This is a genomic window from Staphylococcus sp. HMSC059F04 (assembly GCF_001812565.1).
Taxonomy (GTDB): Bacteria; Bacillota; Bacilli; order Staphylococcales; family Staphylococcaceae; genus Staphylococcus; species Staphylococcus lugdunensis.
The window spans coordinates 1-57,671 of the sequence record NZ_KV809467.1; the positions used below are offsets into that span (position 1 = coordinate 1).

A 57,671-nucleotide genomic window follows, 5' to 3' on the forward strand; every position below is an offset into this window, starting at 1 on the left:
TACTAGACTGAACACCCTCAAGTTCTTCAACATTCAATCCACCCTCAATATAAGTAAACATATCTGTGTTATTACTTTCTGCGAATGTTTGTAGTCCATACATGAAATATTCATCTTCGAATAATTGTCTTGCCATCATATCACTAATAGATAGGTGCTTATCATCATGTAATTCAAAACCGTTATAATATCCCTCAATACTTCTTATTAGCCCCTCTGTGTGCTTAGGAGACGCTAATTCGAATGACTTTCTCACTTTGCAATCTTTAATATATACATGACCGAATAACTTCCCGTTCATCATCACATAAACCATATCAAATGGATCATTATATATTTTAAAAGCGAAGTGGTTATCTCTACTGCTCTCTAACAATCCTGTGTAGTACCTTAATAACGTAGCTGCTCTTGTTTCAAATTGATTTGCGATAATTTCTATATTCATATTCATTCACTCCTTATTTAGTCACTCTCAGTAACATCGGTACCCATGAAGGTACTTCAGTTTGTTGCCCATATTCTGGGTAAGTAATGGCTAATGGTAAACTTGGCACCCTACCATCTAACAAATAGCGCATGACATAGTTTCCTCTATAAATTAAATCAAGATGTTCTTCCTTAACTAACTCAATCAACGCATACATTGTGAGCTTATTCCAACCACTCCAAAAAACGATATTCTTATCCTGATCATGTGTCACACTCGTTTTACCTTTATAGTCATGATCTAACTCTTTAAATAAATCTTCTAACTGATAAATAGGAATTTCCTCATATTCTTTTACATAATCGTACATATACTGTTTAAGTTGCTCTTTATCCATGTGACTCCTCCTTAATCAAATTAAATGTTACTGGTAACCAATGATACGTATTTATACATTCAGATTTCACAATTGGAAAATTTAAACTTTTACCATCTACTATATAAATAAATGGCTCACACGTGCTCATTTCAATTAATCCTTCGTTAACTAAACTACTAACCACTTTAAAAGCTTGTTCATTCCACCCATACCAAAATATAATGTTATTGTTCTCTGCACTGGTATAAGCTCCGTTTCCTTTGTATTCAAAATGATACTCATCAAATATTTTTTCTATTTCTACAAACGATGTGCCAGCATTTTCAGTTATATATTTAATAATCTTATTTTTTTATATTGTTCATGCCACTTCTTCTTTAAATGAAAGGAATATCAAACAATGAAATGTAAATCAAACTTGTCATATCAGTGTTTATCAATAATACCTTTCACATTTCAGTAGTTTTGCTATATTGTATATTCTTTTTTCTACTTTTATGAATTACTATTGAATGAATATATGAGTGAAAGGTGAAAGGAAATATAATAAAACACTATAGTAGCAAGCGTTTTACACCTTTCATGTTATACAAATACCTTTCACTCAGATGAAAGTTACAATCTTTGACCATCAAAATCATAGTAATTCTCAGTAGTATCTTTATAGTAAAAACGGACTGACCTTTGTTTTTCTCTAGACCATTTCATTTTAGTTTTATAACCTAGCCTAGCCATTTCTTTAGAAAAGTTAGACTTGTTTAAGAGCATATAACCATTATTCGGTGCCCATATATTGTAAATTTCATAAGTCCTATTAGTAGGTCTGCCTTCTGCTAATGGTAATTGTCTGTAATCCTTATCTGTCGCATCTTCAATGAACTGCAGAACTGGGTTATTATCAAATTGATACTCCTCTTTTGTCTTTCTAGCAATTTTCGGTTCGATAATCTCGTTATTTTCTAATGTTCTTTTTAAACCTTTTAAAGCTAAATTAAGTAAGGCTGACATATTATGTGGTGTTATCAATTTGTTCAATAACATTGGATCTTTTTTCTGCCCACCTTTGCCGAACTTACGCAGCATAGGAATAATTACCATACGTCTATAAAAACCTTCACTCTTATCATTACTCATTGGTAACTCGTTACTTGCGAAGATGAGTTTTACATATGGCTTAAACTCAAAAGCGTCTTGCCCTTTAAATTCAAGTGTGATGTAGTTTCCTGTTACAATGATTTTGAAATTGCCCGTATCCTTAATACGATTAGGATCTATATCATCAGCAATATTTACTAATTTACCTTGTAAGTTTGCAGGTTTAAATTTATCGTTTAAATCGTTAAAAGATAGTGCTGTAGTATTTTCTGGATTATAGAAATGATGTAATAATTTAAGTAATGTAGTTTTACCGTTACCACCTGGACTATAGTAAAAGAATGCGACCTGTAAAAAGTTATCGCGGTATAAACCATAACCAATCATTTCGTATATTAGTTGTTCTACTTCTTCATCATCATTTGATATATCTTTAATAAATCGTTCTATTAAATCACTTTGTGCTTGTTCATTAAAATCAACATCAATAATATTGGTTATATAGTATTGAGGACTAAACGACTTTAATTTTTCTTCAACAGTATCGTATATACCGTTTTTTAATCCTATATAACGTGCTGAACATTGTTCTTGATAATTATTCATGCATAGAGTTTTTAACTTCTGGTATACTTCCTTATTTTGTTGTTCTCGTAATGACGGGATATATTTGATAGTCATTTTACGCACAACATCTATATTAAGCAGCTCGTACTTCTTGCCTGTAAAAACATGAGGGCGATTATCGATATAGCAACCATGAAATTCTTCATAAAGAAATAAAGCAAACTCATAAAACTTAAATCTATTTCCATCAAAAAATTCTTTTTCATCAAATATTGATCTATCTTCCAAATAATCTGGAAATATGCCCATATTAAACCTCCTTATTGATGTTCTCTTTTGTATATTGATTCGAATGTGGCGTTAAACTCTCTTGAACTTAATGGAGGCTTACAATTCTCATTCCACATATAACAATATGCATATACTAAAGGATCTGGTACACGTCTATTGAGTAATACACCTATCAATGACGTTAAAGTTTGATTACGATTACCTGTAGAGACTCCAAATGCAATAGACTTCCAGAAATCGTTATCACGTCGTTTTGGATATTTAAATTTAGTTAATCCTTTATGTTTTTCTCTATATTTATCACACCACTGATTGAGAGTTTTAGTGTCTAAAATTGGTGCGTCATTATACTTATATAGAAAAGGATATTTACCTTTTATATAAACTGGCAAAGCCATTGCTCTACTAGGTTGAAAACTCCCCTCATCTACTGGATGACCTATCTTATTCGCTAATACTTTTGTATATTTACGATACTCATCTGCACTTATACGCTCACTCAAAGCGATATATAAACGTATTCTAGGGCTTTCTGTCCGATGGTTAAAAGTTGTGTGATACATCCATGAAACATCTTTTAAAGTGTCTGTTATCGCGTCATGTAATAATCTCAACTTGGGTATATCATCGTAGTCCAGCACTAGGACATCACGATAAATCACATTTTCGTCTTTGCGGTACTTCTTATATTTATTTCCTTTTTTGTCACTATCGTCTTTTATATCACCATAAACAGCAACACCGCGTGCATACTTATAATTTGCTTCTATAGGCACAGACAGTTTATTAATTAACTTACTCCATTTAGGTTTTGAAAAGCTCTTAAATGAACGTGAGTCTAAACTTTCATAATGTACAACTGAAATTTGTGTATCGTATTCTAATTTAATTTCATTCATTTTTTGCACCTCTTAATGAAACAACAGAGCAAAGATGTTATAATAAAAATAGTTATTTTTTATTAATTACTCTGTAATTTTTAATTTCTTTGCGTCATCTGATTCCTCGCCAAAGTTCTCAGATGATGCTTTTTCTAATTCATGAAACTTATTCATTAAACCGTCTAATTCTTTCAAATAAGTAAGCATTAATTCTGTAACTTGTTCGTTGTGAATTCTATGTTCGTTATACGCTAGAGCGTAATTAACCACTTCTTCTTTAGTTTTTAACGATCTCTTCGTAAATCGTTCATCTACAAACCATGTATGTGTAGTCGCTACATCTTCCAACTTTTCTTTTACTACCTCTATATCACACATTAAATTTCTAATTTCCCAACTCATTAATCTTCGTCCTCCACTTCAACATCTGGATATACTTCATATTCTTCGTCGTATTCATCATGAAACTTATTCATATTAACAAAAATTCGTGCTTCATCTTCAACAGTTAACCCATGTAATACTTCAGCAGGACATTCTACATAACCTAGATGTTTAAGCGCTTCAACTCGACGAATACCATCAATAATATATAGTCCATCTTCTCTCGCACTAACTGTGATATATCCAATTGCAAGTCTTTCAAAATTTTCAACAATACCATCTGCACTAGGATTATCTAAAGAACGATAACTATAATCCACTTTCAAATCATTAATTTTTACTGTTTCAATTTTATTATTCATTTTTCCATTCTCCTCATTGATATTAAAATTTTTCTCTAACTCTTGGACTGCCCATTTCATTATCAATTCTAAGTGCTTTTCACGACTGATCTCTGAAACCACTTCAATACCATTAACATATTCTGTGTGTTCATAACTTTCCAAATTATTCATGACACTTAACTCAAGTTGATAAACCACGTGTTCTATTACTTCTTTTTGTTCATTATTCATTTTCTAATCCTCCTGTTAAATTAAATCCATAAGTTACCATCATGCCGTACACACTAAAAGCGACATACATGTTAGATATTGCTAGTAACAAAATTGTTAATAGCGATGTTAAAGTTATATAAAGTAAATTCAATTTCATTGTGTTTCCTCCTCATAGCTTCATATTCTCACGCGTTGCAGACGCTTCACTTTTTCATTTGTTCAATTACATTTTCGATATCTTGTCGATCATAGCGAATTGTTTTACCAATCTTAACTTTACGAAGTCCCATCATTTCCCACTCGGTTATAACCTTGTGAGTCACGTTGTATTCTTCCATGACTTCTTTTTGAATGAGATATCGCTTACGTGATTGCTTAACTTTTTCTAAAGCTATTTTTTCGGCAATATCAACTATGCTATTAACTAACTGTTGACTAGTCTGTTCACTAAGTAGTTGGCTCATATTATTCCTCTCCCACCATTTTATCTCTAATTGAGATATTTATATTCAGATAAAAAACACTTCTTTATCAATATCAAGGAACTCAGAAATAATTTTTATCTCATAGTCATGAAATGAGAACAACCCTTTTTCTTTAGATTCATATTGCCTTCTATCAATACCTATTAATTGAGCTAAATAAGTAGCAGAAAGACCTCGTTTTAACCTCTCCTCTTTCAATTTGGTTTTAGGTTTTAAAAATTGTTGTTTTAATTCTGATTTTTTCGTAAACATATTCTCACCTCCTCAAACAAATTATCTCAAAACGAGATATTTATTTCAACATTAAATATTGCAAATTGAGATATTTTTTTCGATATGATATCATTTGGATGGAAGGAGCTGGTCAAATGGCAGAATTACCAACACATTACGGCACAATTATTAAAACTCTTAGAAAATACATGAAATTAACTCAAAGCAAATTGAGCGAAAGGACAGGATTTAGTCAAAACACCATTTCAAATCACGAGAACGGCAACAGAAACATTGGAGTAAATGAAATTGAAATCTACGGTAAAGGTTTAGGTATACCCAGCTATATTCTACACAGAATATCAGATGAGTTTAAAGAAAAAGGTTATAGTCCAACATTAAATGATTTTGCAAAATTTGATAAAATGTATAGTTATGTTAATAAAGCCTATTATAACGACGGCGACATTTATTATTCATCATACGATTTATATGATGAAACAATCAAATTGTTGGAATTGTTGAAAGAATCTAAAATCAATGTAAATGACATAGATTATGATTACGTACTTAAGTTGTACAAACAAATCCTTTCCACTGATACAGAAAAATCAATAATAAATTACGAGACTTTAGCAAATACTCGAAAATCAAGCGATAAAAAAAGAGAAATAACAATAGAAGAAATTGGTGAATTTCACGAAAAATATTTAAAACTATTATTCACCAACTTAGAAACTCATAACGATAGAAAAAAAGCATTAGCAGAAATAGAAAAACTAAAAGAAGAATCCATTTATTTAGGTGAAAAGTTACGCTTGGCTCCTAACCATCATTATGATGCTATTAAAGGTAAGCCAATGTATAAATTATACTTATATGAATATCCTGATAGACTAGAACATCAAAAAAAAATCATACTTGAAAAAGACACTAATTAATCATCATGCCACAAGGTAGCCATTCCTTAACGGCGTGTCAATCCAATCTCACGCGTTGCAGGCAATAGAAAGGATTGATTTATATGATTAAAAAATATAAGAAGAAAGACGGTTCGACTGCCTATATGTTTGTTGCATATTTAGGGACTGATCCAATCACGGGTAAGCAAAAGAGAACTACTAGACGAGGCTTTAAGACTGAAAGAGAAGCTAAAATTGCTGAGGCAAAACTTCAAACAGAAGTAAGTCAAAATGGCTTTCTAAACAACGATATAACGACGTTTAAAGAAGTATATGAGTTGTGGCTTGAACAGTATCAAAATACTGTAAGAGAAAGCACATATCAACGTGTTTTAACTTTATTTGATACAGCTATATTAGAACATTTCCAAGATGTATCTATTAAGAAAATAACCGTTCCATATTGCCAAAAAGTTATTAATAAATGGAACAAAAAGTATTCTGATATTAAAGCTATACGAATATACACATCTAATGTGTTTAAATATGCCGTAAGCCTTAAGATAATCGTTGATAATCCGTTTACACATACAAAAGCACCTAGAAAAAAAGAAGCGCAACAAGACGCGTCTACAAAGTATTATTCAAGTGATGAATTGAAACAGTTTTTAACTTTCGTTGAAGATGACCCATTATATTATGCTATTTTTCGAACATTAGCTTTTACTGGCTTTAGACGTGGAGAATTAATGGCTTTAACATGGAACGATATTGATTTTACTAAACAAACCATATCTATTAATAAGACTTGCGCAAGAGGTGCAAATTATAAACTGGTAATACAAGAGCCTAAAACAAAATCATCTCACAGAACAATAAGTATTGATGATAAAACTGCAAGTGTATTGAAATCATGGCGCACTCATCAAAGAGTGGAGTCCCTTAAATATGGTCATAATACCTCTGATAAGAATCAATATGTTTTCACTACTGTGCGTGATAATAAACCTTTATACCCAGAGCATTGTAATAAAGCATTAGACTTAATTTGTGAGAAGAATAATTTTAAGAGAATTAAAGTTCATGGTTTTAGACACACTCATTGTTCTCTTTTGTTCGAGGCTGGCCTTTCTATTCAAGAAGTACAAGATAGATTAGGTCACGGAGACATCAAGACAACTATGGATATTTACGCTCACGTAACTGAAAAACAACGTGATCAGGTGGCTGATAAATTCGCAAAATACATCAATTTTTAAGCATAACGTATTCAAAACGTATTCAACGCAAAATAAAAAAGGCTGGAAACCGCATAATAACGGTAACTCCAGCCTATCATTTGCTATATATAATTATTCCCACTCGATCGTACTTGGTGGCTTAGAAGTAATATCATAGACAACTCGGTTAACATGGTCTACTTCGTTTACGATACGACTTGAGATCTTTTGTAACATTTCCCAATCGATACGTGCAAAATCACTTGTCATACCATCAATTGATGTTACGGCACGGATACCAACTGTATAATCATATGTGCGATAGTCTCCCATGACACCTACAGATTGGATACCTGGTAACACTGTGAAGTATTGCCAAATATCTCTTTCAAGCCCTTCTTGACGAATGACTTCTCTTAGAATGGCATCTGATTCACGAACAATTTCTAATTTATCTTCGGTAATTTCACCTAATACACGGATACCTAAACCTGGTCCAGGAAACGGTTGTCGCCATACTAAATGTTCAGGAATACCTAGCTCAATACCTAAAGCACGTACTTCATCTTTAAATAGCGTATTGATTGGTTCAATTAATTCAAATTCCATATCTTCAGGCAATCCACCCACATTGTGATGTGACTTAATTGTTTGCGCCGTTTTTGTACCTGATTCAATGACATCGGTATAAAGTGTACCTTGAGCTAAGAAATCAACATCTGTTAACTTAGCCGCTTCATCATCAAAGACATAGACAAATTCGTTACCGATGATTTTACGTTTTTGTTCTGGATCTGAAACACCTTTTAATTTGTTCATAAAGCGCTCTTGTGCATTAACACGAATAATATTCATATCAAAGCCTTCGCCAAATTGTTCCATCACCATGTCACCTTCACCTTTTCGAAGTAATCCATGGTCCACGAAGATACATGTTAATTGATCGCCAATCGCTTTATGTAATAATACTGCGACAACAGATGAATCTACACCGCCACTCATCGCACATAACACTTTGCGGTCGCCAACACGTTTGCGAATTTTATCAATTTCAATATCGATAAAGTTCTCCATAGTCCACTCGCCAGTACAATTACATACTCGGCGCACAAAATTACGTAATAAATCGTTACCAAATTCTGTGTGACGTACTTCTGGATGGAATTGTACACCATAAATACGACGTGATTTATCTTCGATGGCAGCATAATTTGTGCTTGGGCTGTCGGCAATCACTTCAAAGCCTTCTGGTATTTCAATCACTTTATCAGAGTGGCTCATCCAAACGGTTTGTTCATCAGGTAAACCAAAGAATAATTCGTCTGATTTAGCATTAATCATTGCTTTACCATATTCTCTTTGGTTCGCACGTTCAACCTTTCCACCTAATAATTTAGTTGTTAATTGCATGCCGTAACAAATTCCTAATACAGGTATACCTAAATTATAAATTTCCGGATCAATTGTGAATGAACCTTCTTCATAAACTGAATTAGGACCACCTGATAAGATGATACCTTTCGGCTTCATACGTTTAATTTCTTCTATTGAAATTTCATGGTCATGTAATTCACTATACACACCCATTTCACGAATACGACGGGTAATCAGCTGATTGTATTGACTACCAAAGTCTAAGACAAGAATTAACTCTTGCTCTTGCGCCATTTCCATAGTTATAGTTCTCCTTTAAATTGAATTTATATAAATCATAGAGAGACGCTTTCCATGATGCCCTGAATGATTTCAGTTCTCAAAAAGCGTTCTCTCCTTGTGTTAAATAAAATGAATTAAATGTAATTTTAGAATGAGTAGTTTGGTGATTCTTTAGTAATTTGAACATTATGTGGATGGCTTTCAGCTAATCCTGCAGGTCCCATACGTGTGAATTGCGCTTCTTCACGTAATTGTTTTAAGTTTCTTGAACCTGTATAACCCATACCAGAACGCACACCGCCCATAAGTTGATAAACTGTATCTTGTAAAGGCCCTTTATACGCTGTACGTCCTTCAATACCTTCTGGCACAAATTTCTTAGGTGTCTTGTCTTCTTGGAAGTAACGGTCGTTAGACCCTCTTTCCATTGCGCCAAGTGAGCCCATACCACGATATACTTTGTATTGGCGTCCTTGGAAGACTTCTGTAGCACCTGGGCTTTCTTCTGTACCTGCTAATAAGCTGCCTAACATTACGGCATGGCCACCAGCAGCTAATGCTTTGATAATGTCTCCTGAGAATTTAATACCGCCGTCAGCAATAATTGCTTTATCATGTTTGCGCGCTTCCGTAGCACAATCGTAAATCGCTGTGATTTGTGGAACACCTACGCCAGCAACTACACGTGTTGTACAAATTGAACCCGGTCCGATACCCACTTTCACAACATCTGCACCCGCTTCATATAATGCTTTAGTTGCTTCTGCTGTTGCAACATTACCAGCAATTAATGTAATGTCTGGATATGTTTTTTTAATATGTTTAACTTGTTCAATCACACCTTTAGAATGACCATGTGCTGTATCAATAACTAAAGCATCGACGCCGGCTTCAACTAATTTTTGAGCACGAATATCTGTATCTTTCGCAATTCCAATAGCAGCTGCTACAAGCAAACGTCCGTGCTCATCTTTAGCTGCATGTGGGAATTCAAGCACTTTTTCAATATCTTTAATCGTAATTAAACCTTCAAGACGTCCATTTTCAACAAGTGGTAACTTTTCAATTTTATGTTCTTGTAATATAGCTTCTGCTTCATCTAATGTTGTACCTACTGGAGCTGTGATTAAATTATCTTTAGTCATGACATCAGAAATTTTAATCGAAAAATCTTCAATGAAACGTAAGTCTCGATTTGTAATAATACCAACAAGCGTACGCACTTCTTTATTATCCACAATTGGTACACCAGAAATGCGGTATTTCCCCATTAAAGCTTCTGCTTCATAAACACTTTCTTCAGGCGTTAAGAAAAATGGATTCATAATAACACCATTTTCTGAGCGCTTAACTTTTTGAACTTCGTCAGCTTGTTCTTCGACACCCATATTCTTATGAATCACGCCTAGTCCACCTTGTCTTGCCATTGCAATCGCCATTTTTGATTCAGTTACTGTATCCATACCTGCTGAAATAACTGGAATATTAAGTTTTAATTTATCTGATAATGCTACGCTCAAATCTACCTCATTTGGTAAAATATCTGATTCAGCTGGAATAAGTAATACATCGTCAAATGTTAATGATTCTTTAGCAAATTTGTTTTCCCACATTTAAATACAGCCTCCATTTTTTTATAGTTGATTCTATTATTTCACATTTTCTTCGCTTTGTTTATAGTTAATTCCATTAAAAAAGAAATTTAAAATGATAGCGGAAATTGCACCTAAGACAATCCCATTTTGAGTTAGCCATGCAAATTGTTCGCCTAAACCTTTAAAAGCTTGTGGTACTGCACTAATCCCTGTACCTAGACCAACCGATACTGCAATAATTAATAAGTTATTTTGATGTTTAAAATCAATATGACCTAAAATACTCACACCATAAGCCATGACCATTCCAAACATCGCAATCATTGCGCCACCTAGAACTGGCAATGGAATGATATTAGCTAAAGCACCTAGTTTAGGTAAGCATCCGCAAATTAATAATAGTACTACCATACCGTAAATAACTTTATTCTTTTTCGCACCAGATAAGGACACAAGGCCCACATTTTGAGAATAAGCCGTATAAGGAAAGGCATTAAAAATGGAACCTAAGACAATCGCAAGACCTTCCGCAGTGTAACCTTTGCGAAAATCCTTACGTTCAAGTTGTTTGCCTGTAATCTCACTTAATGCATGATAAACACCTGTAGATTCAATTAAGCTGACCATCGCCACTATAAAGAATACGAGGGTTGCACCAAAATCAAAACCAAAGCCTGCAAATCGCATTGGTCTCGGAATACCAAACCAGTGTGCTGCTCCAACTTGGTGAATATCAACAACACCTAAGAAACTAGCCAATACGGTACCAACAATAAGACCAATTAAAATCGCAATGGATTTAAAGAAACCTGTTGTAAAACGTTGAATAATTAAAATCACGACGAGCGTAACGGCGCCTAAAATTAAATTTTTAGGATCTCCATAATTTTTGGCACCTTCTCCACCAGCAAGGTAATTCATTGCTACAGGCATAAGATTAATCCCAATAATCGTTACTACACTACCTGTCACAACTGGTGGAAAGAATTTGACTAAATATGAGAAAAATGGTGCGATTAGTATCACTAGTATACCTGATAAAAAGAGCGAACCATAAAGAACGTCTAAACCTTTTGTTTGGCCAATCAGAATCATAGGTGCTACGGCTGTGAATGTACATCCTAATACGATAGGTAAGCCAGTACCTGTTACTTTATTGGCTTGTAAGAAGGTTGCAATACCACACATAAAGATATCAACTGTTACTAAATATGCAATTTCTTCAGGTGTGAACTTTAAGCTTGTCCCAACAATGATAGGTACAAGAATTGCGCCCGCGTACATAGCTAAGAGATGTTGCAAACTTAAGATGAAATTTTTCATTCATGGTCACCTAGTAAAGTCACTTTATTACCTTTTAAAGAAGCGACTTTACATAACGACGATACTTTTAAACCTGCATCTTCTAAACGCTGTCTTCCACTTTGGAAACTTTTTTCAACGACGATACCAATTCCGACAGTCTCTGCTTTAGCTTGATTCGCGATATCATATAATCCAAGTGAGGCATCCCCATTGGCTAAGAAATCATCGATAATAAGCACTTTATCATTTTCATCTAGAAATTCTTGTGACACAATGACTGTACTTGTTTTATTTTTAGTAAAAGAATGTATATCAGTACTAAAAAATCCATCTTTCAACGTACTCGGTTTTGCTTTTTTTGCAAATAAACATGGAACCTGGAAATGTAACGCTGCCATTATTGCCGGTGCAATGCCTGATGCCTCAATAGTTAAAATTTTTGTTACACCTTGATCTTTAAACTGCTCATAAAATGTCTGTCCTACATCATGCATTAATTGGGCATCTATTTGATGATTTAAAAACCCATCTACTTTCAAAATCTTTTCGTCAATGACGACGCCATCTTCAATAACCTTTTGTCTAAGCGATTCCACTTTCTAAAAACCTCCTCAAATTGTGTACAAAAAAATCCTCAAACCATAACCAGTTTCAGGATCTATGAGGTAACGACCAATACTTTAGATATTTATATCCAACCAATAGCAAATAGGTTTAGAAATTTCACTACATGTGCACTGTGTATAGTTGAAATTGCATTGATTTCCCTATTCATTGCTTACCTATTTAAATTGAGCTGAATAAACGTCTTTGTATTATCGCTAAACTCATAGTCATGTCGTTTGTGGCAACATGGTAGAAACTTCTAAAGCCATATTCTTCAGATTATATGAGTGATATAAATTATTTAATGATAATAGCAAACTTTGACACATTTTTCAATATAAGACATGTTCTTCAGCAGCATTATATCAACTTCTTTTAATGTAAGCGCTTCAAAAATTTGCGGCTATTATTTGTCATAAGATTTGCAATAGTTATATAATTGATTTGGTAACGTTTTTATTAAAAGACTTAAGGGTATATTTTTATTAAAAGTACAGAACGAAAATATTGGAGGGCGAAATTTATGACGAACTTTACTATAGTTAATAACGATTATGAATTGTACAAAGTTTTGGAAGACAAAAAAGCAGAAGGCTATTTAGAAAATGAATTAATGGTCATCAGTAAAAGTAAATTACACCTCGACGATTTGCACAACTCACAAATTACATTGATTGCTACAAGTGGTTCATTTAGTGACCAAATGTCTAAATTATTAACTGGTGAAGATGGCGAACATGCTGTATTATCACGTTTCCATCTTAATGATGAAGAATTAGAAAAGTATAAAAGTGAAATCTTAAATAATAAAATGCTTGTTGTTGCTGAACGCGATGACTCATCTCATAAAGAAGTAGATGAACATAATTCAGCTTATGAAAATATTGATATCACTCACTATGCTAATGAATCAAAAGGTCCAAAATCATAAGTGTCCTGTGCGTAGTACTTATGTATGAGTACTCAAATAAAGCGGGAGTAAGATTCAGACTTTAGAGGCGTTCTGTCTTACCCCGCTATTTTAATACCATCATTTTGATATGCTATAATGAGAAAAATGATTATGGGGTGAACTTATGAACTTTAAATTGATTGACAGTGTCAAAGATCCTTATTATCAACAAGCATTAACGTTATATGACAGTAAATTAGGTATAAAGCTGCAAGAAGATGCTCACATCTTTAAGCGTTCATTGGAAAATAACAAAACTGAAAATGACTATTCTTTTATAGTTGGTCTAAATGAGCATCAACAGGTTGTTAGTATGGCTACAGCACACTACGAAGCCACGACAAATTCTGCCTTTCTGATTTATTTATTAGCTCAAGATGGCCCTGAACACGACAACATTCTTGATGAAACCCTCACACATATTGAAGCTCAAATTAACTCACTTTCTAATAAAGTGCATAATAGAAACGTTAACTTTATTATGCTAGAAGTTCCTCAAACAACACCAAAAGAATTCGATGGCCAAAAGGATATTTTACATAGTAGACGCCAATTTTTATACGAGCATCAGTTTGAAAAACAGACAGACATTCGCTACTTACATCCGAATAATACTCCAGGTAATTCTGCTAGTGACGTTGACTTATTCATCAAACCTTACATTAAATTAAGTAAAGATGTATTCCCAGCAAGTGTAAAATCAAGTTACATATTAAAATATGTGTTTGCAAATGGTATTTCAAGAGATATCATTTATCCTTTGCTCGTTAAAATGAATTTACGCCGTCCTTTCTAACAATACTTGAAAACGATACGCTTTAGGGTTAAACTATCATATGAGGTTAGACTGACGTTTGAGTGACCGTAGACAAACGTCTCTATACATAAAACTAATAAAGAAAGGATTTAACATATGTTAACAAAAGAATTCGCCCAACGCGTTGAACTTAGTGAAAAACAAGTGCGCAAAATCGTTCAGCATTTAGAAGAACGTGGTTATCAATTAAGTAAAACTGAGTACCGAGGTCGTGAAGCCACAGATTTTAAAGAAGACGACATTGAATTATTCCGTGACATTGCAGACAAAGTGAAGCAAACAAATAGTTATGACCTTGCATTCGAGGAACTCGAACAGGAAAAAGATTTCTTGCAAGTACTTGTTAAAGAAGACAATAGCAAGTTGCCGACTAATCAAAATATTCCACAACTTGTAGAAGAGTTGCGCACAGAAATTCAAAAGATGCGTGAAGACCGCCAAATGCTTGGCCAAATGATGACTCAAGTCCATCAGCAACAGCAAGAATTAAAAGCCCTACAAACACAGCTAACAACTAAAATTGATGATAATACAGCATCAATTAAAGCGATTCAAACATCACAAGAAGATTTAGCAAATGCACAAAAAGCTCAAACAGCATATACAAGAAACGAATTAGTTAACGACATTATTAAAGCTCAACCGGTAGCACCAAATAGTAATCAAGAAGATGCAGCAACTAAAGCATCATCACTAAATGAATCTGACCTTGAATCTACAAAGGATAACCAAACTGCGAAACAGAATAATACAAAAACAGTTACAGCTGACAATCAAAGTAAGGAACAAAGTCATATTGAGACACCTTCAACTGATAGTGACAATCAATCAACAAAAGCTGAAGAGCAAGGAACAACTAGCAATGTATCAATTAAGGCCGATGACTCAATAACTAAACATTCAGATTCAGAATCAGAGTCAACATCTGAAGACAAATCAAAACAATTAGATGAAGATATTGCTAATTCATCTGAAACATCAACGCAGTCAACTTCTGAACAACAAAGTCAAACAGCAAATTCCGCTTCTTCTCAATCATCTTCAGTAAAACAACCGGCACCGAAAGAAGAGAAAAAGGGCTTCTTCGCACGCTTATTCAATTTATAAATTTTTATGTAATAAATAGAAAAACATGAGACATAACACTCAATTAAGAGGGAGCGGGACAGAATTCATAATGAATTCGTAGTCCCGCCCCGGCAAGGTTGACTAGGATTGAAAAAAGCTTAGTATCCAGCGTATTTTCAATCCAGTCAACTACTGCCAATATAGAACTCAGAGCCTAAAATATAATTATGTCCCAGACTCCATTTTGTTTAGTCGTCATTATTTCATTTCTTAAGTCAATTTCACCTTAACTAAATCATGTTTCATTATATTTCATTTTGAAATAACTTCTTGTTGATATGTTCTGGTCATTTTATTCCCTGCCACTCTTGATCTTTTTAACTCACATTTCTCATTAAAAAGCACTTATATTTTAAATCGCTCAACTATTTTGATTGCACGATTGATTCAATCTGCCTCCCATATTTCACCTCTCAAATGAATGATGGCATTTGCTATTTTATCCATACTACTTATATTTACTATAATTTTGTCTGAATAGTTTTACTTCTTTTATAGATATAATTTTTATATCTTTTATATTGAATTCTGTTATTAATAGTATTATCCTTATAATATATATCGGAATTAAAACAATAAATCTTTGGGAGGATTATACATGCAACATTTTTTTACAGTTATTAACGTCTTTATTTTAGTTGCCTTTATTGTTGCATTATGGATAATGGCTAAAAAGCACGTGTCATTCCCTAAACGCGTTTTTACTGCTTTAGGTATTGGGATTGTATATGGCATTGTGTTGCACCTTAGTTATGGCGTAGACTCAAATATATTAACGCAAACTACAGATTGGTTTAGTATTGTGGGCGATGGCTATGTAGCGTTACTACAAATGATTGTAATGCCACTCATATTTATTTCTATCGTCTCAGCCTTTAGTAAAATTGAAATAGGCGATAAATTTGCCAAAATAGGTAGTTATATTTTCGCTTTTTTAATTGGTACAGTGGCAATTGCTGCGATTGTCGGTATCATTTACGCGATGCTTTTCGGTTTAGATGCATCTAGTATCGATTTGGGTAGTGCTGAACATTCTCGTGGTACGGAAATAAGCAAGCAAGCTAAAGACCTTACAGCCAATACCTTGCCACAACAAATTTTAGAACTATTACCAAGCAATCCATTCCTTGACTTTACTGGTCAAAGAACTACTTCCACGATTGCCGTAGTTATTTTTGCTACGTTCGTTGGTTTTGCATACTTACGTGTGGCTCGTAAACAACCACAAAATGGCAGCCTTTTAAAACGTGGTATTGATGCGATATATGCACTGGTCATGGCTATTGTGACATTTGTTTTAAGACTTACACCATACGGTATTCTAGCCATTATGTCATCTACAATTGCTACAAGTGATTTTGCGGCAATATGGACATTAGGTAAATTTATGCTCGCATCATATGCAGCACTGATTACAATGTACATGATTCATCTAATCATTTTAGGTGGTTTGGGGCTTAACCCAATTAAATATATGAAAAAAACATTCGAAGTTATGGTCTTTGCGTTTACATCACGTTCAAGCGCAGGTGCATTGCCGCTCAATATCCAAACACAAACACAACGTCTTGGTGTCCCAGAGGGTATTGCTAACTTCTCAGCAAGCTTTGGTTTATCAATTGGTCAAAACGGCTGTGCCGGCATTTATCCAGCAATGCTTGCTATCATGGTAGCACCTGTCGCAGATGTCAAAGTAGATCTCAGCTTTATTTTAACCGTAGTTGCTGTAGTAATTATTAGCTCATTTGGTGTTGCTGGTGTAGGTGGCGGCGCAACATTTGCTTCTATCTTAGTATTATCAACATTAAACTTACCTGTAGCACTCGCTGGTGTCTTAATATCTATTGAGCCACTCATTGATATGGGACGTACCGCATTAAATGTCAATGATTCAATGCTAGCTGGTACAGGAACAGCTAAATTAACACGCCATCTCGATAAAGAAAAATTCAACTCTGAGCATTACGGTGATTTAACAACAAGTTAAAGCTAAACAAAAGGGAGCGGGGACAGAATTCATTATGAATTCTTAGTCCCGCCCCGGCAAGGTTGACTAGGATTGAAAAAGCTTGGTATAAGCGTATTTTTAATCCAGTCAACTACTGCCAATATAGAGTTCATAACTTAAAACATAATTATGTCCCAGCTTCTTTTATTCTATATATCAATGATTATCGTTTCATAAACCCCGCTTTATTTAATTGTTCTAACATATCTAGACGTGGTTTATTACTTAAGAAAGCCTGAACTTGGTCGGACCAGGTTTCTACTCGTGCACCATTTGTGCGCTTCTTATAATAGTCACTAACTAACTGGTCATATTCTATTAATACACGTGTGATATTGTCTTTATCTGCGTTATATTTATTTTGATGGAACACACTATCATATGGTAATCGTGGTTTTGGTGTCCCCTGCTCATCATCGGCTGGTTCACCTATAGCCATACCAAATAACGGGAAGGTATACTCAGGTAAGTCTAAAATGTCTCTCACTCTACCAACATCATTGCGCAATGAACCCAGATAAACGATGCCATAACCCATATCCTCGGCAGCGACTGCCATATTTTCAGCGACTAAAGCTACATCAATCGTACCTACCAATAATCCTTCTGCTGATTCAAATGATCCTGTCATATCATTATCTGTGCGTTCGTTAATCATTTGATGACGATAGTAATCAAGCACAAACACAAATAAATATCCATTATCGACAACGTATGGCTGTCCAGATACTTCTTTTAAATCTGTTTTAATTTGAGGATCATCAACGCCAATAATGGAATATGTTTGCAAGTAACTTGACGTTGAAGCACTTTGACCTGCTTCAACCAATTTTCTTACGACATCATCACTTAATGGTTTATCTTTAAATTGTCTCACAGAATGATGTTCTTTCATCAATTCATATGCATATTCTGACACATTATCCACTCCTTTATCGTTGCTTCATTATAACAATGATTTGTTAAATTGTATGTTTACTCGCTTCATACCCATTTAGTCATAAATTAAAAACATTTGCCATCAAAGTTAAATATCGTTATCATAATAGTAGAAATTTTCAGAATATTAAGGAGCGATGATAGTATGACTCAAGCTAATCAACACGTATCTTCAGCTTTATTTAATGCTTTTAAAACGCATCAACCTATTGAGTTTATAAGTAAATCTTATTCATTAAATGAGAGTGAAGCTTATCATACGCAAGATGATTTAATTAAACAACTACAATCTTATGAAGGTTCTAAAGTAGCTGGTTATAAAGTAAGTATGACCAGTGCGGCAACTCAAGCGATTGCCAATACCAACGAACCCGCTTACGGCACTATTTTATCAAGTAAAGTAGTCAAAGGGGGCGACACAATTTCATTATCTAAATTATTTAGTCCTTTGTTAGAGCCAGAAATTATGTTTAAACTGACGGCAGACTTACCTAAAGACTCAGATAATCTAACTATTTTATCTAATGTTAAAGTTGCGGCAGGCATTGAAATACCTGATGCGCGATATATCGATTGGTTCCCTAATTTCACTTTAGCCGATCTTATTTCAGACGATACAGCGACAGGTCTTATTGTAGTTGGCAAATTTGTTGACCCATTAGACTACGATGCATTCGCGAATATTCCGTTATCATTAGTAAAAGATGGCAAAGAAATCGCAACTGGCCTTTCAAATGAAGTATTAGGCAATCCTATTGAATCCGTAAAATGGTTAAACAATAAATTACAGTCTCAAGATAAGCAATTGAAAAAAGATCAAATCATATCATCAGGAACTTTTATCTCGCCATTAACTTTAGAAGAAGGTAATTATACAGCAAGCTATGGCGAAGTTGGTTCTGTTGACATAACGGTTACAAATTAAGATATGATTTAATTTATGATATTCAACAGCAATTCTTAACTACTATTTAATTGAGAAAATGAATATCTAATTGATAAAATTGTAAACAAAGATTCACATATAATATTAATTATTATCTATGATAGTCCTTATGCTAAACACAGAAGTAATTAGGTTCACAAACCTTTCTAAACTAATCATTCTTTTAATTCCAAAGTGGCAACCTACAATAACTATAATAAGTATGTAGCTGTTGCCACTTTTTTGTGTCTAGAATTTCTTGTCATGTTTTGCCAAGGTTAAAAGAGGTTAAATGGTAATATGAATATATTTTTAAGTTCTTGTATAATTTGTGAACTTTAATTCTAATTATTGAAGTTTATTAAGCTTAATTCATATCCTAATTATTTTCTGATAATTTAGTGAGTTACTTATGTTGACTATTTAAACTTGCCATGTGATAATAGCGATTAAGAGATTAGAATTATTATAATCAAGAAGTGATTCTAATTCACAATCTACAATCAAATTTAGGAGGAATTTACCTATGTCATTAATTAACAAAGAAATCTTACCGTTTACAGCAGAAGCTTATGATCCAAAGAAAGACGAATTCAAAGATGTTTCTCAAGATGATTTAAAAGGTTCATGGAGTGTTGTTTGCTTCTATCCAGCAGACTTTTCATTCGTATGTCCTACTGAATTAGAAGATTTACAAAATCAATACGATCAATTACAAGATTTAGGTGTGAATGTATTCTCAGTTTCAACAGATACTCACTTTGTACACAAAGCTTGGCATGACCATTCAGATGCGATTAGTAAAATCCAATACGTTATGATTGGTGACCCATCACAAGTTATTACACGTAACTTTGACGTATTAGATGAAGAATCAGGTCTAGCTCAACGTGGTACATTTATTATAGACCCTGATGGCGTTGTTCAAGCAGCTGAAATTAATGCTGACGGTATTGGCCGTGATGCAAGCACATTAGTACACAAAATCAAAGCTGCCCAATATGTTCGTCAACATCCAGGTGAAGTTTGCCCAGCTAAATGGGAAGAAGGTTCAGAAACGCTACAACCAGGATTAGATTTAGTAGGTAAAATTTAAGGGGGCATCCGAAAAGCATGCTTAACAAAGATTTAAAACAACAATTGTCTCAACTTCTTGACTTAATGGAAGGCGATGTTCAATTTGTAGCGAGCATTGGTTCCGACGATAAATCCAAAGAATTAAAAGATCTCTTAGATGAGATTTCAGGCATGTCAGAGCGTATAACAGTCGTTGAAAAAGACTTAAAACGTACGCCAAGTTTTTCAGTCAATCGTCCTAATGAAGAAACCGGCATTACCTTTGCCGGTATTCCATTAGGCCACGAATTCAATTCACTAGTCTTGGCTATCTTACAAGTAAGTGGTCGTGCTCCTAAAGAAAAAGAAAGCATTATTAATCAAATCAAAGCACTAGATGGTAGCTATCACTTTGAAACTTATGTTAGTTTAACGTGTCAAAAATGCCCAGATGTCGTTCAAGCATTAAACTTAATGAGTGTAATTAACCCTAACATTACGCATACGATGATTGATGGTGCGATTTTCCGCGATGAATCTGAAAATATCATGGCTGTGCCCGCTGTTTTCCTAGACGGTGAAGAGTTTGGCAATGGTCGCATGACAATTTCAGATATTTTATCTAAACTAGGTAGCACACAAGATGCTTCTGAATATGAAAATAAAGACCCTTATGATGTACTTATCATAGGTGGTGGACCAGCAAGTGGTAGTGCGGCTATTTACACAGCCCGCAAAGGCCTACGCACTGGAATTATCGCTGACCGTATTGGTGGTCAAGTTAATGATACAGCTGGCATTGAAAACTTTATTACAGTTAAACAAACGACTGGTAGTGAGTTTTCATCTAATTTAGCAGATCATATTGCGCAATATGACATTGATGCTATGACAGGTATTCGTGCCACAAATATCGAAAAAACAGATTCAGCTATTCGTGTTACACTCGAAAATAATGCAGTATTGGAAACAAAAACTGCGATTATTTCAACGGGCGCAAGTTGGCGTAAACTCAATGTTCCTGGAGAAGATCGCCTAATCAATAAAGGTGTGGCATTCTGCCCGCACTGTGACGGTCCACTTTTTGAAAATAAAAATGTGGCAGTTATCGGTGGTGGTAATTCAGGTGTTGAAGCAGCCATTGATTTAGCTGGTATAGTAAAACACGTTACATTATTTGAATTTACACCAGAGCTTAAAGCAGATACTGTTTTACAAGAACGTCTTCATTCATTATCTAATGTTGATATTACAACAAATGCTAGAACAACAGAAGTTCTTGGTGATGATCATGTGACTGGTATCCAATATGAAGATATGTCAACTAATGAAATTAAAGAATTAACTTTAGATGGTATCTTTGTTCAAATTGGATTAGTTCCTAATACAGCATGGTTAGGAAATGCAGTTGAGCTTAATGAACGTAAAGAAATTGTGACTGACCGCAATAATCAAACTAACGTTCCTGGTATCTTTGCTGCAGGAGATGTAACAGATCAAAAAAATAAACAAATTATTATCTCTATGGGATCAGGTGCTAATGCTGCATTAAACGCATTTGATTATCTCATCCGAAATTAATTAAATTAGCCCACCTATCAACAATATCTTTAAAGACGAACCTCGATAATGAGGTTCGTTTTTTATGTTTTAAAATGATGAAGTGAGCCAAGGGAACAGGACAGAATTCATTATGAATTCCTAGTCAACTACTACCAATATTTAGTTCATAACCTAAAACATAATGATTTCACAGTCTTTTGAAGACCTTTCATTATTCATCATTTTGCATCAGCAAAAACTTTCTAATGAATCCAATAAGTATACACTCTACGACACTAACTTTAATATCCATACAAATTATCGCCATATTTTCTTCATATTATAAAATTTAATATATCGTAAACGTTCATTTATTGTGATATACGTGATAATCTATTATTATTATGTATACAAACAAACATTCATGCGATAGTTATAAAGGAGTATACAAAATACGATGAAAAAAAGAATAATTTATGCTTTATTATTCACTATTGTGCTCGTCTTAAGCGCTTGCTCAAATGGTGATATAGATGATAATGACCACCACGCAAATGGTATCCATGCACCCAAAAATGTTAAAAAAATAACTGAAAAAGACATCTTTTCTTCTAATAAACAAAATGAAAAACTCAGTGAAAAAGAGATGAATCAAGCGATCCAAAAATATTTAGATGTTAATTCAATTATCCTTGACAATAAATATTTAATGCAAAGTAAATTAGATAAGCAATCTGATAGTCAAAATAAAGTAACTGACAAGCAGGCTAAAGAGTTAAGTCAATTATCTAATAATGCAGTTAAAAACGATATGCACTTCAAAAACTTTGTAAAAAATAATACCCTGCCAAAGGGATACGAAGCAAATACCGAACGTATCATTAAGTATTTTCATGCTTTAAATAGCACCATTTCTGATGTTGATAAATCTATTGAAGAATTAAACTATCAACCACAAAACTCAATTAATGTAGTAGATGTTCCAACACATTATGCTGGTGATGTAAATGGTAAAGTTCAAAACAAAATCAAATCTTTCTTAAACGATAAACATATTAAGACTGATGTCTTTGATAAATAAAACTAAGGCATAAGTTTATTGATGTCTCAGTTTACTCTAATTGCATGCGATGCTCATACCGCTAAGCGACTTTTTAGATGACACATGAAATGATGTTGAGTTCATAATTTAAATAATATGTTAAGAATATTGATTAAAGTTGGTAGCACAAACAAATTATGATACCCTTTATAGTGAAATAATAACACTATGGAGGGTATCACTATATGGACAAAGATTATTATAATGAACCTTTGTTTTGCAAAATTTTAAATTATATATCAACAATATGTATGTTATTAGCCTTAATTATCCTAATTATTAGCTTTTTTATTGATTTGCCTAAATTGATTATTCCTATACTATTAATTATCGGCTTATTGATTAACGTCATTCCTAATATTTATAAAAAGAATATGGGTATTGTTGTTACTGATATCATTATTGCCATCGTTATACTACTGCTTAATTTATATTAAATACGTGACAAAAATACGCTCGGTTAATATATCATTTTCTAGCATTAAAATTCTTTATTTTTGGCAGAAAGTGCCTGAGACATTATTATGTTCTAGGCTATGAACTAAATATTGGCAGTAGTTGACTGGATTGAAAATACGATGATACCAAGCTTTTTCAACCCTAGTCAACCTTGTCTGGGCGGGACTACTCATTCATCATGATTGCTGTCCCGCTCCTTATTTTATATTTCTACCACAATGGGTTTACAGTTTTCAATATGTATTTGCTTGGCGTCTTCACGTTTTAATACACCTAAATACACTAAGGCACAGCGAATAAGTATTTGATGCGCCACAACTACAATAGTATCATACGTCGAATTGACGGTATGATTAAAAAACGCTTCAAAACGATCAATAACGTCTTGATAGTTTTCTCCTTGAGGTACACGTTGAGTATAACTATTTCTAAAATTCATATATGATGATTGGGTAAAATATTTCTTATATTCGGATATCTGTTCGAGTTCTTGTTGATTTTTCCCCTCAAATACACCTAGGGAACGTTCTCTAAGCAATGGCGTTAGCGTCGTAGGAATATCATATGGGAAAATACAGCTATACGTCTGTACTGTGCGCTTTAAATCTGACACATAGACATGCTGAATATCTTTAGTATTAAAATAAGATTCAAGTGCCTGTGCACTATTTCTTCCCGTCTGTGTGAGATCAACATCAAGTTGTCCGCAATAGTATGTCTTACCTTGATGATTATCTAAATTAGCTTGTGATTCTCCGTGTCTAACAAAATATATTTTCATAGTCTATTACCTTTCATGCTGCAGAATATATTTATAATTTTAATGTCTCTTATCACAATACTTTTGTTGGGCAAACTATGATACAAACCAACATGATTTTAAGACTGTTACTTTGATGAATCAATCACAACAATTGTATCATACCTGAATACATCAATGTGATACAATTATTATTAAAAAAATATCATTATTAAGTAATTTCATTGTGCAAAATTTCTAATTATTATCACTATTTTTATTGCTAGTAACATGTAATCATGCTAAAATGTAACTGTAGTTAGAGATAACTACGTAGTCTTTTATATTCATGAACATAATACTCCTGGATGACGCCTTAACCCGACGTCATCCTCTTTTTTTATGTATTTTAAGGTAAATCCCATATAAACAATCTCATTAAAATAAAAAAGCGAACTATATCAGTACCGTCTTTACGATACTTGATACAGTCGCTCAAATGATACGATGTCTATTTTCTTAATGCTTTTAAAGCTAAAGAAATTAAGAAAATTAAAATGATTGAACCTAATAATGCTGGGAAAATGTAAATACCAGCAATAGATGGTCCCCAATGTCCTAGTAACCAACTACCTACAGCAGAACCTACAATACCAGCAATAATATTACCAAGTATACCACCTGGAATGTCTTTACCTAAAATGGCACCTGCTGCCCAACCAATTAATCCGCCGACTATAAGCATTAATATAAATCCCATAATTTATTCTCTCCTTCATCAATTAAATTATTATGTCCCTTATGTATACCACTCTGTCGACAATATAAACATCACAACAAAATTTATAGCATTTTTATATAAACTTTTTTAAAACTTGGTTTTATGGAATCTATATAACTTTCCTCGTGTTTTACCGCTTTCTGTATTTAACGATAATATTAATAATCAGCCATACAATCTGAATTATAAATGGAATAATGTAAGCGATTAAAAGTACAATCAAAGCGTACATTCGAGCTTCAGGTGACTGTACCATGCCAGAACCATCTACTTTCCGAATCAAAATAGCCAACGACATGCCTGCAAACGTAATTATCCAAAAAACAGTCACAATCCACCATATGATCCATGACGTTTTCATAAATATCAACAAGTCCTTTTCTAATTATTGTGTATTTACAAACATTTTAAAAAAATTACGAAATAATAGCAATTATACATGAATGATGCACAAAAAACGCGCTGTTAAATTCGTTTATTATATAACAATGCTATTTTGAAGTTCCAAAATTAATAAGTTGATTATTTTTGAGAATAGGCATAATATATATAAATATCAAGAATATATAAAGGACTATTACTTATTGGAGGTTATGTTATGAGCTCACATGCTTTATTTAACTTAAGAACAAAACGTAACTTAGAAATTAATGAATTAACAGATTTATTAAATAAAAAATATGGTACACATTATGAGCCACATCAATTATGGGAGTGGGAAAATCATCAACATGAACCAGAATTTAAAGACGCTATGAATTTAGCCGATTTCTTTGATGCACCATATGAATTATTTGTGGAAAGTAAATATCAAGAATATCAACAACAATTAGAAGACGTAGATATTCGTCTCTAAGTTTATATTGGGCGCAGGACAGCATTCATTGTGAATTCATAGTCCCGGCGCCACGGCATGGTTGACTAAGATTTTAAATAGCTTAGTATAAGCGTATTTGCAATCCACTCAACGACAATATATGATTACGAAATATCAAAAAGCTCCCTTCAAAGTTTTCATTTTTTCAATGTCTACGTTGAAGGGAGCTTATCATTATGTCTCAGACGTTATTTTTATACAACGCACACCCGCCCTGGGTTGGAAGACGGGTGCGCTGTATGTGTAAGAACACATATAACATTAGGCATAATATTCACTATGTTCGCGCCTATCTGAACATACTTTAATTTTATCACAGACTCGTAATTTACAACATCTTTACACCTTATTAACAAACGATTCGAGCTAACATATTATATTAAATTTTATATTCTAATACATGTTATAATTATGTAAAAATCAATGATTAAAATATACGTATATGGAGGCATAATTAAGATGAAATTCATTAACTTTAGTACAATGACTGAAAATGGTTTAAATAAGAAAGTAAATCAATTTTTAGAAGAAAATCCTTATATCGAAATTATTAAATTTGATTACCAAGTTGGAACAGGTGGCTATGGCGTGGGCATACTGTATCAAGATCGTAAAACGTACTAATATTATCATTGGCCTGATGGATGCAATGGGGCGGGACAGCATTTATTATAAATTCGTAGTCCCGCCACGGCATGGTTGACTAGGATTGAAAAAGCTTAGTATAAGTGCATTTTCAATCCACTCAACGACTGCCAATATTTAGTTCAAATCCTAACACATAATGATGTCCCAGTCCTTTTTATATTATTTTGACTCATGACTATATGTAAGTATTTAAATATAATTAGTGATACCCGTTGTATATATATCAGTATTTTTCACTAATATTATTTACATGTATTTCTTTTAATTTATTATTAGTGTATTCAAAATAACCTTGCCCGTTTGCTGTGTTGATTTAAAATTAATTATTACTTCTATCTTTATTATACTTAGCGTGTAAATAAATTAATGCAATACCTATCAATATAATAATCACATGACCGATAATGCCTAGAAGTTTAGATTCGTCTAAATTTAAAACATTAAAAACGATTGGCTGTAATATAATTAAGATTAAAAGGTACAAAATCACTTTCATAGAAGTAAAATACTTTGCCATAGTTACACTCCTGTCTAATTATTCTTATTGCTATTTCTGAAATTCTCATCCGCTTTTCTGTAAATTATATGATTATTGCATGTATTATGGAACCAATAACGTTTATTATTACTTCGCATGTATGGCCTCCATAAATACTTTTTATATTTACCACATATGATAACAAATATCTCCAAAGCTGAAAATGAAGCCTTTTTATCAATATACAATTATGTTATACGATCTTGCAAACTCAAATTACATACAATAAATGATTCCGTTCAAGCGTCTGAAATGATCTTTTTATTTAAAATAAGAAAAATAAATTACTACTGTTACATATACCAGACCGATAAACCCATGCACTAATAGGTTAATATAAATCTGTCTTTTGTTCATATTATTACCTTTATATATCCTTCTATAATTTAAGTTATAGAAAAAAGTACAAGTTACAGAATATAATACTATAAATAATAAGCCTAATAGCAAAGCCACATAAATATTCAAAACCTTTTACCTCGCTTATAGTCATCTTAATTATAAGTGTAACATAGGACGTTGATGCAATGAGAGCGGGACAGCATTCACTATAAATTCGTAGTCCCCGCCCTGGCAAGGCTGACTAAGATTGAAAACAACTTGGTATCAACATATTTGCACTCCAGTCAACTACTGTCAATATAGAGTTCATAGCCTAAAACATAATGATATCCCAGGTCCTTTAATAAATGGTTCTATAATTCTCAAAACACAAAAATAACTCCATAAGCCTATGCTTACGGAGTTTTACAATAAACTATATATTAGTTTTTCTCTTTAATATAGGAATATTTTATATCATTTCATTCGCTATTAAAATGCTTATATAACAATATTTATAGCTATAATATTAATGAGTTAATATTCATACTCTTGCCCTTTATTTCAAAAGTACGCCCTTTTTTTGCCCTCTTTTATTTACTAATCACTTTGTTTTTCTTTTCTAAAAACCATATCGTAAACAAATGAGATTACCGCTAATACAATCCCTAATGTTAAAAGTCCATTTAATCCATTATCACTGTAAATATTAATAATGTTTAACGAACTTATTTTGTCAGCAAGCCGATTAGTTATATGTATATTAAAATAACTTAATAAATATGTACCTATCACAAAGATAGCAATAATGAATATAAAATCGCCTAGTGTTTTTAAAAATTTACTCATCCTTGTTTTCCTTTTTAGCTTTGGCTATTAATATTAACATCATTATCAAAGGAAACGCTATAAGAAAGTAAATCATTCTAACAACCTCCTATGTATATTTAATATCACTGTATCAAATATGAGTATTTGGTTCAATTGCGTTTTCGCTTAAACCCATTCTTAATATCTCTCAATAGAGCGTTACTCCCCAATCAATTTGAAATAGTCTCCATAGTAAACGCTATAATTTTACCTATTAATTCCATATATATGACCTCCATAGGCTTTTAATTATATTTGCCACGAATGAACGCAAATTGACATACCTAATATATCTATATGTCTAAAAGCTCAATTATTCGTTCTGATATATCTCAGTGAACAATTGGTTCTATTAGTTATATACTATCTAGTATATAAAGAAATCTTGTGCACACTTAACCTACATAGTTATTCCCCACTGTAACTTAGGACGTTGATGCAATGGAAGCGGGACAGCATTCACTATAAATTCGTAATCCCCGCTCTGGCAAGGCTGACTAAGATTGAAAACAACTTGGTATCAATATATTTGCACTCCAGTCAACTACTGTCAATATATAGTTCAGAGCCTAAAACATAATGATGTCCCAGGTCCTTTAATAAACGGTTCTATAATTCTCAAAACACAAAAACAACCCCATAAGCCTATGCTTACGGGGTTTTATAATAAACTATATATTAGTTTTCTTCTTTAACATATGGTAATAATGCCATATGACGTGCACGTTTGATAGCTGTTGTCAACATACGTTGATATTTAGCTGAAGTACCAGTTACACGACGTGGTAAAATTTTACCGCGTTCTGAGATAAAACGTTTCAATAACTCAGTGTCTTTATAGTCGATATGTGTAATGCCATTTGCTGTGAAATAACATACTTTTTTACGACGACGTCCGCCTCTTCTTGGTCCACCTGCCATGGTTAACTGCCTCCTTTAATATTTTTTATTTCATGCGTTCATTTTTTTAGAATGGTAAGTCATCATCACTAATATCAATCGGTCCATTAGCATTGGCAAATGGATTATCGTTTTGATTAGATTTTGATGCGTTATTGTTATTATATGACGTATTTTGTCCTGATTGTTGACCACCGAATCCTTGACCATAGTCTTGGAATTCATTGTTTTGTGAACGTTGGCCACCATGTTGTGCGTTCTTAGGTTCAAGGAATTGAACACTGTCGCATACAACTTCGGTAACAAAAATACGACGACCTTCTTGATTTTCATAACTACGTGATTGTAAGCGACCATCAACGCCGGCTAAACTACCTTTATTTAAATAGTTATTAACGTTTTCTGCTTGTCTTCTAAAAACAACACAGTTGATAAAGTCAGCTTCGCGTTCCCCTTGAGCATTCGTGAATGTACGATTAACAGCTAAAGTAAAAGTCGCTACACTTACGCCTGAGGGAGTAGTTCTGTATTCTGGATCTTTGGTTAAACGACCTACTAATACAACTCTATTTAACATATAAGCGCCCCCGTCTAATTATTACTTATCTTGGTCTTCACGGATAACGATGTAACGAATGATATCATCATTAATCTTAGCTAAACGTTGGAATTCGTCAGTCGCTCTATTGTTATCTGTTTTAATGCGTACGATGTTATAGAAGCCTTCTTTGAAATCTTCAATTTCATAAGCAAGACGGCGTTTACCCCAATCTTTTTCTTCTAAAACTTCTGATCCTTCTGAAGCTAAGATACCGTTAAAACGTTCTACTACAGCTTTTTTAGCATCTTCTTCAATATTTGGACGTACGACATACATAATTTCATATGTTCTCATTTTATAATTGCACCTCCTTGTGGTCTATGCGGCTTATTAACTTTATCAATAAGCAAGGAATAATTTTCATTACTCACAGTCCATAATTATAGCATAGGGTTTTACTTTTTACAATCTATATTATTTTGTCTTTTACATGACGCATACCGCCAAAATATAGTGCGCATTTTATTTTTAAATCAAACTTATTGCCTATTTCATATATCGAGCAATACGCATGGTTGCTAATACATTTTAAATATTTTACCCTCTATACGAACCATTCAAAAAATATTTAAACACTTTCAACTGTAGTTTACATAATAAGGAGGCTCTTAATGTTTATAAAAATATCACGATCGATTATAACCCTCTTAATTTTACTGACAACTCTATGTACCACCACAGCTTTAGCAGAAAAACCAGTATATCAATATCATAAAGGTACAATGGGCTCTGGTTACAAACAATACATAAATAGTGGTGCAGGCGGCCGAGGAGGCATGCCAACTAAACCACGGGCAAATGTTTCGTCATCCAGCAAAAGAATTTTAGATATATCTGAATGGCAAGGTGCACTTACCGATGCTCAAGTAAAAGCATTAAAGAAAAACTATGACTTCATCATTATTCGCGGACAATATGGCTCTGAATATGTCGATAAATGTTTAGCAAACAATTCTGCACTTTTAGATAAATACAATATGAAATTTGGTGTTTATTCTTATAGTATGTATGAAAATGCCGATGATGCGCGTTATGAGGCTCGAACACTTCATCAACGTGCACCTAAAGCTGATTTTTACATTAATGATTATGAACAACAAACGGTTAAATCTGGTGATGAAAATACTGCCACTCAAGCTTGGGCTGCTGAAATGAAAAAGTTAGCGGGAAATAAAAAGGTATTGTTCTATTCTTACGAGAATTTCATGTTAAATCATGTTGCTAACGCCATTAATGCTTATGATGGATGTTGGTTAGCAGCGTATCAACAAACTGAACCTCAAAGCGAACATGTCCTATGGCAATACACGGATCACTATTATGCATCTGAACTCAAACAAAATGTTGATGCTAACTATGTAAGTCAAAATCTTAATCAGAATTTTTTTATCAACTAGGTTAAATAGCACTTTACAAAACAGAACGTATGTTCTATAATATCGATGTGAGGTGTTTAACATGCAGTTAAATTTAGATTGGTCTAAGGATTTTCAAGAATTTCAAGACATTCTAAATAGTGGTATCCACCCAGATTGGCTCTATTGTGCTAAAGCAAACTTGGTACTTCAACCCGCTTATACTGGTGAAGGTAAACAGTTTTTTAGCACAGAAGATATTGTTGAAGCGAGTAAAGTGATACCTTTCTTTTAAATCATCTTGACATTATCTTATTCATAAATAGTGACATGAAACAATTACGACCATACCAATTTTGTAGTATAAGTCTTCAGTTAACTAACTTATTCATTCAATTTTAACTTAAATCACAATATATACTTTTCCAAAGTTAATAAATAAAAACAATGTAAGCCCCTCGTCACATTAGCCATTTTCGAAGCTTACATTGTTTTTTATCTATGAGTTAGCAATTTATTGTTATCATTCCAATTTTAGACATTGAATCTAAAGTGAACAATATCTCCATCTTGCATGATATAGTCTTTACCTTCTAAACGTTGTTTCCCAGCTTCTTTTGCACCTTGTTCACCATTATATTCGACATAGTCTTTATAACTTGTTACCTCTGCACGAATGAAACCACGTTCAAAATCTGTATGGATAATACCTGCACATTGTGGAGCCGTCATACCTTGTTTAAATGTCCAAGCACGTACTTCTTGCACACCCGCCGTAAAATATGTTGATAAACCTAACAAATCATAAGTCGTACGGATAAGTTTATTTAAACCAGGTTCTTCAATGCCTAAGTCTTCCAAGAACATCGCTTTATCTTCATCATCAAGTGTTGCAATCTCTTCTTCAATTTTTGCACTGATTACGATAACCTCAGAATCTTCCTTTGCAGCATACTCTCGAATTGCTGTTACTTTATCGTTTTCTACATCGCCAATTTCATCTTCTCCTACATTAGCGATATATAACATTTTTTTAGATGTTAATAGCTGTGCTTGATTAACCCATTTTTGATCTTCTTCATTAAACTCAAGGCTACGCACTGGATTGCCTTCTTCTAAAGCTTCTTTAATACGATTTAGAATACGCATTTCCATTTCTGCTGTTTTATCTTTTTGACGAGCCATTTTTTCAATACGTGGTAAACGCTTTTCAACTGATTCTAAGTCTGCAAGCACGAGTTCCATATTAATGACTTCGATATCTTCTAACGGATTTACGCGACCAGCGACATGTGTCACATTATCATCATCAAATGCACGTACAACTTGGCAAATTGCATCTACTTCACGAATATGTGATAGAAATTTATTGCCTAAACCTTCTCCTTTAGATGCACCTTTAACAATCCCAGCAATATCTGTAAATTCAAATGCTGTAGGAATCGTTTTCTTTGGTTCTACCATTTCTGTTAATTTATCTAAACGCGTATCTGGCACTTCCACAATCCCAACGTTAGGATCAATGGTAGCAAACGGATAGTTTGCTGCTAAAGCCCCTGCTTTAGTAATTGCGTTAAATAGGGTAGATTTGCCTACATTAGGTAAACCTACAATACCTGCTGTTAAAGCCATTATTCATTCTCCTTACTTTCTGTATCTTGCTGTGATACAACGATTTTTTTCATTTTCTTATTAAACGTCTGCCGTGGAATCATGATGCTGCGATTACATTTTTCGCATTTGATACGAATATCAGCGCCCATACGAATAATTTTAAATCTATTCGCACCACAAGCATGTTGTTTTTTCATTTCTACTATATCATTTATTCCATACTTTGACGTCATAAAGTTACCTCCAATCCTTATTTGCTCTTTTGTTGACTTTCGTATTGAGAAAAGACCGGTTGAGGCAATTTAATACCTTCTTGGACAAACAATTTTTGAATTTCCTTACGTAAAATACGTGCACCAGCTGCACCTTCACCAGGAATGGTTTCTGCAGAAATTCTAAATGTTACTTTATTATTCTCAATTGCATCTATCCCAAGAACAACTGGATCTGTTACAAATAAATAATACTTACTACGCATTGACACAAACAATTTATTTAATTTCTTTTCAACTGCATCTAAATTCTCTTCAACTGATACAGGAATAACTACAATTGCAGTACCGTTCGTAATTGAAAAGTTTGTTATCTCACCCATGCTACCATTAGGAAGAATAGTCAATTCTCCAGTTATTGTATTAATGCGTGTTGATCGCAAACCAATCGATTTAACTGTACCTTCTGCAACTGTCGTTCCACCGCTATTGATTTTAACATAATCTCCAACATCAAATTGGTTTTCAAAAATAATAAAGAATCCCGTGATAACATCTTTTACAATCGTTTGGGCTCCGAAACCTACAGCTAATCCCACCACACCAGCGCTAGCAATAATGCCTTCTACACTTATTCCAAATTTACTTAAGACGGTTGTAATAACGATAAACCAAACAATATATTTTACGACATTTTGTACAAGGGATATGAGTGTTTTCGAACGTTTTTTATTTCCTTTTTTACTCTTGTTTTGGATTTTAAACGCTTGAGCAATAATTTTATTTAAGATGGATATAACAATGATTGCTACTAAGATATAAATTAAGATTAAAGCTAATTTTGTAATTAAGTTTTCATATGTTTCGACCTTAGTTAGCGGTTCGAATAATGATGCTAGTACATTTTTTATTTGATTCATTTATGCAAACCTCCCTATGTTTCGACAATTATGCCATTATATATAAATTCGGTTATACCGTCATCCGTCTACGGTTCGAATAATGAACAACATCACGATCTTTGTTTTCATTTTCCACCGCTATATAGTAACACCTTATTGCTATCATATGCATGCACTTTTTATTATCCGAACCTCAAATTGGGTAAGTAAGACTAAAAAACGTGCATTACTTATCATGCAATAATTTAATTAACCGCTCAAATTCTTCTTTCGACTTAAATTCAAACGTAATTGCACCAACTTGTTTTTTAGTAGAGATATCAACTTTTGCACCATATTGTTCTCGTAATAACCGCTCTTGTTTTTGAATGAATTTAGGTTTTAGTGGTTCCTTAGTTACTTTGGGGTAAGGCTGACTTCCCTCTTGAATGTTGTTCACATACTTTTCTAAATACCTTACACTCCATGATTCTTTAAACGCTTTTCTGCCCACTTGAATCATACGTTGTTTATCCTTGATTCCGAGTAATGTTCTGCCATGTGCGCCGCTGAGTTCTCCTCGTTGTACACTATCTTTAAGTGATGGGGGCAAATGCAGAAGTCTTAACATGTTGGCAATATATGGACGCGATTTACCTAAGCGATGCGCGACTTCTTGTTGCGTAAGTTGCAAATCGTCCATCAATCGTTGATAACTTTCTGCTTCTTCAATTGCATTTAAGTCTTCACGCTGTAAATTTTCAATAATAGCGAGTTCCATCATATCTGCATCAGATAACTCTTTTATAATTGATGGCAACTTTGTCAATCCAGCAAGTTGAGAAGCTCTATAACGTCTCTCACCTACTACAATATAATATCCTTGAACCGTTTGTCTGAGCACAATGGGTTGTAAAATACCGTGAATTTTAATTGACTCAGCTAAATCGTTTAGTCGTTCTGCATCAAAATTTTTCCTTGGTTGATATGGATTAGGCATAATTTCTTCAATTGCAATCCATCGTATCTGCTCATCTTCATTTATCTGTAGGCGATGATCATTTTCTATAGCCACTAATTCTCACCTCATCTTCCCTTTACTAAATTTATTTTATACATCAAATGATTGTGTTCTATTACTTTATATTATTTTAAAAATTAATTGTGGTTTTCACAAGTGCTAACCGTACCCTTAGCCAAAAAATAAAATCTTTTTATCTAATTTATCTCGCATGTTTTATCGTTTACGATAATCTATCGGAATTAATTTTCTAATCTAAATTTTCAGAAAAGTTGTTGACAAATTAAATTTTGAGCTGTAAGCTATGAAATATCATTACAAAAACACTACACACTGTAATAAGGAAAGTAGAGCATACACTACAAGCACAGAGAGTTTCCATTTGCTGAAAGGAAACATTGGAAGCATGTTTGAAAATGGCCTTTGAGTGTTGATACCAATAGGAGGTATCAACGGGTTCGCCCGTTATAGCGATACAGTATTAACATTTTGTTGAATGGCGTACTGGAATGCAATACGTCACGACATGCCGGTTAATACTCATTTAATTCTTTAGAACTAAATGAGTTTTTTAATGTGTTCTAAATTCACATTAATCGTGGCTAAACGTGATATTCGTTTCACTTATGTCTAGACAAATATGGCGTACTGAATGAGGTTACTTTAGCAATAAAGTAACAAACAAAGGTGGTACCGCGAAACAAGCTTTCGTCCTTTACATCCGATAACTATCGGTTTTAAAGGACGGAAGCTTTTTTTATTGAAAAACGGAATGGAGGACATTGATATGAAAGATACACAATTGGCTCAAATCGCTTTAACTAAAGATGCGACCGGCGCCATTGCGAATCCCATTTATTTATCAACAGCATTTCAACATCCTCATCTTGGTGAATCAACAGGTTATGATTATTCGCGCACAAAGAATCCAACACGCAGTGCATTTGAGGAAGCGTTCGCTGCACTAGAACAAGGCGTTGCCTCATTTGCGACGTCGAGTGGCATGGCCGCTATCCAACTTATCTGTAACCTCTTTAAACCAGGTGATGAAGTGCTTGTCGCATTTGATTTATATGGCGGGACATTTAGACTGTTTGATTTTTATGAACAGCAATATGGCATTAAATTTAAATATGTCGATTTCTTAAATTATGATGACGTTTTACAGCATATCAATGCACATACTAAAGCATTGTTTATTGAACCAATCTCAAATCCACAAATGATAGAAATTGATGTCACGCTTTATTATGATCTCAGTCAGCGTCATGGATTATTGACGATTATCGATAATACGTTTCTTACGCCATACTTATCGACACCGTTGACTGAAGGTGCTGATATAGTACTACATTCAGCAACAAAGTACATTGGTGGCCATAATGATGTGTTGGCTGGCGTCGTCACGGTCAAGGATACGCAATTAGCAGAAACATTAGGTCAATTTCATAATATGACTGGTGCAACACTCTCACCATTAGACAGTTATTTATTACAGCGTGGTTTAAAAACACTTCATCTCCGAGTTGAACGGGCTCAACAAAATGCCCAACAACTTGCACAGCGTTGTAACGACTTAGCAGCTATTGATGAAGTTTTATATAGCGGACGAACAGGCATGCTAAGCTTACGTCTCAACAAACATTATTCAGTTGCTAAATTTTTGGAAAATTTAGAAATTTGTATATTCGCTGAAAGTTTAGGTGGAACAGAAACTTTTATTACTTTTCCATACACGCAAACACACGTCGATATGCCAGATGAAGAAAAGGATAAACGTGGCATCGATGAATATTTAATACGTTTGTCTATAGGTATTGAACATTACCAAGATATTGAAGCAGATATTATTCAAGCTTTAACACAAGCTAAAGAGGAGTGATGATATGGCTTTATCTAAAGAAACTGAAGTCATTTTTGATGAACGACGCGGTATTGATTATGACTCAGCAAACCCACCACTGTATGATTCTTCAACATTTCATCAACAAGTATTAGGTGGCAATGCACCATTTGATTACGCACGTAGTGGCAATCCAAACCGGCAACTGCTTGAAGATAAATTAGCTAAGTTAGAAGGTGGGACTTACGCGTTTGCTTATGCTTCAGGTATTGCAGCTATCTCGGCTGTATTGTTAACGCTGTCGTCCGGAGACCATGTCATACTTCCTGATGATGTTTACGGAGGTACATTCCGTTTAACAGAACAAATATTGAACCGTTTTGGTATTGAATTTACAACTGTCGATACCACACAACCCAATAACATTGAACAGGCGATTCAATCTAACACAAAGTTGATTTATGTTGAAACACCATCGAATCCATGTTTTAAGATCACTGATATTCGTGCTGTCGCCCAAATCTCACAGCAACATCAGTTATTATTAGCGGTTGATAATACATTTATGACACCACTAGGCCAGTCACCTTTAGCATTAGGCGCTGATATTGTTGTACACTCAGCAACTAAATTTTTAAGTGGTCACAGTGACATTATTGCAGGTGCCGCAATTACAAATCGACAAGATGTCGCTCAAGCACTTTACTTATTACAAAACGGTACTGGCACCGCATTATCAGCACAAGATAGTTGGACACTAGCTAAACACCTTAAGCCTTTGCCAGTACGCTTTAAGCAAGCTACAGCCAATGCAGAACGGCTAGTCGAATTTTTATCTCAACGTTCTGAAATTTCCGAAGTTTATTACCCAGGAAATCATGCTAAACATCTGCAACAATCATCTAGTGGCGGTGCTGTCATAGGCTTTAGATTAAAGGATGAGTCAAAAGCACAAACCTTTGTTGATGCATTGACACTACTATTAGTTTCCGTCAGCTTAGGCGGTGTTGAGACAATTTTATCTCATCCAGCTACTATGTCACATGCAGCTATTCCAGAAGATGTGCGAAATCAACGCGGTATTACGTTTGGCTTATTCCGATTAAGTGTAGGATTAGAACAACCTGACGAACTGATTGCCGACATCAAATTTGCACTAAAGGAGGCTTTTAATGAGTCAATTTCTCAACCAGTTACAAAACAATATCTTAGTAGCTGATGGCGCTATAGGTACTATTCTTTATTCAGAAGGCTTAGATACTTGCCCAGAAGCCTATAACTTAACTCATCCTGATAAAGTTGAACGAATTCATCGCTCATATATCGAGGCAGGCGCCGATGTTATTCAAACCAACACATATGGTGCTAATTTTGAAAAATTAAAACCCTTTGGTTTAGAACATAAAGTTAAAGAAATTCATAAGGCTGCTGTTAAAATTGCAAAGCGCGCTGCGACTAAAAATACATTTATATTAGGTACTGTAGGCGGATTTCGCGGTATTAAACAAGATGATATTTCTTTATCAACGATACAGTATCATACGGAAAATCAAATTGATACGTTGATTGAAGAAGGTGTAGATGCACTGCTATTTGAAACATATTACGACTTAGATGAATTGAAACGTATTGTTACCTGGACTAAACGTAATTATGACATTCCGGTAGTCGCACAATTAACCGCTTCAAACACAACTTATCTTGTTGACGGTACAGAAATCAATGATGCCTTAGCACAACTTGTTACTTGTGGTGCTGATGTGGTTGGCCTGAACTGTCATCACGGACCACATCATATGGAAAAATCATTTTCTCACATCGCATTGCCAGATAATGCATATATTTCGTGTTATCCCAATGCCAGTTTACTAGATATTGAAAACAGTGAATTTAAATATAATGACAATGCACAATACTTTGGTGCTGTAGCAGAAAAATTAATCGAACAAGGTGTACGCTTGATTGGGGGTTGTTGTGGAACGACACCACAACACATTCATTACATTAAATCCTCGGTGTCACACCTCTCACCTGTTAACCATAAAAAGGTTATTCCTATTCATAAAAAGAGTAATCAGCGTCGAACAGATTCGATAAAACAATCACTAACTTCTAAAGTTAAACAAGGCCCAACGGTAATTGTCGAACTAGATACTCCAAAGCACTTGGATACAGATTTATTCTTTGAAAATATAGGAAAATTGGATGCAGCACATATCGATGCTGTAACGTTAGCAGATAATTCGCTGGCCACTGTTCGCATTAGTAACATCGCTGCTGCCAGTCTAATTAAACAGCGCTATGACATTGAACCTTTAGTACATATTACCTGCCGAGATCGTAATTTAATTGGCTTACAATCTCATTTATTAGGCCTATCTTTAATAGGTGTCAATGAAATTTTAGCTATTACTGGAGATCCATCTAAGGTAGGACATTTACCAGGTTCAACGAATGTCTACGACGTCAACTCTAAAGGTTTAACAGAATTAGCTTTACGTTTTAATCAAGGTATTAATACAGACGGTGATGCGCTGAAGAAACATACCAACTTCAACATCGCTGGCGCTTTCGATCCAAACGTACGAAAGTTAGATGGCGCTGTAAAACGCTTAGAAAAGAAAATAGCAAGCGGCATGAGTTATTTCATTACACAACCGGTTTATAGCAAAGAAAAAATCATTCAAGTGTATGAAGCAACAAAACATCTAAATATACCTATATTTATAGGAATTATGCCTATTGCAAGTTACAACAATGCACTATTTTTACATAATGAAGTGCCAGGCATCAAGATGTCAGAAAGTGTATTAAATCAGTTTAAAGCAGTTAAAGATGATAAAGAAAAGACGAAAGAATTGAGTTTAAGACTATCAAAAGATTTGATTGATACAGTACATCAATATTTTAACGGATTGTATATCATCACACCATTTCAACGTGTAGATTACTCTCTAGAACTCGCAGCGTACTCACGATCAATCACCACTAATAAGGAGGCAATATTATGACAACAATTAACACTTCAAATTTAGGATTCCCAAGATTAGGTAGAAAAAGAGAATGGAAAAAAGCAATAGAAAGTTATTGGGCTAAAAAAATTGATAAAGCTGAATTAGACCAAACATTAACTGACTTACACAGAGAAAATTTACTACTTCAAAAAAATTACAATTTAGATAGTGTACCTGTAGGAGATTTTTCACTTTACGACCATATTCTCGATACATCTCTATTATTCAATATTATCCCTCAACGTTTCCAAGGCCGAGAAGTGAATGATGATTTATTATTCGATATCGCACGCGGAAATAAAGAACATGTAGCTAGTGCCTTAATCAAATGGTTCAATACCAACTATCACTATATCGTACCAGAATGGGACAATGTTACTCCTAAAATCGAATATAATGCTTTGTTAGAACGCTTTAAATATGCACAATCACTAAATATCAATGCACATCCTGTCATTGTAGGACCTATTACTTTTGTAAAATTATCAAAAGGCGGTCATCAATCTTTTGAGGAAAAAGTGCGTGCATTACTACCACTTTATAAAGAAGTGTTACAACAATTAGTTGACGCTGGTGCACAATACATTCAAGTAGATGAACCGATATTAGTTACTGATGGCAGCAGTGATTATGAAACAATCACGAAAGAAGCATATGATTATTTAGCTCATGATGGCTTGGGCAAAAAATTAGTCATTCAAACATATTTTGAACGTGCTAATGTTAAATTCTTAAGTACTTTAGCAGTTGGTGGCTTAGGTTTAGACTTTGTTCATGACAATGGTTACAACTTAAAACAAATTCAAGCCGGAGACTTTGATCGTTCAAAAACATTATACGCAGGTATTATCGATGGTCGTAATGTATGGGCTGCAGATATTGAAGCTAAGAAAAATCTCATTGAAACATTGCAACAATATACAGAACATATTGTGATTCAACCATCATCATCATTATTGCATGTTCCAGTATCATTAGATGATGAAACATTAGAAGCGTCAGTCGCTGAAGGGTTAAGCTTTGCTACTGAAAAATTAGATGAATTGGATGCGCTTCGTCGTTTATTTAACAACAATGATAGCACTAAATATGATGCACTAAAAGCACGTTATGAACGTTTCCAAAGTCAATCATTTAAAAATCTTGAATATGATTTTGAAAGTGTACGTACACATCGTCAATCAGCATTCCCAGCTCGTAAAAAAGCTCAAGATGCACGTTTACACTTACCTGACTTACCTACAACAACGATTGGATCATTCCCGCAAACACGGGAAGTGCGTAAATATCGAGCAGATTGGAAAAATCATCGAATTTCAGATAAAGCCTATAATGATTTCTTAGAAAGTGAAATTGCGCGTTGGATTAAAATTCAAGAAGATATCGGTTTAGATGTGTTAGTTCATGGTGAATTTGAACGTAATGATATGGTTGAATTCTTTGGAGAAAAATTACAAGGTTTCCTTGTAACAAAATTTGGATGGGTACAATCTTATGGCTCTCGTGCCGTAAAACCACCTGTAATTTACGGTGATGTAAAATGGACCGAACCACTTACTGTTAAAGAAACAGTATACGCTCAAAGTTTAACAGACAAACCGGTAAAAGGTATGTTAACTGGTCCTGTAACCATTCTGAACTGGTCATTCGAACGTGTCGATGTACCTCGTAAAATTGTACAAGATCAAATTGCATTAGCAATCAATGAAGAAGTGTTAGCACTTGAAGCTGCAGGCATCAAAGTAATTCAAGTAGACGAACCTGCATTACGTGAAGGCTTACCACTACGCTCTGAATATCATGCACAATACTTAAAAGACGCAGTACATTCATTTAAACTTGCGACATCATCTGTGCGAGATGATACACAAATTCATACGCATATGTGTTATTCTCAATTTGGTCAAATCATCAATGCGATTCATGAATTAGATGCTGATGTGATTTCAATTGAAACATCACGTAGTCACGGCGATTTAATTCAAGACTTTGAAGATATCAACTATGATTTAGGTATTGGTCTGGGCGTTTATGATATCCATAGTCCACGTATTCCTACTGAAAATGAAATTGAAACGGCAATCGATCGTTCACTTCAACAAATTGATCGTTCACTCTTCTGGGTTAATCCAGATTGCGGTTTAAAAACACGTAAAGAAGATGAAGTTAAAGCTGCTTTAACCGTCTTGGTAAATACCGTGAAGAAAAAACGCGCTGAATAAGACACATCTTATATTTCTTAATACGCTGATGATTTATGATGGGAGCGGGACAGAGTTTAATATGAATTCGTAGTCCGGCACCGGCAAGGTTGACTAGGATTAAAAAAGCTTGGTATAAGTGCTTTTCAATCCAGTCAACAACTGCCAATATAGGGCTCAGAGCCTAAAATATGATGATATTCCAGACTCATCACGATTAATATTATTCAAAGTAGGTGATTGTAATGACAACTTATCCTTTATGGGAACAGCTTCATCAATTAAAATCAGCACAATGGGTTGACCTTACACATACGTTTGATCCAGATATTCCTTGTTTTAGTGAATTCGAAAAGGGTCAAGTGGATACACTATTCACTGTAAAAGAACACGGCTTTTACGTGCAACGTTGGAATATTGTGACACAATATGGCACACATATTGATGCACCTATTCACTTTGTTGAAGGTAAACGTTATTTAGAAGACTTAGATTTAAAAGAACTCGTTCTGCCTCTTATCGTGTTGGATTTTTCTAAAGAAGCTGCTGACAACAATGATTTCGTCGTCACTCGAGCTCATTTAGAAGCCTGGGAAGCGAAACATGGTCAAATTGAACCTGATACCTTTGTCGCTTTGCGTACGGATTGGTCAAAACGCTGGCCTGATATAGAACGCTTTGAAAACAGAGATGCTAAAGGTCAACAACATTTACCAGGTTGGGGACTTGACGCATTAAAGTTCTTACTAGAAGAACGTCAGGTAAAATCTATTGGTCACGAAACATTTGATACAGATGCTTCAATAGATACAGCTAAAAATGGTGATATTGTTGGTGAACGCTATGTGCTAGGTCAAGACACATTCCAACTTGAATTATTGACTCATCTTGATCAATTACCAACCCGTGGTGCCATTATTTATGCCATTAGTCCTAAACCTAAAAATGCACCAGGATTCCCCGTTCGTGCATTTGCAATTAAGCCTTAAATAGCTCATGTTTTATATCATTAAGGCATCAACTTGCCTCCTAATAATGCCTCATCTATGATAACCAGAACAACCAAGGTACACACCCTCAAGCCTTGGTTGTTTTTATGATTCTTACTTTATTCAATCTTCTACTTATTACTTTCATTTGAATTCACCGGATATTCATTATATAATTACAAATCGTAATCATTACTATTTATAACATATAAAGGAGTATATATATGTCTCAACATCACTCTATTATTATTGTTGGCGCTGGTGCAGCTGGCATTGGAATGGCGATTACCCTTCAAGATTTTAACCTATCTGACGTCTTAATTTTAGAAAAAAATAGTATTGGTCATTCTTTTAAACAATGGCCAAAGTCAACCAGAACCATTACACCATCATTTACTACTAATGGCTTCGGTATGCCTGATATTAATGCCGTGTCAATCGATACTTCTCCAGCGTTTACCTTTAAAGAAGAGCACCTTTCAGGTTCAACATATAGTGAATACTTGGAATTGATTAGTCAACATTATCAATTAAATGTTGAAACCAAGACAACTGTAAACAGTATAGAAGCAAAGAAAGATTGTTATTACATAAAGACAAATCATGGCGATTACTCTGCTGATTATTTATTTATTGCTACTGGTGATTTTGACTTTCCATATCAACCATTTCAATATGGTCGCCATTACAGCAAGATCCATGATTTCAACACGTTAGGACAAGACAACAAACGCTACACTATTATCGGTGGTAATGAAAGTGCTTTTGACGCTGCCATACATCTGTCTAACGTCGGTGCCCAAGTATCAATTTATGCACAGCAATCAAGTTTCAATCAAGTGGATGCAGATCCAAGTATTCGCTTATCATCATATACCTATCATCGTTTGAAAAGTGCCATGTCTGATGGTGCTCAAATTGATATGCATACACCTTATACATTAGCATCTATCTCATATGATAATGACATCTATACTTTAACGTTTACAAATGGGCTTATTACTCAATCTGAAACTGAGCCTATTATTGCAACTGGTTTTGATGTCAGGGCCAATCCATTGGTACAACAACTTTTTGATATTAACGGTCAAGACATTAAACTTACAGACCAAGACGAATCAACACGATATCCAAATGTGTTTATGATTGGTGCAACAGTCCGCCATAACAATGCAACGTTATGCTACATTTATAAATTTAGAGCACGTTTTGCGGTATTAGCGAAGATAATTGCTGATCGTGAAGGGTTATCAGACAATCAAAATATCGTTGACCGCTATAAGCATAATCAAATGTACCTAGATGATTATGAATGCTGTGATGTGAACTGCTCATGCTAGAGATAACCTTTGATTTAAAAAATGGTACACATGATGCCATACCACATGATATTCATTATCTAAAGTTAACAAATATTACTAAACTAACAACCCAGCAACAAACTTTATTACGCCAATGGATTGTAAAACATCAATTAGATATTTCTTTGTATGAACGTATATTAGTAAGTCCTTTGAATAGTGAAGCCATTGTGAAACAACTCACTCAATTTGTACAGTTATGCAAAACGATACAACCCAAAAAACGTGATATGTCTTTCGGTTGGTTATTGATTGTGATTATGTTTGCACTACCCGTATGGGGGGCGTATCATTTTTCAGCATGGTTACAAACTGCTTATGTAGAAGAAGGCATACAACATTTAGCCAAGCTATCTCTATTCAGTCAACATTGGGTAAATTCGATATTATTTGGAGATTATGGCATTGGCTCACTAGGTACTTATTCACTTATATGGGCGTTACCAGTAGTTATATTAATCAGCTTATCGACAGCCATTGTTGCTCAAACACATCTTAAAGAATATATTGTATGGGCTATCGAGCCTACTATGAAAAAGTTGGGCCTACACGGAGCTGATATCATCCCCGTGCTTGAAGGCTTCGGTTGTAATGCTGCAGCGGTATCACAAGCGGCTTCTCAATGTCACCAATGTACTAAAGCACAGTGTATGAGTTTGATTAGTTTTGGTAGCTCTTGTAGCTATCAAATTGGTGCAACCCTTTCTATTTTCAACGTAGCACAGCGCTCTTGGTTATTTGTACCGTACTTAATTTTAGTCTTTTTAGGCGGTATGTTACACAACCAGTTGTGGAGGAACCGACAACAGCTAAGATTAATAACCAATTCGAACTTTTATCACAATTTTAAATTTCATTGGCCACAGTTTTTTTCTTTATGTAATGCTTTATGGTGTAATGTGCGTATGTTTTTGCTACAAGCATTACCTATTTTTATAGGCATTTGTGTTATTGTTAGCCTCTTAGCATTAACGCCCATATTAACGTTTATTTCACAAATTTTTATGCCTTTATTATCTTATCTCAATATACCAACACAGTTATCTCCCGGTATATTGTTTTCAATTATACGCAAGGACGGCATGTTGCTTTTCAATATGCATGATGGATTCTGGCTTAAGGAGTTAAGTAGTTTACAGTTGCTACTATTAGTGTTTTTCAGCTCAACGTTCACATCATGTACTGTCACAATGACTATGTTAATACGACATTTAGGATGGTTGCAAAGCTTGAAAATGATTTCACAACAAATGATAACTGCAAGCATGTGTATAACGGTTACATGGTTTATCGTTCGTATCTGCACCATTTGGCTACATTAATAAGGAGGCAATCGTATGAGAATTATCATTATTGGTGGCTTTTTAGGCGGTGGGAAGACTACCCTGTTAAATCATTTAGTTAAAGATGCTATAGACAGTCACTTGCATCCGGCTGTGATTATGAATGAATTTGGTAAGCAAAGTATCGATGGCTTACTAATTGAACAACCTATTCCTTTAGAAGAAATAACGTCAGGCTGTATTTGTTGTGCTATGAAAGCAGATGTTTCGCAACAACTACATCAGCTTTATATACACTATCAACCAGATGTTGTCTTTATCGAGTGCAGTGGCGTGGCTGAACCACTGGCAGTTGTTGATGCATGTTTAACACCAGTGCTTAGTCCTATCGTTCGTATTGATAGTATTGTCAATGTCATCGATGCGGCAATGGCAAATAAGCTATCAACCTATCCTGATGACATTCAGCACTTGTTCTTTGCACAACTAGAGCATAGTTCTACACTATTCATCAATAAAATAGATCGAGTTGATTTAGACAGCTTAAGTGAATTTCTGGTTAACATAGGCCAACAACATCAAGATGCAGATGTGCGAGTGGGCGTTCAAGGCCAATTAGGTTTAAGTGATTTAATACAACCACAGGCTTTACATGCTAAGCCTTCTGGACAACATCACCATCGTCTGAATCATATTTTTATTGAACAGCCGACGATAGTTAATCAACATACATTTATCGATCATTTAGAACATTTACCAACACATGTATATAGACTAAAAGGCTTTATGCGCTTTGCTGATAAACCTTACACTTACCTTGTCCAATGTACACAACAACAAATCGAATTAACACCTATTGCTCTGCAACAAGACATTCCACTTTATCTCGTGATGATAGGTATAAACTTAGAAGACGCTCTAAGTGCATCTTTCAAAACGTAACAAAATGAATAGGCCATAAAATGCACGCTACGATATGCATTTTATGGCCTTTATTAGTTGTTTTTATACTACTACTTAATAATATCAATTAATTCTTTTTTAGCCGCAGCACGTGCTGGTACCCAACCAAAAATGATTCCAATTAGTGTAGAAACACTAACTGCTAATAAGACTGACCCTAGACTGACCGAACTCTTAATCATGTCAGGTGTAACGAAATCAATAAGTGTTGCCAAACCAATGCCTAATATAAGTCCAATAATACCTCCAATTAAACATAAGATAACACTTTCCACTAAAAACTGTACTTCAATGTTCTTGCCGGTTGCACCAAACGCACGGCGAATCGCTATTTCCTCGGTACGTTCGGTCACTGAAATGTACATGACATTCATTACACCTATACCAGCAATAAACAATGATATTCCTGCTACTGCAGCAACAAAGTAGGTAATGGTATCAAGAATATTACCCACACTTTTCATCATATCTTCATTATCCACAAAGCTATATTTACCTTCAGAGAGCCCTGAGCCTTTTTTATTTAATTCCTTCTCAACTTGTTGGGCGACATCTTTCTTATGTGCATCTGCCATCACAGTAAGCTGAAGTTGCGGCGTACCTTGTGAAAGGTCGCTCATATAATGATTAAATGTTTTCGTAGGCATTTGCACAACGTTTTCAACTGGTGAACCACTGTCATCTGTAACATCAGCATCAGACACACCAACAACTTTAAAGCCCTCACCATTAATGTATAATGACTTCCCAACCGCATCATTATGAAAGATTCGTTTTGAAAGTTTATGGTCAATGACGACAACTTTTTCAATCATATCATTGTCTTCAGTAGAATATCCATCGCCTTCATCTACCGCTGTTACTGCTGTTGCTTTTTTTAAGTTAACTTCGCCGTTACCTTGGGTATTGGTCGCTTTAGCTGCATATGTACTTTCTTGTGTTTCTTTGATTTTAGCCGAGGACACACCATTGACTTGTTCTACTAACTGAATATCCTCATGTTTAAACGGATTTTCTTTTGGAGCGCTTTGGTTTTCTGTAGCAAAGCTGATTATTGCTTGATTCTTGCCCGCGCCTGCATCATCAAATTGTTCATTGGTCGATTGTTTAAATCCATTACCTAGCGACATAATTGTAATCACAGCGGCAATACCAATTATGATTCCAATCATAGTTAACAGGTTACGTCGTTTGTTTTTTAATATTGAGCGCAAGGCGACAACAATAACATTATATAAATTGCTCATGTGTCATCACCTCTTCGCTTTGTATGCGACCATCTAATATATGAATAATACGGTCTGCTTGTTCAGCCACTTTGCAATCATGGGTAACCATAATTAATGTTGTTTGTTGTGCCTTATTTAAACTTCCAAATAATGCCATAATCTCCTTCGACGTTTCAGAATCAAGTGCACCAGTTGGCTCATCAGCAATAATAAACCTTGGTTCATTGACGATTGCTCGAGCAATTGCCACACGTTGTTGCTGACCTCCTGATAACTTGCTAGGTAGTAAATTTTCTTTCCCTGTGAGTCCAACATCAGCAAGCCGTTGCTTCACGCGTACTGATCTTTTTTTCGCTGGCATACCATTGTAAATAAGTGGAATGCTGACGTTTTCAAAAATAGTATGATTTTGAATTAATTTAAAATTTTGAAACACAAAACCCACTGTACGATTGCGTATTTCAGCTAATTTACTATCTGAACTTTGTTTGTAAGATTCATGTTCAAAATTATAGATTCCTGAATAACCACGATCAATAAAACCTAAAATATTAATTAACGTACTTTTCCCAGAACCAGACGGACCCATAACTGCAATAAATTCGCCTGCTTGAATGTTCAAGTTAATGTCTTTTAATACTTGGGTTGTTTCATTGCCATTCTTAAAAGCACGGTTGACACCTTTTAACTCAATCATGAAGACACCTCAATTTTTTCACCATCATTGAGATTGACTTGAGGATTTTTAATTACTTTATCTCCAGCTTTTAATCCTTTTTTAACAATAATTTGATCATTATTGCGTTCAATTTTAATATGGCGTTTATGTACTTTATGCTCAGAATCCAACACGAATACTTGATTATCTTTCGTTAAAACATTCTTCGGTAATTTTAATGTTTTCAATGGAATTTTGGCCTCTAACGAAAAACCTGCTCTAATTGGGAGATCTATATTCCCTATAATTACCGTGTATTTTGATGCTGCTCCGTCTTTACCTCCTGATGGATTATTAACAGTTGGATTTATAGCTGTTTGTGTCCCGCTCGCCTCGCCATTACTTTCCGTATTTCCTTGTTGACTTGCTTGTGCAGCATTTGTATTTGTTGAATCTTCAAACGATGTTGGAAGTTGATCAATCTTGATGATTTTCCCAGTCCCGCTTTTACCATTACTATTTATCTTAATATTGACGTTATCTCCTTCTTTAATTTTATCAATATCAAATTCTGAAACGGTTGCTTTAACTTGAGGTTGATTCGATATTAGCTGCAAAATAGGTTCACCATCGCTAGCATCACTGCCATTTTTAATGTTAACAATACCGTTAAATGAAGCTACCGTACTATCATTTACCTATTTATCATATTGTGCAAGTTGCTGTTGTGCTTCTGATAAGGCACTTTGGTCCTCTGTAAGCTTCGTTTGTAATGACTGGTCATTAGGCGTTTGATTAATTTGCGTCACATCTTTATTCACTTGTTGCTGTGCTTGATTCACTTTATTGGCCATAGATTGACGCTTACTCGTATTTGTATCGTAACTAATAAGACTTTCACCTTGGCGTACTTTTTGTCCATCTTCAACTGTAGCAGCAATCAACGTACCAACTTGACTATTATATTGATAAGTTTTTACTGACTGTGGCGCGGCCTTACCTTCAATTTGAATCGGTGTTTCCGCTTTAACTGTATATGTATCGTAACCTGAATGTTGTTGCTTATGATCTCGCAATATATATTTTAAAATAACAACACTAATGATTAATAATATAAGAATAATAAAACTGATTGCCCATATTTTTTTCTTAGTCATCTGTCTACTCCTTTTCTGTTATAACTCAATATCTTTTTTAATTATACAGACGAAAATGTTGTCTTTATGGCATATGACAATATTGTTAGCAAGCTGTTCGTTTATTTATCTATTGATATTGACGTTACGTCATACTTTATATTAAACATCAGAAGGAGGTGAGACATATGGAATTTTATCTTATGCCAATGTTTAATAAACTTTGTGTGCAAGACATAGCTAAATCCGAAAAATGGTATAGCAAAACACTCGGATTCAAAAGTGTCTTCAAGTTTAGAAATGATAAGCAACAAGTGCTTATGAATCATCTGCGTTTAGCTAAATATCAAGATATTATGCTTATAACTAACGATACAGATTGGCATGTTGGTAACGCGATTTACCTTAATCTACTAGTTGATGACATTGACGCTGTTGCAGCTCGTGTATCTCCCAAAAACATCCTAGAGCCATTAACTCTAAAACCTTGGAATGCCTATGAATTGACGCTTAAAGATCCTGATGGTCACCAGATTACGTTGACACAGCCTTTAATAAAACAAGAAGCATTTGGCGATGTCATTCAACAAATTCAATTAAATTAAGCATTAAAAAAAGAGCGGAACAGATGTCATAATGAATTCATAGTTCCGCCCCGGCAAGGTTGACTAGGATTGAAAAAAGGTTGTATCGGTGTATTTTCAATCTAGTCAACTACTGCCAATATTTAGTTCATAGCCTAAAACATAATAATGTCCCGACTCTGCTTTAATTAATACGCTGAATGATTGGCACACTTTCTTAGAGGACAGCTTGAGCCACTCCAGCTTTCTTTGTTAGAAAAAACTGGTTTAGTCAGTTTTACTGTGCTTGTGTCTACCCCAACTTGCTTTGCTGGACGAATTTCTTCTCGAAATCCTCTTTGTTGGGGCCCCTACACTAACTTGCTTTGCTTGTCCAAGTGCGACACCCGTTGAGACACCAATTGCGACACCAAACCCTGTTCCTAATGGTATCCCAAAAATAAATGACAAGATGACACCAAAAATTATCATATAGCTCAATGTATATTTATTGTTCTTATACCATGTTTTATTCATATTTATTCCTTTAATTTAATTAATGATATCTATATTTTATCCTTTATGAAATTTCATTGTTATCGTAAAGAGGTCATTTTTAATATTTGCGCTTACATTTCCACCTTGTTTTTCAACTAATTGTGCAATAATGTATAACCCAATGCCCGTCCTACCTTGATGACGACTTTTATCAAGTGTATAGGTACGCTTGAATATATCTTGTATATTTTCATCCGTTAAAGCTTCATCTGTATCATTGGCTAACTTCACTACTACAAAATCTTCTTGTTCATAGATGCAAATATCAACAAAACTTTTACCGTAGCGCAAAATATTTTGAACTAAATTCGTCAATATTCGTCGCGTGGCCGCTAAATCTAACTTAACGTTGGAAACACGTTGCAAATTGAAACGCACTTCAAGTTGTTGTTTAGTAAATTGTGCATAATACGACAAGAAAACTTGCTCTATCTCTGTGTTTAATGATACTGGTTCGACTTTAAGTTCATAATCTAACGACTTTAGTTTCGTAATTTCATGGAATAAATTAACTGTCTCGATAAGCGTTGTTGTTTTATTTTTAATAATATTCAAATAGCGTCTCTGCTCGGTCACTTCAATATCGTCTGTGAAGAGTTCAGAATATCCTTTAATGGCTGTTAATGGTGTGCGTAAATCATGAGAAATATTTGTGATTTCTTGATTCAACATCAGTTCTTTTTTTCTAAATTGGATACGTTGTTGCTTATATTCATCACACATATGATTTAATGCCTTAGTTAATTGTTGCATTTCATGAAACTGTGTTGTTGTACGCAAGCGTTGATTTGATGAAATATCTTGACTCAACTGTTGCAATTGTATCGTCAGTTGCGACACATCGCGTTTGAGTGCTAAGTATTTATAAGTTAAAAATAATATCCCTATAATCAACACGATTATTATAAAGATCAACATACCCATTCACCTTACTTATCATTTAATACGTTACTTTATTCACTAACCATCGCCCTAAAGCTAAAATAACGATACTTAAACCTATACCTAAAAACCAATATTCCACATGAAACGTACTCATGCCATTAAGGTATTCTTCAAGTATATTTTTAAATCCATGCATTGGAGAATTTTTATAAATAATAATAAATTCTTTATCAATATATTTTAAAAGACGTAAGAGTCCCGCACTATAGTAGTAAATAATTAGCGTTAAAATCATTGAAAAAATACCATTTATTTTCAAGCTATTCAACACGTGTACTAATGCTAACGCACCAAAAACCAATGGCGCCATATTGCAAATAGATATAACAAAATCATGTAATGACTTCATGTCTTTATTAAAAACTGTTAGGCCCATGCCAATGGTCACAAGAATACAAATCACACATAATAGTACAAAATACACTAAGAATAATAGAAACTTAGACCAATAAATAATTCCTTTTGAAATATCAAATGATAGACTTTGTTTTATTATTTGTCTATTTTCTCTACTGTTGACGAGCAAATTCATAGCTGAAGCAACAAACATAATTGGTATAGCCCCACTAATAACATTACCGTAAAGGTATTTTGCTCTACTATATGGAAAATTATTTGTCGTATGACCAAAATTCACAAGCGTGAGTGCCGCTAAAATAATTAATCCAGAAATGATAGCAGTATATAAATAAATACCTTTACTATGTGTCAACCGATAGTTTTCACTTTTAAGATAGTTAATCATTCTTGCCACCTCGATTCATTTTCAAGAAATAATCTTCTAAATTCGCTGATTGCATGCTTAATTCATATACTGTCACACCATGTTGGAACATTAGTGTATTAATCTGACTATATTTTATCTGACTTTCAAAAATGATTAATGTATCATCTTGTAACACGTTGTATTTCACACCTGGAATATGCTCCTCAAGCACTTGTGCCGCATGTGCTGTATCATCGACAGTCATAACTAGTTGCTTGGCACTTTGTTGATTGAGTTCTTCTTTCGTTATATCTTGCATGATTTGGCCTTGGTCAATAAAGACAAAGCGCTGTGCCACTTGTTGTAATTCACTTAAAATGTGGCTTGATAATAAAATGGTAATACCGTGCTCTTGATTTAAACGTAAAATTAAATTACGAAAATCTTTTATTCCTTGTGCATCAAGGCCATTAATAGGTTCGTCTAACACTAATAAATCAGGTCCATTCAACAGTGCCAACGCTAAGCCTAAACGCTGTTTCATACCTAATGAATAGGCTTTAAATTTTTTTGTCACATTATCAAGTTCTACCGTTCGCAATACTTCATGGATATGATGATTGCTCGACATTCCTCTTTGAATACTAAAATATTTTAGATTTTGAAACGCAGTAAAACGGCCAATAAATGTTGGCTGTTCAATCATAAACCCAATTCGCTTACGCGTTTGTTGCTTAATTGTTGCCTGCTGTCCAAATAGCTCAATTTGTCCACTATCTGGTTCAATTTGATGTGCTAATAATTTAAAAAATGTCGATTTTCCCGCGCCATTTCGGCCAATAAGTGCGCAAATTTGACCTTGATACAATTTAAAATCCGTTGGCATTAAGCCATGAGCACCTTTGTATTTTTTACTTAACTGTTGTGTTTGAATAACTAGGCTCACATTATCATCTCCTCTTATAATGTTACCTTTACTTTAACTTGAAAATACTTAAAGTCCTTTAAGTAAAATATAAAAAAAGTATAAAGATTGTTATTCAAGCATAAAACCGATACCCCATACCGTTTTAATATAAGATTCATCACTGAAGGCAGCTAATTTTTTTCTAATATTAGAAATATGTACATTCACTGTATTGTCATCACCTAAATAGATACCTTGAATATTTTCATAGATTTTTTGCTTAGAAATCGGTTGTTCGGGTGTCAACATAAATAAACATAGAATATCGTATTCAGTGTTAGTAACATTGAGCACCTGATTTTTAACTTGCACCTTTCTTGTTTGTTTATCTATCGTAAGATCTCGCCACGTTAAGATATCACCTTGACGTGGCATCTGTTGCAAATTGCGCAATTGTACATCAATCCGTGCAGCTAATTCTTTTGTATCAAACGGTTTGGTTAAATAATCATCGGCGCCACTGCTTAGCAAACGTACCTTCTCCTCTACATCTGTTTTAGCAGAAATAACGATGACTCTGCTGTTGGCATGTGCTTTAATATAGCTTAATACTTCTTCTCCACTTACCTCTGGCAACATTAAATCTAATAGAATTAAATCAAATTGGTCTTTTTCTAACGTTTCTATTGCTTCCTGTCCAGAAAAATTTAACGTCGTTTTAATATGCATCTTTGTCAAAGTAAGCGATAAAATATGTGCGATATCTATATCATCTTCAATAATTAAAGCATGATAACCCATTGTAATTCTCCTTTTTATTTTTTACATCGATTATAGTGTAACACGATTCAAATGCTCGACGTACTTATGATGTGTATGCATTCTAGTAAAGCTGTTAAACAGCAATGAGTTCAATAACATCGTTTAATTTAAAAGCGCGCTAAGACTTCCGGAAGTTTAAATTTGTATATCCTTACATCTAAACATTATATGTCATCCGGTTGACATATTTTTAGAAAGCGATTACACTTTAACTAAATTAAGAAAGCGTTTTCTAAAATGATATAAGGAGGTCTATTATGAAACCTACACATTTCATAGCTACCTTTAAAAACAAATCTTATTTACAAAGTTCATTAATGTTCATGCTCTTTTTTGCTTCATGGAGTATTTGGTGGTCATTTTTCCAAATTTGGCTTACTTCAGATAGCAACGGTTTAGGTTTAACTGGCGGAAAGGTTGGTACTATATATTCGGCCAATTCTTTTGTCACACTCATATTGATGTTCATCTATGGCATTATCCAAGATAAATTAGTTATCAAACGGTCATTGCTTATTTTCTGTTCGCTCTTTTCAACTTTCGTTGGACCATTTTTCATTTGGCTTTACGCACCATTGATTCAAAATGTCTTTTGGTTAGGTGTTGCTTTAGGTGCTATCTTCCTATCTTGTGGTTTTTTAGCGGCTGTGGGCGCATATGAAGCTGTTGGAGAAAGATTCAGTCGTTTCTTTAACTTTAATTACGGTCAAGCACGCGCATGGGGATCATTCGGATATGCCGTAATGGCACTTGTTGCCGGTTTCACATTTGTTATCAATCCACATTTAAATTTCTGGTTAGGCTCATTGCTTGGTTTAATATTATTATTAACCATCATCTTTTGGAAATCTGATGAAGAAATCAATGCTAAGGAACGTATTGAGGATAACGAAGATGAAGCCGTTCCATCAATGCATCGTATCTTATCATTATTAAAAGTAAAAGACTTATGGATTATTATTATATTTATTACATTTTCATGGTCTTTCTATACGATATTCGACCAGCAAATGTTTCCTGATTTCTATACGAAACTATTTTCATCTACTAGTGTAGGGCAGCAAATGTACGGCACATTAAATTCTGTACAAGTATTTTTAGAGGCAATTATGATGGGTATTGTGCCAATTATCATGTCAAAAATTGGTGTGCGTAAAACGTTACTTTTAGGTGCGACTGTTATGTTTTTACGTATTGGCCTATGTGGCATTGCTCAAGGACCTATTAGTGTATCATTTATAAAAATGTTCCATGCTTTAGAAGTTCCTCTGTTTATTTTGCCGATTTTCAGATATATTACCTTGCATTTTGATACAAAATTATCCGCTACTATATACATGGTAGGTTACAACGTATCTGCTCAAGTTGGTCAAGTGATATTATCAGGTCCACTCGGTACATTAAGAGACCATATTGGCTATCAACCGACATTCTTTGTTATCTCTTCAATCGTCTTATTGGCAGGTGTTTTTGCCTTTGTTACATTAAGAAAAGATGACGAATATGTCTTTGGAGATCCTTTTATTAGAGAATAAATTAAGGAGTGTTAATAAAAATGGAGACGCAAAATACAAATGCAATTTCAAATGATAGATATCGTTTGGGCTATCATATTATGCCTAAATCAGGATGGATAAATGATCCAAACGGCTTTTCCTATTTTAATGGCTATTATCATATCTTTTACCAGCATTATCCTTATGCGCCTGAATGGGGGCCAATGCATTGGGGACATGCGCGCAGTAAAGATTTAGTACATTGGGAAACATTACCTATCGCTTTAACTCCAGGAGATACAGAAGATAAAGATGGCTGTTTCTCAGGTACCGGTATTGTTAAAGATGACACTTTATATTTATTCTATACCGGCCATCACTATTATGGTGATAATGACCCCGATCATTTTTGGCAAAATCAAAACATGGCTTTTTCACAAGATGGTCTACATTTTACCAAATATCAACATAATGCGATTATTCCTAAGCCACCTGAAGATAATACACACCACTTTAGAGATCCGAAAGTCTGGCAACACGGAGATGACTACTATATGATTGTTGGCAGTCAAAATAACGAATCCTTAGGACGTATTATTCTTTATCGCTCACACGATTTATTATCATGGGATTACATTGGTCCTGTTGATATGTCTAACGGTCAACAAATCGAAGGTTATATGTGGGAATGTCCAGATTTATTTGAATTAGACGGTCAGCATGTCTTACTCTTTTCACCACAAGGCATGGATGCAGAAGAAGAACAATATTTAAATTTATTCCAAAATGGGTATTTCGTGGGTGATTTTGATTATGACAACCATCGATTTACACGTGATAACTTCAAAGAACTGGATCATGGTCATGACTTTTATGCACCTCAGACGATGCAAACACCTGATGGTAGACGCATTTTAATTGGCTGGATGGCTATGTGGGAAAGCCATATGCCTGAAAAAGAAGATGGTTGGTCAGGTGCACTGACATTACCACGTGAACTTCATTTAAATCATGGCCACTTATACATGACGCCTATCGAAGAATTAAAGCAATTGCGTAAAGATGAAGGTGTACATGATACGATGACAGTTAGCGAACGTACGCTATTATCAGAAGGTATGAAACAAGTTGAACTTAATCTTTTACTTCCTCAACAGAACTTTAAACTTCAATTGACGAGTCAGCAAAGTGAATTATTATCTGTTGACTACGCAACAAAATGTAAGTTTACCTTATACCGTAATGATTTAAATGATTGCAGATACACAACCATCAAACCATCAGCTCAGCTTAAACTTCAAATTTATATTGATACAAGTTCAGTAGAATTGTTTATTAATGATGGTGAAGCTGTATTTACAGAAAGATTCTATAGCGAAACTGCCCCTAAGATATGGGTTTCTGCAGATTCACCTATCAAACTTAATACTCATATTTATGAACTAGCAGAAAACGCCATCCAATTTGATTAAATCAAAACAATAAAAAATAATCATATCTCATTGTTTTATGAAGCGGGATTACGAAGTCAACGTTGTGTATACAATCGAAAGTTAACTTTGATCCCGCTTCTGTTTCATTTGTATCGCATTCTGGTTATGAAAAGTGCATAATAAAGTTAATAATCTATATGGAGTAGGAGTGTCACACAATGAAACCTAAATTAGAAGATGTTGCTGAGCTCGCGCAAGTCTCTAAAACAACGGTATCACGTGTCCTAAATAACCGAGGTTATATAAGTCAAGAAACGAAAGATAAGGTTTATCATGCAATGCAAAAGTTGAATTATCAACCAAATTCCGCAGCTCGCCAACTCTATCAACAAAAAACAAATATAATTGGCTTGCTCTTTCCAACGGTTGCCAACCCATTCTTTGGTGAACTTATCTTTGAATTAGAAAAAAGGCTGTATGATAAAGGTTATATCGTTATAATTGGTAACTCAATGAATAATCCAGAAAAAGAACGTCATTATATTAATCAATTATTATCAAACCAAATAGATGCACTGATCGTTGGCACGCATAATATTGGTATTGAACAATACAATAATAGAAACTTACCGATTGTGGCCATTGATAGAGTTATGAACGAAGATATACCAGATATTCGTTCAGACAATCTTAATGGTGGTATTATTGCTACAGA

At 34.2% G+C, this 57,671-nt stretch carries 61 protein-coding genes, 2 pseudogenes, 1 riboswitch and 1 other annotated feature (1 of these 65 running past the window's edge); of the genes and pseudogenes, 27 read left to right on the forward strand and 36 right to left on the reverse strand.

Features of this window, described 5'->3' with window-relative positions; all coding sequences use genetic code 11:
* The 11 genes and pseudogenes from HMPREF2864_RS04325 to HMPREF2864_RS04365 form a co-directional block, all read right to left on the reverse strand.
* A partial coding sequence (locus tag HMPREF2864_RS04325) for a pathogenicity island protein (RefSeq protein WP_070545187.1) occupies nt 1–445 on the reverse strand: 445 nt, incomplete at its 3' end.
* 13 nt (nt 446–458) lie between these two features.
* Nucleotides 459–824 (reverse strand): hypothetical protein, encoded by a 366-nt coding sequence (locus tag HMPREF2864_RS04330; RefSeq protein WP_070545189.1) that lies wholly within the window; start codon nt 822–824, stop codon nt 459–461.
* A complete protein-coding gene (locus HMPREF2864_RS12290; RefSeq protein WP_070545191.1) occupies nt 817–1,149 on the reverse strand; it encodes a pathogenicity island protein in 333 nt (110 codons plus the stop codon). Before HMPREF2864_RS12290 ends, HMPREF2864_RS04330 begins: the two co-directional genes overlap by 8 nt.
* 272 nt (nt 1,150–1,421) lie before the next feature.
* Nucleotides 1,422–2,777, reverse strand: coding sequence for a DNA primase family protein (locus HMPREF2864_RS04340; RefSeq protein WP_070545194.1), 1,356 nt, complete (start codon nt 2,775–2,777; stop codon nt 1,422–1,424).
* 11 nt (nt 2,778–2,788) lie between these two features.
* The gene (locus HMPREF2864_RS04345) at nt 2,789–3,658 is read right to left on the reverse strand and encodes a primase alpha helix C-terminal domain-containing protein (protein ID WP_070545196.1); all 870 of its coding nucleotides are present in this window, start codon (nt 3,656–3,658) and stop codon (nt 2,789–2,791) included.
* A gap of 66 nt (nt 3,659–3,724) precedes the next feature.
* Nucleotides 3,725–4,042, reverse strand: coding sequence for a type II toxin-antitoxin system toxin TscT (gene tscT, locus HMPREF2864_RS04350; protein WP_070545198.1), 318 nt, complete (start codon nt 4,040–4,042; stop codon nt 3,725–3,727).
* The gene (locus tag HMPREF2864_RS12395; RefSeq protein WP_335682147.1) at nt 4,042–4,386 is read right to left on the reverse strand and encodes a ParB N-terminal domain-containing protein; all 345 of its coding nucleotides are present in this window, start codon (nt 4,384–4,386) and stop codon (nt 4,042–4,044) included. Before HMPREF2864_RS12395 ends, tscT begins: the two co-directional genes overlap by 1 nt.
* Nucleotides 4,387–4,398: 12 nt before the next feature.
* Nucleotides 4,399–4,599: pseudogene (gene tscA / locus HMPREF2864_RS12295) on the reverse strand (type II toxin-antitoxin system antitoxin TscA); the annotation flags it as partial.
* On the reverse strand, nt 4,592–4,738 hold the full coding sequence (locus HMPREF2864_RS12135; protein WP_162852058.1) for a hypothetical protein: 147 nt from the start codon (nt 4,736–4,738) through the stop codon (nt 4,592–4,594). The gene HMPREF2864_RS12135 and the pseudogene tscA, both read right to left, overlap by 8 nt.
* Nucleotides 4,739–4,784: 46 nt before the next feature.
* The gene (locus HMPREF2864_RS04360) at nt 4,785–5,045 is read right to left on the reverse strand and encodes a hypothetical protein (RefSeq protein ID WP_070545202.1); all 261 of its coding nucleotides are present in this window, start codon (nt 5,043–5,045) and stop codon (nt 4,785–4,787) included.
* A gap of 45 nt (nt 5,046–5,090) precedes the next feature.
* Nucleotides 5,091–5,318, reverse strand: a complete 228-nt coding sequence (locus HMPREF2864_RS04365; protein ID WP_000494396.1) for a helix-turn-helix transcriptional regulator — start codon at nt 5,316–5,318, stop codon at nt 5,091–5,093.
* Between the two features lie 116 nt (nt 5,319–5,434).
* Here HMPREF2864_RS04365 and HMPREF2864_RS04370 point away from each other — a divergent pair, with 116 nt between their 5' ends.
* On the forward strand, nt 5,435–6,220 hold the full coding sequence (locus tag HMPREF2864_RS04370; RefSeq protein ID WP_070545204.1) for a helix-turn-helix domain-containing protein: 786 nt from the start codon (nt 5,435–5,437) through the stop codon (nt 6,218–6,220).
* Nucleotides 6,221–6,303: 83 nt separating this feature from the next.
* Entirely contained in the window at nt 6,304–7,440 is a 1,137-nt protein-coding gene (locus HMPREF2864_RS04375; protein ID WP_070545206.1) for a site-specific integrase, read from the forward strand.
* A gap of 93 nt (nt 7,441–7,533) precedes the next feature.
* On the opposite strand, the gene guaA is transcribed toward HMPREF2864_RS04375, so the two are convergent.
* The 4 genes from guaA to xpt form a co-directional block, all read right to left on the reverse strand.
* Nucleotides 7,534–9,075: a glutamine-hydrolyzing GMP synthase gene (gene guaA / locus HMPREF2864_RS04380; RefSeq protein ID WP_070545208.1), complete on the reverse strand. Its 1,542-nt coding sequence runs from the start codon at nt 9,073–9,075 to the stop codon at nt 7,534–7,536.
* Between the two features lie 128 nt (nt 9,076–9,203).
* Nucleotides 9,204–10,670, reverse strand: a complete 1,467-nt coding sequence (gene guaB, locus HMPREF2864_RS04385) for an IMP dehydrogenase (protein WP_002492164.1) — start codon at nt 10,668–10,670, stop codon at nt 9,204–9,206.
* A 36-nt stretch (nt 10,671–10,706) separates the two neighbouring features.
* A complete protein-coding gene (gene pbuX, locus HMPREF2864_RS04390; RefSeq protein WP_002461123.1) occupies nt 10,707–11,975 on the reverse strand; it encodes a xanthine permease PbuX in 1,269 nt (422 codons plus the stop codon).
* Nucleotides 11,972–12,553: a xanthine phosphoribosyltransferase gene (gene xpt / locus HMPREF2864_RS04395; RefSeq protein ID WP_002461121.1), complete on the reverse strand. Its 582-nt coding sequence runs from the start codon at nt 12,551–12,553 to the stop codon at nt 11,972–11,974. Before xpt ends, pbuX begins: the two co-directional genes overlap by 4 nt.
* 214 nt (nt 12,554–12,767) lie before the next feature.
* Nucleotides 12,768–12,870, reverse strand: a riboswitch (purine riboswitch).
* Between the two features lie 216 nt (nt 12,871–13,086).
* On the opposite strand from xpt, the gene HMPREF2864_RS04400 reads away from it, so the two are divergent.
* The 4 genes from HMPREF2864_RS04400 (at nt 13,087) to HMPREF2864_RS04415 (ending at nt 17,447) form a co-directional block, all read left to right on the forward strand.
* On the forward strand, nt 13,087–13,494 hold the full coding sequence (locus HMPREF2864_RS04400; protein ID WP_002461120.1) for a general stress protein: 408 nt from the start codon (nt 13,087–13,089) through the stop codon (nt 13,492–13,494).
* A gap of 145 nt (nt 13,495–13,639) precedes the next feature.
* Complete coding sequence (locus HMPREF2864_RS04405) at nt 13,640–14,311, forward strand: hypothetical protein (RefSeq protein ID WP_070545210.1); 672 nt, start codon at nt 13,640–13,642, stop codon at nt 14,309–14,311.
* A 117-nt stretch (nt 14,312–14,428) separates the two neighbouring features.
* Nucleotides 14,429–15,439: a hypothetical protein gene (locus tag HMPREF2864_RS04410; protein ID WP_002461118.1), complete on the forward strand. Its 1,011-nt coding sequence runs from the start codon at nt 14,429–14,431 to the stop codon at nt 15,437–15,439.
* Between the two features lie 619 nt (nt 15,440–16,058).
* Complete coding sequence (locus tag HMPREF2864_RS04415) at nt 16,059–17,447, forward strand: L-cystine transporter (RefSeq protein WP_002461117.1); 1,389 nt, start codon at nt 16,059–16,061, stop codon at nt 17,445–17,447.
* A 184-nt stretch (nt 17,448–17,631) separates the two neighbouring features.
* On the opposite strand, the gene HMPREF2864_RS04420 is transcribed toward HMPREF2864_RS04415, so the two are convergent.
* Nucleotides 17,632–18,387 carry an NADPH-dependent oxidoreductase gene (locus HMPREF2864_RS04420; RefSeq protein ID WP_002492181.1) on the reverse strand — a complete coding sequence of 252 codons (756 nt, stop codon included), beginning with the start codon at nt 18,385–18,387 and terminating at the stop codon, nt 17,632–17,634.
* A gap of 165 nt (nt 18,388–18,552) precedes the next feature.
* On the opposite strand from HMPREF2864_RS04420, the gene HMPREF2864_RS04425 reads away from it, so the two are divergent.
* The 5 genes from HMPREF2864_RS04425 (at nt 18,553) to HMPREF2864_RS04445 (ending at nt 23,469) form a co-directional block, all read left to right on the forward strand.
* Nucleotides 18,553–19,332, forward strand: coding sequence for a 2-keto-4-pentenoate hydratase (locus tag HMPREF2864_RS04425; RefSeq protein WP_002461115.1), 780 nt, complete (start codon nt 18,553–18,555; stop codon nt 19,330–19,332).
* 526 nt (nt 19,333–19,858) lie between these two features.
* The gene (gene ahpC / locus HMPREF2864_RS04430) at nt 19,859–20,428 is read left to right on the forward strand and encodes an alkyl hydroperoxide reductase subunit C (RefSeq protein ID WP_002461114.1); all 570 of its coding nucleotides are present in this window, start codon (nt 19,859–19,861) and stop codon (nt 20,426–20,428) included.
* A 17-nt stretch (nt 20,429–20,445) separates the two neighbouring features.
* A complete protein-coding gene (ahpF, locus tag HMPREF2864_RS04435; RefSeq protein WP_070545212.1) occupies nt 20,446–21,969 on the forward strand; it encodes an alkyl hydroperoxide reductase subunit F in 1,524 nt (507 codons plus the stop codon).
* 418 nt (nt 21,970–22,387) lie between these two features.
* On the forward strand, nt 22,388–23,011 hold the full coding sequence (locus HMPREF2864_RS04440) for an NDxxF motif lipoprotein (protein WP_002461112.1): 624 nt from the start codon (nt 22,388–22,390) through the stop codon (nt 23,009–23,011).
* Between the two features lie 206 nt (nt 23,012–23,217).
* Nucleotides 23,218–23,469 carry a hypothetical protein gene (locus HMPREF2864_RS04445; RefSeq protein WP_002461111.1) on the forward strand — a complete coding sequence of 84 codons (252 nt, stop codon included), beginning with the start codon at nt 23,218–23,220 and terminating at the stop codon, nt 23,467–23,469.
* 224 nt (nt 23,470–23,693) lie between these two features.
* Here the strand turns inward: HMPREF2864_RS04445 and HMPREF2864_RS04450 are convergent, their stop codons facing one another.
* From HMPREF2864_RS04450 to HMPREF2864_RS04460, 3 genes are all read right to left on the reverse strand, one after another.
* Nucleotides 23,694–24,272: a histidine phosphatase family protein gene (locus HMPREF2864_RS04450; protein ID WP_002461110.1), complete on the reverse strand. Its 579-nt coding sequence runs from the start codon at nt 24,270–24,272 to the stop codon at nt 23,694–23,696.
* 469 nt (nt 24,273–24,741) lie between these two features.
* Nucleotides 24,742–24,993, reverse strand: coding sequence for a GlsB/YeaQ/YmgE family stress response membrane protein (locus HMPREF2864_RS04455; RefSeq protein WP_172412362.1), 252 nt, complete (start codon nt 24,991–24,993; stop codon nt 24,742–24,744).
* Between the two features lie 148 nt (nt 24,994–25,141).
* Nucleotides 25,142–25,372 (reverse strand): DUF3923 family protein, encoded by a 231-nt coding sequence (locus HMPREF2864_RS04460; RefSeq protein ID WP_002461108.1) that lies wholly within the window; start codon nt 25,370–25,372, stop codon nt 25,142–25,144.
* A 237-nt stretch (nt 25,373–25,609) separates the two neighbouring features.
* Between HMPREF2864_RS04460 and HMPREF2864_RS04465 the strand changes: the two genes are divergently transcribed.
* Nucleotides 25,610–25,867 (forward strand): hypothetical protein, encoded by a 258-nt coding sequence (locus HMPREF2864_RS04465; RefSeq protein ID WP_002461107.1) that lies wholly within the window; start codon nt 25,610–25,612, stop codon nt 25,865–25,867.
* 480 nt (nt 25,868–26,347) lie between these two features.
* Entirely contained in the window at nt 26,348–26,512 is a 165-nt protein-coding gene (locus HMPREF2864_RS12140) for a hypothetical protein (protein WP_002479244.1), read from the forward strand.
* Nucleotides 26,513–26,855: 343 nt separating this feature from the next.
* Here the strand turns inward: HMPREF2864_RS12140 and HMPREF2864_RS04470 are convergent, their stop codons facing one another.
* The 5 genes from HMPREF2864_RS04470 to rpsF form a co-directional block, all read right to left on the reverse strand.
* Nucleotides 26,856–27,053 carry a hypothetical protein gene (locus HMPREF2864_RS04470; protein ID WP_002492167.1) on the reverse strand — a complete coding sequence of 66 codons (198 nt, stop codon included), beginning with the start codon at nt 27,051–27,053 and terminating at the stop codon, nt 26,856–26,858.
* Between the two features lie 942 nt (nt 27,054–27,995).
* Nucleotides 27,996–28,244, reverse strand: coding sequence for a hypothetical protein (locus tag HMPREF2864_RS04475; protein ID WP_002479242.1), 249 nt, complete (start codon nt 28,242–28,244; stop codon nt 27,996–27,998).
* A gap of 699 nt (nt 28,245–28,943) precedes the next feature.
* Nucleotides 28,944–29,186: a 30S ribosomal protein S18 gene (gene rpsR, locus HMPREF2864_RS04480; protein WP_002461103.1), complete on the reverse strand. Its 243-nt coding sequence runs from the start codon at nt 29,184–29,186 to the stop codon at nt 28,944–28,946.
* A gap of 46 nt (nt 29,187–29,232) precedes the next feature.
* A complete protein-coding gene (gene ssb / locus HMPREF2864_RS04485) occupies nt 29,233–29,742 on the reverse strand; it encodes a single-stranded DNA-binding protein (protein ID WP_002461102.1) in 510 nt (169 codons plus the stop codon).
* Nucleotides 29,743–29,763: 21 nt separating this feature from the next.
* Nucleotides 29,764–30,060 carry a 30S ribosomal protein S6 gene (gene rpsF, locus HMPREF2864_RS04490; protein WP_002461101.1) on the reverse strand — a complete coding sequence of 99 codons (297 nt, stop codon included), beginning with the start codon at nt 30,058–30,060 and terminating at the stop codon, nt 29,764–29,766.
* Nucleotides 30,061–30,377: 317 nt separating this feature from the next.
* Here rpsF and HMPREF2864_RS04495 point away from each other — a divergent pair, with 317 nt between their 5' ends.
* Both HMPREF2864_RS04495 and HMPREF2864_RS04500 read left to right on the forward strand, forming a co-directional pair.
* Complete coding sequence (locus HMPREF2864_RS04495) at nt 30,378–31,163, forward strand: GH25 family lysozyme (RefSeq protein ID WP_002479241.1); 786 nt, start codon at nt 30,378–30,380, stop codon at nt 31,161–31,163.
* A 61-nt stretch (nt 31,164–31,224) separates the two neighbouring features.
* Entirely contained in the window at nt 31,225–31,416 is a 192-nt protein-coding gene (locus tag HMPREF2864_RS04500; RefSeq protein ID WP_002479240.1) for a hypothetical protein, read from the forward strand.
* 239 nt (nt 31,417–31,655) lie between these two features.
* On the opposite strand, the gene ychF is transcribed toward HMPREF2864_RS04500, so the two are convergent.
* The 4 genes from ychF to HMPREF2864_RS04520 all read right to left on the reverse strand — a co-directional run bounded on the left by ychF (nt 31,656) and on the right by HMPREF2864_RS04520 (nt 34,903).
* Nucleotides 31,656–32,753 carry a redox-regulated ATPase YchF gene (ychF, locus tag HMPREF2864_RS04505; RefSeq protein WP_002479239.1) on the reverse strand — a complete coding sequence of 366 codons (1,098 nt, stop codon included), beginning with the start codon at nt 32,751–32,753 and terminating at the stop codon, nt 31,656–31,658.
* Complete coding sequence (locus HMPREF2864_RS04510; protein ID WP_002479238.1) at nt 32,753–32,968, reverse strand: DUF951 domain-containing protein; 216 nt, start codon at nt 32,966–32,968, stop codon at nt 32,753–32,755. The genes ychF and HMPREF2864_RS04510 overlap by 1 nt, the downstream gene beginning before the upstream one ends.
* 17 nt (nt 32,969–32,985) lie before the next feature.
* Nucleotides 32,986–33,867, reverse strand: coding sequence for a mechanosensitive ion channel family protein (locus HMPREF2864_RS04515; RefSeq protein ID WP_002479237.1), 882 nt, complete (start codon nt 33,865–33,867; stop codon nt 32,986–32,988).
* A 208-nt stretch (nt 33,868–34,075) separates the two neighbouring features.
* Nucleotides 34,076–34,903 carry a ParB/RepB/Spo0J family partition protein gene (locus HMPREF2864_RS04520; protein WP_002492025.1) on the reverse strand — a complete coding sequence of 276 codons (828 nt, stop codon included), beginning with the start codon at nt 34,901–34,903 and terminating at the stop codon, nt 34,076–34,078.
* Nucleotides 34,904–35,175: 272 nt separating this feature from the next.
* Nucleotides 35,176–35,568: a binding site (T-box leader), on the forward strand.
* Between the two features lie 68 nt (nt 35,569–35,636).
* On the opposite strand from HMPREF2864_RS04520, the gene HMPREF2864_RS04525 reads away from it, so the two are divergent.
* The 8 genes from HMPREF2864_RS04525 to HMPREF2864_RS04560 all read left to right on the forward strand — a co-directional run bounded on the left by HMPREF2864_RS04525 (nt 35,637) and on the right by HMPREF2864_RS04560 (nt 46,482).
* Nucleotides 35,637–36,731: a PLP-dependent transferase gene (locus HMPREF2864_RS04525; RefSeq protein WP_002479235.1), complete on the forward strand. Its 1,095-nt coding sequence runs from the start codon at nt 35,637–35,639 to the stop codon at nt 36,729–36,731.
* A gap of 4 nt (nt 36,732–36,735) precedes the next feature.
* Nucleotides 36,736–37,911 carry a cystathionine beta-lyase MetC gene (metC, locus tag HMPREF2864_RS04530; protein ID WP_070545216.1) on the forward strand — a complete coding sequence of 392 codons (1,176 nt, stop codon included), beginning with the start codon at nt 36,736–36,738 and terminating at the stop codon, nt 37,909–37,911.
* Nucleotides 37,865–39,703 carry a bifunctional homocysteine S-methyltransferase/methylenetetrahydrofolate reductase gene (locus HMPREF2864_RS04535; RefSeq protein ID WP_070545218.1) on the forward strand — a complete coding sequence of 613 codons (1,839 nt, stop codon included), beginning with the start codon at nt 37,865–37,867 and terminating at the stop codon, nt 39,701–39,703. The genes metC and HMPREF2864_RS04535 overlap by 47 nt, the downstream gene beginning before the upstream one ends.
* Nucleotides 39,700–41,928, forward strand: a complete 2,229-nt coding sequence (gene metE / locus HMPREF2864_RS04540) for a 5-methyltetrahydropteroyltriglutamate--homocysteine S-methyltransferase (protein WP_002461091.1) — start codon at nt 39,700–39,702, stop codon at nt 41,926–41,928. Before HMPREF2864_RS04535 ends, metE begins: the two co-directional genes overlap by 4 nt.
* A gap of 224 nt (nt 41,929–42,152) precedes the next feature.
* Nucleotides 42,153–42,896: a cyclase family protein gene (locus tag HMPREF2864_RS04545; RefSeq protein ID WP_070545220.1), complete on the forward strand. Its 744-nt coding sequence runs from the start codon at nt 42,153–42,155 to the stop codon at nt 42,894–42,896.
* 224 nt (nt 42,897–43,120) lie between these two features.
* Complete coding sequence (locus HMPREF2864_RS04550) at nt 43,121–44,236, forward strand: NAD(P)/FAD-dependent oxidoreductase (RefSeq protein ID WP_070545222.1); 1,116 nt, start codon at nt 43,121–43,123, stop codon at nt 44,234–44,236.
* Nucleotides 44,230–45,579, forward strand: coding sequence for a nucleoside recognition domain-containing protein (locus tag HMPREF2864_RS04555; protein ID WP_070545224.1), 1,350 nt, complete (start codon nt 44,230–44,232; stop codon nt 45,577–45,579). Before HMPREF2864_RS04550 ends, HMPREF2864_RS04555 begins: the two co-directional genes overlap by 7 nt.
* 15 nt (nt 45,580–45,594) lie before the next feature.
* Nucleotides 45,595–46,482 carry a CobW family GTP-binding protein gene (locus HMPREF2864_RS04560; protein ID WP_070545227.1) on the forward strand — a complete coding sequence of 296 codons (888 nt, stop codon included), beginning with the start codon at nt 45,595–45,597 and terminating at the stop codon, nt 46,480–46,482.
* A gap of 71 nt (nt 46,483–46,553) precedes the next feature.
* Here the strand turns inward: HMPREF2864_RS04560 and HMPREF2864_RS04565 are convergent, their stop codons facing one another.
* The 3 genes and pseudogenes from HMPREF2864_RS04565 to HMPREF2864_RS04575 all read right to left on the reverse strand — a co-directional run bounded on the left by HMPREF2864_RS04565 (nt 46,554) and on the right by HMPREF2864_RS04575 (nt 49,547).
* A complete protein-coding gene (locus tag HMPREF2864_RS04565; RefSeq protein ID WP_002461085.1) occupies nt 46,554–47,750 on the reverse strand; it encodes an ABC transporter permease in 1,197 nt (398 codons plus the stop codon).
* Complete coding sequence (locus HMPREF2864_RS04570) at nt 47,734–48,429, reverse strand: ABC transporter ATP-binding protein (RefSeq protein ID WP_070572119.1); 696 nt, start codon at nt 48,427–48,429, stop codon at nt 47,734–47,736. The genes HMPREF2864_RS04565 and HMPREF2864_RS04570 overlap by 17 nt, the downstream gene beginning before the upstream one ends.
* A pseudogene (locus tag HMPREF2864_RS04575) lies at nt 48,426–49,547 on the reverse strand (efflux RND transporter periplasmic adaptor subunit). The gene HMPREF2864_RS04570 and the pseudogene HMPREF2864_RS04575 overlap by 4 nt, the downstream one beginning before the upstream one ends.
* Before the next feature lie 167 nt (nt 49,548–49,714).
* Here HMPREF2864_RS04575 and HMPREF2864_RS04580 point away from each other — a divergent pair.
* Entirely contained in the window at nt 49,715–50,131 is a 417-nt protein-coding gene (locus tag HMPREF2864_RS04580) for a VOC family protein (RefSeq protein ID WP_070545230.1), read from the forward strand.
* Nucleotides 50,132–50,377: 246 nt separating this feature from the next.
* On the opposite strand, the gene HMPREF2864_RS04585 is transcribed toward HMPREF2864_RS04580, so the two are convergent.
* The 5 genes from HMPREF2864_RS04585 to HMPREF2864_RS04605 form a co-directional block, all read right to left on the reverse strand.
* Nucleotides 50,378–50,626, reverse strand: a complete 249-nt coding sequence (locus HMPREF2864_RS04585) for a hypothetical protein (RefSeq protein WP_070545233.1) — start codon at nt 50,624–50,626, stop codon at nt 50,378–50,380.
* Nucleotides 50,627–50,662: 36 nt separating this feature from the next.
* The gene (locus HMPREF2864_RS04590; RefSeq protein ID WP_002479225.1) at nt 50,663–51,565 is read right to left on the reverse strand and encodes a sensor histidine kinase; all 903 of its coding nucleotides are present in this window, start codon (nt 51,563–51,565) and stop codon (nt 50,663–50,665) included.
* 22 nt (nt 51,566–51,587) lie between these two features.
* On the reverse strand, nt 51,588–52,337 hold the full coding sequence (locus HMPREF2864_RS04595; RefSeq protein ID WP_002492056.1) for a membrane protein: 750 nt from the start codon (nt 52,335–52,337) through the stop codon (nt 51,588–51,590).
* Entirely contained in the window at nt 52,330–53,244 is a 915-nt protein-coding gene (locus tag HMPREF2864_RS04600) for an ABC transporter ATP-binding protein (RefSeq protein ID WP_002461078.1), read from the reverse strand. Before HMPREF2864_RS04600 ends, HMPREF2864_RS04595 begins: the two co-directional genes overlap by 8 nt.
* 90 nt (nt 53,245–53,334) lie before the next feature.
* On the reverse strand, nt 53,335–54,006 hold the full coding sequence (locus HMPREF2864_RS04605) for a response regulator transcription factor (protein ID WP_002461077.1): 672 nt from the start codon (nt 54,004–54,006) through the stop codon (nt 53,335–53,337).
* Nucleotides 54,007–54,284: 278 nt separating this feature from the next.
* Between HMPREF2864_RS04605 and HMPREF2864_RS04610 the strand changes: the two genes are divergently transcribed.
* The 3 genes from HMPREF2864_RS04610 to HMPREF2864_RS04620 form a co-directional block, all read left to right on the forward strand.
* Nucleotides 54,285–55,562: an MFS transporter gene (locus HMPREF2864_RS04610; protein ID WP_002479222.1), complete on the forward strand. Its 1,278-nt coding sequence runs from the start codon at nt 54,285–54,287 to the stop codon at nt 55,560–55,562.
* 20 nt (nt 55,563–55,582) lie between these two features.
* Nucleotides 55,583–56,995: a glycoside hydrolase family 32 protein gene (locus tag HMPREF2864_RS04615; protein WP_070545234.1), complete on the forward strand. Its 1,413-nt coding sequence runs from the start codon at nt 55,583–55,585 to the stop codon at nt 56,993–56,995.
* Nucleotides 56,996–57,174: 179 nt separating this feature from the next.
* On the forward strand, nt 57,175–57,671 hold the 5' portion of the coding sequence (locus tag HMPREF2864_RS04620; RefSeq protein ID WP_070545236.1) for a LacI family DNA-binding transcriptional regulator. Its footprint extends 481 nt past the window's final position; 497 of the gene's 978 nt are visible here — the first part of the coding sequence; it begins with the start codon at nt 57,175–57,177; its stop codon lies beyond the right edge, outside the window.

Excerpts from the sequence above, each read along its gene's own strand:
- HMPREF2864_RS04330 (WP_070545189.1), bottom strand. The coding sequence starts at position 824 with ATGGATAAAGAGCAACTTAAACAGTATATGTACGATTATGTAAAAGAA.
- HMPREF2864_RS04340 (WP_070545194.1), bottom strand. The coding sequence starts at position 2,777 with ATGGGCATATTTCCAGATTATTTGGAAGATAGATCAATATTTGATGAA.
- HMPREF2864_RS04345 (WP_070545196.1), bottom strand. The coding sequence starts at position 3,658 with ATGAATGAAATTAAATTAGAATACGATACACAAATTTCAGTTGTACAT.
- tscT (WP_070545198.1), bottom strand. The coding sequence starts at position 4,042 with ATGAGTTGGGAAATTAGAAATTTAATGTGTGATATAGAGGTAGTAAAA.
- HMPREF2864_RS12395 (WP_335682147.1), bottom strand. The coding sequence starts at position 4,386 with ATGAATAATAAAATTGAAACAGTAAAAATTAATGATTTGAAAGTGGAT.
- HMPREF2864_RS12135 (WP_162852058.1), bottom strand. The coding sequence starts at position 4,738 with ATGAAATTGAATTTACTTTATATAACTTTAACATCGCTATTAACAATT.
- HMPREF2864_RS04360 (WP_070545202.1), bottom strand. The coding sequence starts at position 5,045 with ATGAGCCAACTACTTAGTGAACAGACTAGTCAACAGTTAGTTAATAGC.
- HMPREF2864_RS04365 (WP_000494396.1), bottom strand. The coding sequence starts at position 5,318 with ATGTTTACGAAAAAATCAGAATTAAAACAACAATTTTTAAAACCTAAA.
- HMPREF2864_RS04370 (WP_070545204.1), top strand. The coding sequence starts at position 5,435 with ATGGCAGAATTACCAACACATTACGGCACAATTATTAAAACTCTTAGA.
- HMPREF2864_RS04375 (WP_070545206.1), top strand. The coding sequence starts at position 6,304 with ATGATTAAAAAATATAAGAAGAAAGACGGTTCGACTGCCTATATGTTT.
- guaA (WP_070545208.1), bottom strand. The coding sequence starts at position 9,075 with ATGGAAATGGCGCAAGAGCAAGAGTTAATTCTTGTCTTAGACTTTGGT.
- guaB (WP_002492164.1), bottom strand. The coding sequence starts at position 10,670 with ATGTGGGAAAACAAATTTGCTAAAGAATCATTAACATTTGACGATGTA.
- pbuX (WP_002461123.1), bottom strand. The coding sequence starts at position 11,975 with ATGAAAAATTTCATCTTAAGTTTGCAACATCTCTTAGCTATGTACGCG.
- HMPREF2864_RS04400 (WP_002461120.1), top strand. The coding sequence starts at position 13,087 with ATGACGAACTTTACTATAGTTAATAACGATTATGAATTGTACAAAGTT.
- HMPREF2864_RS04405 (WP_070545210.1), top strand. The coding sequence starts at position 13,640 with ATGAACTTTAAATTGATTGACAGTGTCAAAGATCCTTATTATCAACAA.
- HMPREF2864_RS04410 (WP_002461118.1), top strand. The coding sequence starts at position 14,429 with ATGTTAACAAAAGAATTCGCCCAACGCGTTGAACTTAGTGAAAAACAA.
- HMPREF2864_RS04415 (WP_002461117.1), top strand. The coding sequence starts at position 16,059 with ATGCAACATTTTTTTACAGTTATTAACGTCTTTATTTTAGTTGCCTTT.
- HMPREF2864_RS04425 (WP_002461115.1), top strand. The coding sequence starts at position 18,553 with ATGACTCAAGCTAATCAACACGTATCTTCAGCTTTATTTAATGCTTTT.
- ahpC (WP_002461114.1), top strand. The coding sequence starts at position 19,859 with ATGTCATTAATTAACAAAGAAATCTTACCGTTTACAGCAGAAGCTTAT.
- ahpF (WP_070545212.1), top strand. The coding sequence starts at position 20,446 with ATGCTTAACAAAGATTTAAAACAACAATTGTCTCAACTTCTTGACTTA.
- HMPREF2864_RS04440 (WP_002461112.1), top strand. The coding sequence starts at position 22,388 with ATGAAAAAAAGAATAATTTATGCTTTATTATTCACTATTGTGCTCGTC.
- HMPREF2864_RS04445 (WP_002461111.1), top strand. The coding sequence starts at position 23,218 with ATGGACAAAGATTATTATAATGAACCTTTGTTTTGCAAAATTTTAAAT.
- HMPREF2864_RS04450 (WP_002461110.1), bottom strand. The coding sequence starts at position 24,272 with ATGAAAATATATTTTGTTAGACACGGAGAATCACAAGCTAATTTAGAT.
- HMPREF2864_RS04460 (WP_002461108.1), bottom strand. The coding sequence starts at position 25,372 with ATGAAAACGTCATGGATCATATGGTGGATTGTGACTGTTTTTTGGATA.
- HMPREF2864_RS04465 (WP_002461107.1), top strand. The coding sequence starts at position 25,610 with ATGAGCTCACATGCTTTATTTAACTTAAGAACAAAACGTAACTTAGAA.
- HMPREF2864_RS12140 (WP_002479244.1), top strand. The coding sequence starts at position 26,348 with ATGAAATTCATTAACTTTAGTACAATGACTGAAAATGGTTTAAATAAG.
- HMPREF2864_RS04470 (WP_002492167.1), bottom strand. The coding sequence starts at position 27,053 with ATGGCAAAGTATTTTACTTCTATGAAAGTGATTTTGTACCTTTTAATC.
- HMPREF2864_RS04475 (WP_002479242.1), bottom strand. The coding sequence starts at position 28,244 with ATGAGTAAATTTTTAAAAACACTAGGCGATTTTATATTCATTATTGCT.
- rpsR (WP_002461103.1), bottom strand. The coding sequence starts at position 29,186 with ATGGCAGGTGGACCAAGAAGAGGCGGACGTCGTCGTAAAAAAGTATGT.
- ssb (WP_002461102.1), bottom strand. The coding sequence starts at position 29,742 with ATGTTAAATAGAGTTGTATTAGTAGGTCGTTTAACCAAAGATCCAGAA.
- rpsF (WP_002461101.1), bottom strand. The coding sequence starts at position 30,060 with ATGAGAACATATGAAATTATGTATGTCGTACGTCCAAATATTGAAGAA.
- HMPREF2864_RS04495 (WP_002479241.1), top strand. The coding sequence starts at position 30,378 with ATGTTTATAAAAATATCACGATCGATTATAACCCTCTTAATTTTACTG.
- HMPREF2864_RS04500 (WP_002479240.1), top strand. The coding sequence starts at position 31,225 with ATGCAGTTAAATTTAGATTGGTCTAAGGATTTTCAAGAATTTCAAGAC.
- ychF (WP_002479239.1), bottom strand. The coding sequence starts at position 32,753 with ATGGCTTTAACAGCAGGTATTGTAGGTTTACCTAATGTAGGCAAATCT.
- HMPREF2864_RS04510 (WP_002479238.1), bottom strand. The coding sequence starts at position 32,968 with ATGACGTCAAAGTATGGAATAAATGATATAGTAGAAATGAAAAAACAA.
- HMPREF2864_RS04515 (WP_002479237.1), bottom strand. The coding sequence starts at position 33,867 with ATGAATCAAATAAAAAATGTACTAGCATCATTATTCGAACCGCTAACT.
- HMPREF2864_RS04525 (WP_002479235.1), top strand. The coding sequence starts at position 35,637 with ATGAAAGATACACAATTGGCTCAAATCGCTTTAACTAAAGATGCGACC.
- metC (WP_070545216.1), top strand. The coding sequence starts at position 36,736 with ATGGCTTTATCTAAAGAAACTGAAGTCATTTTTGATGAACGACGCGGT.
- HMPREF2864_RS04535 (WP_070545218.1), top strand. The coding sequence starts at position 37,865 with ATGAGTCAATTTCTCAACCAGTTACAAAACAATATCTTAGTAGCTGAT.
- metE (WP_002461091.1), top strand. The coding sequence starts at position 39,700 with ATGACAACAATTAACACTTCAAATTTAGGATTCCCAAGATTAGGTAGA.
- HMPREF2864_RS04545 (WP_070545220.1), top strand. The coding sequence starts at position 42,153 with ATGACAACTTATCCTTTATGGGAACAGCTTCATCAATTAAAATCAGCA.
- HMPREF2864_RS04550 (WP_070545222.1), top strand. The coding sequence starts at position 43,121 with ATGTCTCAACATCACTCTATTATTATTGTTGGCGCTGGTGCAGCTGGC.
- HMPREF2864_RS04555 (WP_070545224.1), top strand. The coding sequence starts at position 44,230 with ATGCTAGAGATAACCTTTGATTTAAAAAATGGTACACATGATGCCATA.
- HMPREF2864_RS04560 (WP_070545227.1), top strand. The coding sequence starts at position 45,595 with ATGAGAATTATCATTATTGGTGGCTTTTTAGGCGGTGGGAAGACTACC.
- HMPREF2864_RS04565 (WP_002461085.1), bottom strand. The coding sequence starts at position 47,750 with ATGAGCAATTTATATAATGTTATTGTTGTCGCCTTGCGCTCAATATTA.
- HMPREF2864_RS04570 (WP_070572119.1), bottom strand. The coding sequence starts at position 48,429 with ATGATTGAGTTAAAAGGTGTCAACCGTGCTTTTAAGAATGGCAATGAA.
- HMPREF2864_RS04580 (WP_070545230.1), top strand. The coding sequence starts at position 49,715 with ATGGAATTTTATCTTATGCCAATGTTTAATAAACTTTGTGTGCAAGAC.
- HMPREF2864_RS04585 (WP_070545233.1), bottom strand. The coding sequence starts at position 50,626 with ATGAATAAAACATGGTATAAGAACAATAAATATACATTGAGCTATATG.
- HMPREF2864_RS04590 (WP_002479225.1), bottom strand. The coding sequence starts at position 51,565 with ATGTTGATCTTTATAATAATCGTGTTGATTATAGGGATATTATTTTTA.
- HMPREF2864_RS04595 (WP_002492056.1), bottom strand. The coding sequence starts at position 52,337 with ATGATTAACTATCTTAAAAGTGAAAACTATCGGTTGACACATAGTAAA.
- HMPREF2864_RS04605 (WP_002461077.1), bottom strand. The coding sequence starts at position 54,006 with ATGGGTTATCATGCTTTAATTATTGAAGATGATATAGATATCGCACAT.
- HMPREF2864_RS04610 (WP_002479222.1), top strand. The coding sequence starts at position 54,285 with ATGAAACCTACACATTTCATAGCTACCTTTAAAAACAAATCTTATTTA.
- HMPREF2864_RS04615 (WP_070545234.1), top strand. The coding sequence starts at position 55,583 with ATGGAGACGCAAAATACAAATGCAATTTCAAATGATAGATATCGTTTG.